The sequence below is a fragment of the Psychrobacter sp. Ps2 genome, assembly GCF_022129405.1.
Classification (GTDB): domain Bacteria; phylum Pseudomonadota; class Gammaproteobacteria; order Pseudomonadales; family Moraxellaceae; genus Psychrobacter.
This window is the reverse complement of record NZ_JADQAM010000059.1, coordinates 57672-115342: the sequence shown is the minus strand read 5'-3', so window position 1 is coordinate 115342 and position 57671 is coordinate 57672. Positions and strand designations below refer to the sequence as shown.

The 57671-nt window shown below is 42.4% G+C and carries 50 protein-coding genes, 1 tRNA gene and 1 pseudogene (1 of these 52 only partly in view); 25 read left to right on the top strand and 27 right to left on the bottom strand.

Going from position 1 to position 57671, the window contains the following annotated elements; all coding sequences use genetic code 11:
• Window positions 1-391: 391 nt before the first annotated feature.
• The 3 genes from nadR (at window position 392) to I3254_RS10660 (ending at window position 2966) form a co-directional block, all read left to right on the top strand.
• Window positions 392-1450, top strand: a complete 1059-nt coding sequence (gene nadR, locus I3254_RS10670; protein WP_238052838.1) for a multifunctional transcriptional regulator/nicotinamide-nucleotide adenylyltransferase/ribosylnicotinamide kinase NadR — start codon at window positions 392-394, stop codon at window positions 1448-1450.
• Between the two features lie 127 nt (window positions 1451-1577).
• The gene (gene pnuC, locus I3254_RS10665) at window positions 1578-2309 is read left to right on the top strand and encodes a nicotinamide riboside transporter PnuC (RefSeq protein ID WP_238052837.1); all 732 of its coding nucleotides are present in this window, start codon (window positions 1578-1580) and stop codon (window positions 2307-2309) included.
• Window positions 2310-2531: 222 nt separating this feature from the next.
• Entirely contained in the window at window positions 2532-2966 is a 435-nt protein-coding gene (locus I3254_RS10660; protein WP_238052836.1) for an Mpo1-like protein, read from the top strand.
• Between the two features lie 195 nt (window positions 2967-3161).
• On the opposite strand, the gene I3254_RS10655 is transcribed toward I3254_RS10660, so the two are convergent.
• From I3254_RS10655 to I3254_RS10645, 3 genes are all read right to left on the bottom strand, one after another.
• Window positions 3162-3773 (bottom strand): nitroreductase family protein, encoded by a 612-nt coding sequence (locus I3254_RS10655; RefSeq protein ID WP_057761493.1) that lies wholly within the window; start codon window positions 3771-3773, stop codon window positions 3162-3164.
• A 105-nt stretch (window positions 3774-3878) separates the two neighbouring features.
• Entirely contained in the window at window positions 3879-4592 is a 714-nt protein-coding gene (locus I3254_RS10650; RefSeq protein WP_238052835.1) for a pirin family protein, read from the bottom strand.
• A gap of 346 nt (window positions 4593-4938) precedes the next feature.
• Window positions 4939-5319, bottom strand: coding sequence for a DoxX family protein (locus tag I3254_RS10645; RefSeq protein WP_238052834.1), 381 nt, complete (start codon window positions 5317-5319; stop codon window positions 4939-4941).
• Between the two features lie 137 nt (window positions 5320-5456).
• On the opposite strand from I3254_RS10645, the gene I3254_RS10640 reads away from it, so the two are divergent.
• A complete protein-coding gene (locus I3254_RS10640) occupies window positions 5457-6362 on the top strand; it encodes a LysR family transcriptional regulator (protein ID WP_101205745.1) in 906 nt (301 codons plus the stop codon).
• A gap of 34 nt (window positions 6363-6396) precedes the next feature.
• Here the strand turns inward: I3254_RS10640 and I3254_RS10635 are convergent, their stop codons facing one another.
• Both I3254_RS10635 and I3254_RS10630 read right to left on the bottom strand, forming a co-directional pair.
• Entirely contained in the window at window positions 6397-7803 is a 1407-nt protein-coding gene (locus I3254_RS10635; protein ID WP_238052833.1) for a Na+/H+ antiporter NhaC family protein, read from the bottom strand.
• A 209-nt stretch (window positions 7804-8012) separates the two neighbouring features.
• Window positions 8013-8087: transfer RNA gene (locus I3254_RS10630), tRNA-Gly, on the bottom strand.
• Window positions 8088-8617: 530 nt separating this feature from the next.
• Here I3254_RS10630 and I3254_RS10625 point away from each other — a divergent pair.
• The 4 genes from I3254_RS10625 to I3254_RS10610 all read left to right on the top strand — a co-directional run bounded on the left by I3254_RS10625 (window position 8618) and on the right by I3254_RS10610 (window position 11030).
• Window positions 8618-9430, top strand: a complete 813-nt coding sequence (locus I3254_RS10625) for a M48 family metallopeptidase (protein WP_057761502.1) — start codon at window positions 8618-8620, stop codon at window positions 9428-9430.
• A gap of 284 nt (window positions 9431-9714) precedes the next feature.
• On the top strand, window positions 9715-10035 hold the full coding sequence (locus I3254_RS10620) for a BolA family protein (RefSeq protein ID WP_238052832.1): 321 nt from the start codon (window positions 9715-9717) through the stop codon (window positions 10033-10035).
• 74 nt (window positions 10036-10109) lie between these two features.
• Window positions 10110-10469: a SirB2 family protein gene (locus tag I3254_RS10615; RefSeq protein WP_102094089.1), complete on the top strand. Its 360-nt coding sequence runs from the start codon at window positions 10110-10112 to the stop codon at window positions 10467-10469.
• Between the two features lie 165 nt (window positions 10470-10634).
• On the top strand, window positions 10635-11030 hold the full coding sequence (locus I3254_RS10610; RefSeq protein ID WP_238052831.1) for a hypothetical protein: 396 nt from the start codon (window positions 10635-10637) through the stop codon (window positions 11028-11030).
• A 186-nt stretch (window positions 11031-11216) separates the two neighbouring features.
• Here I3254_RS10610 and trxC read toward each other — a convergent pair whose 3' ends face one another.
• The 3 genes from trxC to I3254_RS10595 form a co-directional block, all read right to left on the bottom strand.
• Window positions 11217-11654 (bottom strand): thioredoxin TrxC, encoded by a 438-nt coding sequence (trxC, locus tag I3254_RS10605; protein WP_238052830.1) that lies wholly within the window; start codon window positions 11652-11654, stop codon window positions 11217-11219.
• Window positions 11655-11777: 123 nt separating this feature from the next.
• On the bottom strand, window positions 11778-12365 hold the full coding sequence (locus tag I3254_RS10600; protein WP_269117542.1) for a class I SAM-dependent methyltransferase: 588 nt from the start codon (window positions 12363-12365) through the stop codon (window positions 11778-11780).
• 192 nt (window positions 12366-12557) lie between these two features.
• Window positions 12558-13430 carry an MBL fold metallo-hydrolase gene (locus I3254_RS10595; RefSeq protein ID WP_238052828.1) on the bottom strand — a complete coding sequence of 291 codons (873 nt, stop codon included), beginning with the start codon at window positions 13428-13430 and terminating at the stop codon, window positions 12558-12560.
• Window positions 13431-13808: 378 nt separating this feature from the next.
• Here I3254_RS10595 and I3254_RS10590 point away from each other — a divergent pair, with 378 nt between their 5' ends.
• The 6 genes from I3254_RS10590 to I3254_RS10565 all read left to right on the top strand — a co-directional run bounded on the left by I3254_RS10590 (window position 13809) and on the right by I3254_RS10565 (window position 19015).
• Window positions 13809-14096: a metalloregulator ArsR/SmtB family transcription factor gene (locus I3254_RS10590; RefSeq protein WP_057761516.1), complete on the top strand. Its 288-nt coding sequence runs from the start codon at window positions 13809-13811 to the stop codon at window positions 14094-14096.
• Between the two features lie 46 nt (window positions 14097-14142).
• The gene (locus tag I3254_RS10585; RefSeq protein WP_238052826.1) at window positions 14143-15846 is read left to right on the top strand and encodes a SulP family inorganic anion transporter; all 1704 of its coding nucleotides are present in this window, start codon (window positions 14143-14145) and stop codon (window positions 15844-15846) included.
• Between the two features lie 236 nt (window positions 15847-16082).
• Window positions 16083-16409, top strand: a complete 327-nt coding sequence (locus I3254_RS10580) for a sulfur transferase domain-containing protein (protein WP_057761519.1) — start codon at window positions 16083-16085, stop codon at window positions 16407-16409.
• 64 nt (window positions 16410-16473) lie between these two features.
• Window positions 16474-16806 (top strand): TIGR01244 family sulfur transferase, encoded by a 333-nt coding sequence (locus I3254_RS10575; protein WP_057761521.1) that lies wholly within the window; start codon window positions 16474-16476, stop codon window positions 16804-16806.
• 394 nt (window positions 16807-17200) lie between these two features.
• Window positions 17201-18058 carry a bile acid:sodium symporter family protein gene (locus tag I3254_RS10570; RefSeq protein WP_238052825.1) on the top strand — a complete coding sequence of 286 codons (858 nt, stop codon included), beginning with the start codon at window positions 17201-17203 and terminating at the stop codon, window positions 18056-18058.
• A gap of 198 nt (window positions 18059-18256) precedes the next feature.
• Window positions 18257-19015: a glutathione S-transferase family protein gene (locus I3254_RS10565; RefSeq protein ID WP_238052824.1), complete on the top strand. Its 759-nt coding sequence runs from the start codon at window positions 18257-18259 to the stop codon at window positions 19013-19015.
• 84 nt (window positions 19016-19099) lie between these two features.
• On the opposite strand, the gene I3254_RS10560 is transcribed toward I3254_RS10565, so the two are convergent.
• Window positions 19100-20548: an alanine/glycine:cation symporter family protein gene (locus I3254_RS10560; protein WP_238052823.1), complete on the bottom strand. Its 1449-nt coding sequence runs from the start codon at window positions 20546-20548 to the stop codon at window positions 19100-19102.
• A gap of 258 nt (window positions 20549-20806) precedes the next feature.
• Window positions 20807-22384: an alkyl hydroperoxide reductase subunit F gene (gene ahpF, locus I3254_RS10555; protein ID WP_179797528.1), complete on the bottom strand. Its 1578-nt coding sequence runs from the start codon at window positions 22382-22384 to the stop codon at window positions 20807-20809.
• A 439-nt stretch (window positions 22385-22823) separates the two neighbouring features.
• Between ahpF and I3254_RS10550 the strand changes: the two genes are divergently transcribed.
• On the top strand, window positions 22824-23072 hold the full coding sequence (locus I3254_RS10550; RefSeq protein ID WP_057761532.1) for a DUF465 domain-containing protein: 249 nt from the start codon (window positions 22824-22826) through the stop codon (window positions 23070-23072).
• Between the two features lie 170 nt (window positions 23073-23242).
• Here I3254_RS10550 and ahpC read toward each other — a convergent pair whose 3' ends face one another.
• Window positions 23243-23809, bottom strand: coding sequence for an alkyl hydroperoxide reductase subunit C (ahpC, locus tag I3254_RS10545; protein ID WP_057761534.1), 567 nt, complete (start codon window positions 23807-23809; stop codon window positions 23243-23245).
• A 268-nt stretch (window positions 23810-24077) separates the two neighbouring features.
• Here ahpC and I3254_RS10540 point away from each other — a divergent pair, with 268 nt between their 5' ends.
• Window positions 24078-24989: a hydrogen peroxide-inducible genes activator gene (locus I3254_RS10540; RefSeq protein WP_238052822.1), complete on the top strand. Its 912-nt coding sequence runs from the start codon at window positions 24078-24080 to the stop codon at window positions 24987-24989.
• Window positions 24990-25029: 40 nt separating this feature from the next.
• Entirely contained in the window at window positions 25030-25701 is a 672-nt protein-coding gene (locus tag I3254_RS10535; RefSeq protein WP_238052821.1) for a hypothetical protein, read from the top strand.
• Here I3254_RS10535 and I3254_RS10530 read toward each other — a convergent pair.
• From I3254_RS10530 to I3254_RS10500, 7 genes are all read right to left on the bottom strand, one after another.
• Complete coding sequence (locus tag I3254_RS10530; protein ID WP_238052820.1) at window positions 25679-26281, bottom strand: methyltransferase domain-containing protein; 603 nt, start codon at window positions 26279-26281, stop codon at window positions 25679-25681. The two genes, I3254_RS10535 and I3254_RS10530, sit on opposite strands and share 23 nt — an antisense overlap.
• A 204-nt stretch (window positions 26282-26485) precedes the next feature.
• Complete coding sequence (locus I3254_RS10525; RefSeq protein WP_238052866.1) at window positions 26486-27019, bottom strand: YgjP-like metallopeptidase domain-containing protein; 534 nt, start codon at window positions 27017-27019, stop codon at window positions 26486-26488.
• Between the two features lie 216 nt (window positions 27020-27235).
• Entirely contained in the window at window positions 27236-28798 is a 1563-nt protein-coding gene (locus I3254_RS10520; protein ID WP_238052819.1) for a DUF1513 domain-containing protein, read from the bottom strand.
• A gap of 3 nt (window positions 28799-28801) precedes the next feature.
• On the bottom strand, window positions 28802-29953 hold the full coding sequence (locus I3254_RS10515; RefSeq protein WP_238052818.1) for an imelysin family protein: 1152 nt from the start codon (window positions 29951-29953) through the stop codon (window positions 28802-28804).
• Window positions 29954-30035: 82 nt separating this feature from the next.
• Window positions 30036-31592, bottom strand: a complete 1557-nt coding sequence (locus I3254_RS10510; protein WP_238052865.1) for a di-heme oxidoredictase family protein — start codon at window positions 31590-31592, stop codon at window positions 30036-30038.
• 381 nt (window positions 31593-31973) lie between these two features.
• The gene (locus I3254_RS10505) at window positions 31974-33434 is read right to left on the bottom strand and encodes an imelysin family protein (protein ID WP_238052817.1); all 1461 of its coding nucleotides are present in this window, start codon (window positions 33432-33434) and stop codon (window positions 31974-31976) included.
• 357 nt (window positions 33435-33791) lie between these two features.
• Complete coding sequence (locus I3254_RS10500; protein WP_057761553.1) at window positions 33792-34448, bottom strand: OmpA family protein; 657 nt, start codon at window positions 34446-34448, stop codon at window positions 33792-33794.
• A gap of 375 nt (window positions 34449-34823) precedes the next feature.
• On the opposite strand from I3254_RS10500, the gene I3254_RS10495 reads away from it, so the two are divergent.
• From I3254_RS10495 to minE, 5 genes are all read left to right on the top strand, one after another.
• A complete protein-coding gene (locus I3254_RS10495) occupies window positions 34824-35786 on the top strand; it encodes an acyltransferase (RefSeq protein ID WP_238052816.1) in 963 nt (320 codons plus the stop codon).
• Window positions 35787-36137: 351 nt separating this feature from the next.
• Window positions 36138-37235, top strand: a complete 1098-nt coding sequence (locus I3254_RS10490) for a hypothetical protein (protein ID WP_238052815.1) — start codon at window positions 36138-36140, stop codon at window positions 37233-37235.
• Between the two features lie 71 nt (window positions 37236-37306).
• The gene (gene minC / locus I3254_RS10485; protein ID WP_179797510.1) at window positions 37307-38131 is read left to right on the top strand and encodes a septum site-determining protein MinC; all 825 of its coding nucleotides are present in this window, start codon (window positions 37307-37309) and stop codon (window positions 38129-38131) included.
• A 289-nt stretch (window positions 38132-38420) separates the two neighbouring features.
• Complete coding sequence (minD, locus tag I3254_RS10480; protein WP_057761560.1) at window positions 38421-39233, top strand: septum site-determining protein MinD; 813 nt, start codon at window positions 38421-38423, stop codon at window positions 39231-39233.
• Between the two features lie 2 nt (window positions 39234-39235).
• Window positions 39236-39526, top strand: a complete 291-nt coding sequence (gene minE / locus I3254_RS10475; protein WP_057762631.1) for a cell division topological specificity factor MinE — start codon at window positions 39236-39238, stop codon at window positions 39524-39526.
• Between the two features lie 85 nt (window positions 39527-39611).
• On the opposite strand, the gene I3254_RS10470 is transcribed toward minE, so the two are convergent.
• The 9 genes and pseudogenes from I3254_RS10470 to pilG form a co-directional block, all read right to left on the bottom strand.
• The gene (locus I3254_RS10470) at window positions 39612-40139 is read right to left on the bottom strand and encodes a cytochrome b (protein WP_179797508.1); all 528 of its coding nucleotides are present in this window, start codon (window positions 40137-40139) and stop codon (window positions 39612-39614) included.
• Between the two features lie 138 nt (window positions 40140-40277).
• Entirely contained in the window at window positions 40278-40775 is a 498-nt protein-coding gene (locus I3254_RS10465; RefSeq protein ID WP_238052814.1) for a hypothetical protein, read from the bottom strand.
• A gap of 17 nt (window positions 40776-40792) precedes the next feature.
• Window positions 40793-41788 (bottom strand): chemotaxis protein CheB, encoded by a 996-nt coding sequence (locus I3254_RS10460; RefSeq protein ID WP_238052813.1) that lies wholly within the window; start codon window positions 41786-41788, stop codon window positions 40793-40795.
• Window positions 41778-48653, bottom strand: a complete 6876-nt coding sequence (locus tag I3254_RS10455; RefSeq protein WP_238052812.1) for an Hpt domain-containing protein — start codon at window positions 48651-48653, stop codon at window positions 41778-41780. The genes I3254_RS10460 and I3254_RS10455 overlap by 11 nt, the downstream gene beginning before the upstream one ends.
• A 30-nt stretch (window positions 48654-48683) precedes the next feature.
• Window positions 48684-49541, bottom strand: coding sequence for a CheR family methyltransferase (locus I3254_RS10450; protein ID WP_238052811.1), 858 nt, complete (start codon window positions 49539-49541; stop codon window positions 48684-48686).
• 185 nt (window positions 49542-49726) lie between these two features.
• Window positions 49727-50827, bottom strand: a pseudogene (locus tag I3254_RS10445) (methyl-accepting chemotaxis protein); the annotation flags it as partial.
• Between the two features lie 489 nt (window positions 50828-51316).
• Window positions 51317-51847 carry a chemotaxis protein CheW gene (locus I3254_RS10440; protein WP_238052810.1) on the bottom strand — a complete coding sequence of 177 codons (531 nt, stop codon included), beginning with the start codon at window positions 51845-51847 and terminating at the stop codon, window positions 51317-51319.
• Window positions 51848-51850: 3 nt separating this feature from the next.
• Window positions 51851-52213, bottom strand: a complete 363-nt coding sequence (locus tag I3254_RS10435; protein ID WP_238052809.1) for a response regulator — start codon at window positions 52211-52213, stop codon at window positions 51851-51853.
• Window positions 52214-52392: 179 nt separating this feature from the next.
• Window positions 52393-52770 (bottom strand): twitching motility response regulator PilG, encoded by a 378-nt coding sequence (gene pilG / locus I3254_RS10430; protein ID WP_057761576.1) that lies wholly within the window; start codon window positions 52768-52770, stop codon window positions 52393-52395.
• A 687-nt stretch (window positions 52771-53457) separates the two neighbouring features.
• Between pilG and I3254_RS10425 the strand changes: the two genes are divergently transcribed.
• The 3 genes from I3254_RS10425 to I3254_RS10415 all read left to right on the top strand — a co-directional run.
• Window positions 53458-54669: an efflux RND transporter periplasmic adaptor subunit gene (locus I3254_RS10425; RefSeq protein WP_238052808.1), complete on the top strand. Its 1212-nt coding sequence runs from the start codon at window positions 53458-53460 to the stop codon at window positions 54667-54669.
• A gap of 256 nt (window positions 54670-54925) precedes the next feature.
• Window positions 54926-55648: a response regulator transcription factor gene (locus tag I3254_RS10420; RefSeq protein ID WP_057761578.1), complete on the top strand. Its 723-nt coding sequence runs from the start codon at window positions 54926-54928 to the stop codon at window positions 55646-55648.
• 85 nt (window positions 55649-55733) lie between these two features.
• Window positions 55734-57671: the 5' portion of an ATP-binding protein gene (locus I3254_RS10415; protein ID WP_238052807.1), read on the top strand. It continues 192 nt past the right edge of the window; 1938 of the gene's 2130 nt are visible here — the first part of the coding sequence; its start codon is at window positions 55734-55736; its stop codon lies off the right edge, out of view.

Genomic DNA, 57671 nt, shown 5'->3' with positions numbered 1-57671 from the left:
AGTCTGAATAATCTTTTAACTGACCAAGTTTACTCGATTAAAAGAACCCTCAATTAAAAAACCTGCGATTCCGTGTACGTGCGATATACCTTATTTTTACAATAACCCACCTGCAAATCATCCAAAACCTTTATACCATGCTGATAAGCAACTTGGGTTTTCAAATACTCTATTATGAAAGCTAGGAGGCTGCCTAACTATTAGATAAAAATACCTTTACGAAGAATATTAGAAATATGAAACGTGGTTAGTGTTACGGGTCTTAATAGATTTCTGATTTGGATCTTGATAGATGTCTAGTTTGGACTATCTAACTTAGACCGCATTAAACGTATTTTTTGGAATAGACATGGGACACTGAGATTAAAATAAAAAAATTATAAGGATAATTATGTACGACACTGGATTGATGATTGGACATTTCGAGCCGCTGCATTTAGGGCAGATGCGTAGTATATTGGATGCAGCAGGACAAGCCAAAACCTTACATATCGTTATTATGGCACATCCATCGCCGCATCCTGATTTCACCATCACCTTACAAGACAAAGCGCGTTGGCTACAGATGGCCTGTGCCGACTTGCCATTTATCCATATTCATACTACTCATGAGATCGAGTTACCGCTGCACGAACACCTGTATAGTGCCAGTGACGATGTCAGTATCGATGTCGCTGCTAGTAATGCCAAATTACAACGTTTGATGGATGCCTTATCACTATCAACAGAGACTGTATTGTTTATGGCGGAAAACCATCCACTCACTCGCAATGACATACAAGAGCAGCTGCTTTTGCCAGTGGTCACTACGCCGCTACAGTCTGAATTTGACTCTTATGCGATTGCGCGTGATCCAGTCGCCCACTGGTCAGCACTTCATCCGCAAGCGCGCGTCGACTATACCAAGACTGTCGCTATCGTCGGCGGTGAAAGCTCAGGCAAGACAACGCTAGTCCATAAGCTTGCCAATTATTATGGTGCCAGCTTTGCTCTAGAGATGGGGCGTCTGTATGTCGGTACAGATTTGGGTGGTAGCGAGGTCGGATTACAGTACAGTGATTATGGTCCTATTTGTCTTGATCATGCTGAGGAAATCCGAGAAGCTAAAGCCAATGCAACGGCCCCTATCACCATCGTTGATACTGACTTTGTCACTACGCAAGCATTTTGTGAAGAATACGAGGGTCGCACGCATCCTTTTGTGGCTGCTTGTATTGATGAGTTTCGTTTAGACCACACCATCATGCTAGACAATAATACGCCATGGGTTGACGATGGTATGCGATCTTTGGGTACGCCTGAAGCGCGTGGACGCTTTGAGCAGCGTTTGATAGATATTTTTGCGCGTCACGATATTGCACCGCATATGATTGATCAGCCCGACTATGACGCTCGCTATCAGCAAGCATTGTTATTGATTGATCAATATATCTATGGCAAAAAATCATAAACTGTACTGAGCATATTTATAATAATTTATTCAATTAGCACATGTTATTTAACTAGCACACTTTATTTAACTAATACATGACAGTTAGCACTATATTGATATCAGTATTTACTTTAGGGGAAAAGCGATGCGTATTCAGCTATTGGACAACATCACCGGAAAATGGGCGATGCAATGGATTATCATTTGGTTTATTTGCGGTGTTATTGCTTTGTCCGCAGGTTTTTGGCTCACGACAGACCATACCACGCTTGATTGGTTTTATTTAGCGGTCTCATTTATTGGTTTGGTTTGCGTGGTCTCGCTATCATTCCGCAAAAACGTTATGGGCAATGGCTTTGGTATGGGGGCAACGGCTGGCGAAGTCATCGTACAGGCAACGTCTGGCGCAGTTGGTTTAATGCTTGCTCCACTATTTAACTTTTTTACCCATGTTTACGGTATTTTTTATTGGTCGAAGCACACCGATCCTGATGGCGACATGATACCCAAATCAGCAAGCAAAGCTGTTTGGTTAATCACCGCTGCCTTCATCATCGTTGGACTTGCACTGTTCCCTACGGTAAATGACTTATTAGCAAGCTATGGTTATGCGGTCGTACAGGATGATAGTAGTCTGTTTTTGGGATTTATCTCTTTCTTTTGGATTAACGTCATTGCCTTTGTGCTTTCTATTACCGCTCAGGCAGCTATGATTCTGCGTTATTCATTTAACTGGTGGTTGTGGATTATCGTCAACTTTGTCTGGCTCATCGTGAATCTGATGTCTGGCAACTATATCTTTGCTATTCAAACTATGGTGTATCAAGTAAACGCCTTTATCGGCCTCTATGAATGGCATCGTAGCGAGCAAGGATAATGCGGCTTTTATACAAAAGAACCCTTGGGAGTTTGAATAAAACCTTGCTGATATATCACTCATAGTACGAGTGAACTTGACTGTGCCGTCTATCAGATAACATGGTAGACAGGCGCAATTAGTGCTACAACTGATATTAACAATCATCTTCATACTGAGATTAGTAGCGAGTCCATTAGCTAGTATGAGTTACTCATCTTATTTACTAACAGGGAGGTTAGTATGTCTCGTCAACCAAAAGTGTCCAAACGTACGCTAGAGCAATGGCTTAGTGAGTACTCGGTCAGTCACCAAAACTTGGTCAATAAAAAAATCCATTGGCTATGTGTGCCAACCATTTTTGTTAGTCTGCTAGGTATGGGTATGTCACTATCCGTATGGTTTACCTTAGTACTAAGCGCACTGGTATTACTGTTTTATATGCGCTTATCTACGCCACTGTTTTTAGCGATGGGAATGTTCATTCTTATTTGTCTATCAGTGATGGCAGCGATGCCATGGGGCTTTAAAGCATGGGCAGCGGTATTTGTCGTTGCATGGATTGGCCAATTCATTGGTCATAAAATCGAAGGCAAAAAACCTTCTTTCTTTAAGGATCTACAGTTTTTATTAATCGGTCCAGCATGGGTGGCTAATAGTTTGATGCAGCGTAAATAGTTGTCAATTTATGCGTAATTTTTGCAGGAATTCATCTTAGCTGTAGGCTATTGATAACATCTACAACTGTTACCCTTAACAAAATAATATCACCAATAAAAAAGCGCCACCCAGAGATTACTGAGTGGCGCTTTGTTTACGTAAGCTTTTGGGGCTATTAAGATTTTAGGGCTATATAAAATAGACTACCCTATCTTACGCACCAAACACTTTCATACGCTCTTCGACTGGCTTAAATGCTTTTTCGCCTGCTGGCTGCTCAATTGTTCCAAATACCAATTGTGCATTTAGCGTCCAGTCTTTGTCGATATCCCAAGCGCTAGCTACTTTTTGATCGATTACTGGATTGTAGTGCTGTAAGTTTGCGCCAACATCGATACTGGCTAGTGCCGTCCAGATAACATACTGATGCATGGCGCTGGTTTGACTTGCCCAGATTGGGAAGTTGTCAGCATATAGTGGCGCTGCTTCTTGCATGCCTCTGACGACTGCTTGATCTTCAAAAAACAGCACCGTACCAGCACCGTTACGGAAACCATTGACACGCTCTTTGGTCGATTTGAACTTCTCTTCGTCACCAACGATTTCGCGTAATGTATCTTCGGTCATGTCCCACAATTTACGATGATCATCGCCGAACAATACAACGATACGTGTCGATTGCGAGTTAAACGACGATGGCGTGTGCAAAATAGCATGCTCAACTATTTTTACGATTTCGTCATTAGCTACTGGCAGTTGGTTGCTTAGCGCATAGATAGAACGACGTTTTTCTGCTAGCTGCTGTAATGTTGTTAAATCTGACATAGTGTTTCTCCACGTTGTTAGTAAAATAGTTGTTGATAAAAATAATTTTTAATATGAGTGATTGTTGGTATGAACATTCTAATTGATAAAGTGCTTTGCTCTTGACTACATAAATAGTGGTACTTCCATCACTAATACACGGCTAGCTACTGTTGCGTCCATCGTAAAACTCTGAGTATCCCAAATGCAAAGGCCGTCACGAATAGACAGGACTTGGCCATCTATCACGACTTTACCGCTGATGACAAATACGTAGACACCGTTGTTAGGGTTATTTAACTGGTAAGTTTGCGATACACCTTCGTCAAAACCACCCATGCTAAACCAGGCATCTTGATGAATCCAAACCCCTGCATCATCGGCATTAGGTGATAACACTTGGCTAAATTCGTTAGGACGCATGATATCGCCCATATACACCTGCTGATAACGCGGTGCGACATCCATTTTGTTTGGTATCACCCAAATTTGCAAAAACCTCACAGCCTCTGCATCGTCACCGTTCATTTCACTATGCGTAATGCCTGTACCCGCTGACATCACTTGAATTTCACCAGTCTCTATGACGCCCTCGTTACCGATACTATCGCCATGAGCGAGCTTGCCGGATAGAGGAATACTGATAATTTCCATGTTACGGTGCGAGTGATTGCCAAACCCCTGACCGCCAATGACAAAATCATCATTAATAACGCGTAAGGCACCAAATCCCATACGCTCAGGATTATGATAATTGGCAAAGCTAAAGGTATGTCTGCTTTTAAGCCAGCCATGATTGGCATCGCCACGTGAGTCTGCTGCATGATAGATTGTTTTCATAATTCGTCCTTAGCTATCAACAGATTAATCCTCTATATACTTATTATCGATTAATCTATTTAAACAATGGGCTTATTATAATTATTAATTCTACATAGATAAACAACGCTAAATGCAATTAACTATTCTGTTTTGTAGAACAATCGGAGCAGTTCTAACGTAACATAGATTTTTTACATATATTAGCATAGCTAACTGTATATAAATTACTTTAAGTTATGCTTATATGAAAAACTGTCTGCTGTTGAAATTTCCTGTGAAAATGTACATGACGCTCTTTATTTGAAACTACCCCTTTATGATTGTTCTTCGTAAACGTATAAGAGGTAACTCAGCCACTTATTGTTTATCGCTTACTGTCTATTGAGTAAGCACCCGCACCATGAGCAAAAATCATCAAAAACCCACCTGCGATTGAAATATTTTTCATAAATGAGATCATCTGTGATTCATCAACCCAGAACTGATGAAAAATAATAGCTGACACGATGCTAAACCCAGCAAACAAAAAAGCGATTGGGCGAGCTTTATAACCTAGCAAGACAGCAATACCACCTAGTACCTCAAACGCGATTACCAATGGTAATAACATACCAGGCACACCTACTGATTCCATATAGCCTTGAGTAGTCGCATAATCTGTGATTTTACCAATGCCTGCAAAGATGAAAATGACTGATAATAATAGACGACCGAGCGGTGCGCTCAATTGCTGTAATTTGTCCATAATAATGCTCCAAAAGTGTGTTTAATCATGTCTCTAAGTAGAGAATAGCGCGATTATAGGCGTTGACTAGCATGGGATAAACAGCAATAATCACAAGTATAAGTTCTTGGTGTAAGAACAATCATGAGGCATCGATAATGGGTCAATTAGAAGACATGGCGATGTTTGTACGCATTGTTGAGGCAGGTAGTATTACCAAAGCTGCTGAGCAGTTAAATATTGCAAAATCAGCCGTCAGTCGCCGACTTAAAGAATTGGAAGAGCGTTTAGGCAGTCAGTTAATCAGCCGTACTACCCGCCAATCTAAATTGACGCAAGCTGGTGAGCAATATTATCAGCAAGTGAACAATATCTTGCGTGCGGTTGACGCTGTCAATGAGCATGCTACTGACGCTCCTATGCGTATTGAAGGTACGCTAAAAATGACAGCGCCGTTGTCCTTTGGACTCATGCATCTGAACGATGTGATTGATAAATACGCCAATAAACATCCCAATCTGAGATTTGATCTGGATTTTTCTGACCGACGTATCGATTTGATTGAAGAAGGCTATGAGTTGGCCATTCGAATCGGAGAGCTACAAGATTCTAGCTATCAAGCAAAAAAATTGGCATTGATTCGTTGTGTGATTTGCGCCAGTCCTGATTATTTGGCAAGAATGGGCATGCCTGAGACGCTAGACGATTTAGACAACCATGCGCTGTTGCAATACAGTCTCGGTCAAACCAATAGTATAAACTTGGTGGATACTGAAGGCAGAAGTCATCATCGTACGATAGATGCCAAAATCAAAGCCACCAATGGTGAGTTCTTAGTGGATTTGGCAGTCAAAGGGCATGGGATTACCTTTGTGCCGACTTTTATTGCTTATAAACAACTGGCGCTTGGCGAGCTGGTACCTGTCTTCCAACACTATCAATTGCCAACCCTAACCGCTTATGCTGTTTATCCAAAGAATCGTTTTTTGTCGCAGCGTTGTCGTTACTTGATTGATTTTATTGCCGAGCAATTCGGTGATAATCCGTACTGGGATCAGTATTAATCAACACTCTTATTATCCTTAACGATATCAATTGCTATTGATTTTGGGGCGCCGTCCCTTCTTTCACTTTACTAATCGTCAGCCCCGTGAACCCGAATAGCAGTGTCAGCAGTAATGACAAATAACAGAAAAACGCATAAGGCAAATACTCTAATACTGGCACCCCTAGCGCCTGACTGATAAACACCCCGCACACACTCCAAGGCACCAGCGGATTGATCACCGTTCCTGCATCCTCAATCGTCCGCGACAGATTCTTAGGATGTAGGTGTAAGCGCTCAAACGTCGACCGAAATGCCGTACCTGATAATAGAATACTCAAATACTGCTCACCGATTAGCACATTGATACTGAGCGCCGACATCGCTGCCGCAAATATCGCTCGTCCTGATGTCGTCAGTGTGTCCTTAATACCAGATAGCAGTGCAGGCAGAATCCCCAGTGCCGTCAATAGACCACCTAAGCTTAATGCCAGTATCACAATCGCCTGCGTAAAGAACATACTCTGTACACCGCCGCGCGACAGCATACCACCTACCTCACCTAGCTCTAATGACTCAGCAGGGGCATAGCCTGCAAACAGATAACCACCCAATTGTCCAAAGCTTGGTGAACTGTGTACATAAGTAATGATCAATGCCACTGCTATAGTACAGATAATCGTATAAATCGCATTAACCCGAAACAGTGCCAATCCGACTAATACCACAAACGGCAGTACCGAATACCCATGTACCAGACCACTGTCTATGAGCTGACCTTGCAATATCGTCACTTGACTCAAATCAGCACTAGTCGTCTGTCCTGAGAACATCCAGAACAAGATCACCGTCAGTATCCACGCAGGTACGGTTGTATACATCATATTGCGAATATGCTCAAACAGATCAATACCCACGACAGAGGACGCAATCGTACAAGTATCAGATAAGGGCGACATCTTATCACCGAAGAACGCCCCTGACACCACTGCCCCAGCTGCTATCGCCACATTGGCATCAAAGGCATTACTCATACCAATAAAGGCCACGCCCAAAGTAGCTGCAGTCGTCAAACTACTACCCAATGCAATACCAATAATAGAGGTCAAGATAAAGGCAGAAATATAATAGTACTCAGGTGATATGAGCTGAAAGCCTACATACATGAGTGTAGGTATAGCACCTGACATCATCAGAGCCGCAACCATCAGTCCGATAAAGAAGAACAAATAGATAGCACCAATACCACGCATGACACCTGAGGCCATTTGCGCTTGCATGTCATCAAAGCTGAGTCCTTTATACATACCAATAGCCAGTAACACACAAATAGCTAGAATAAGAGACAGGTGCGGCACCCAGCCAAAGCCGATCATGGTGATGCCCATGATACCGATGACGATGGCGGATATGATAAAGGCGAGCTTGGCACTGATTAATGTGAGCGGTTTTGGTGGCATTGGATGCCCTTATGTTGCTATAGGTTTAGTTTGCTCAGGTATTCGGGGTGCGCATCTATTCTTCAATATCGATAATCTCTGTCTTGCTTATAGTTAGCTTTAGTTTTTGCTTTCTATGTTTTCGCGATTAGCTGACTTAGGACAGATTTTACACATAAAAAAAAGCCTCACTGTGAAGTGAGGCTTTTTGCGCTTTTTCAAGCCATATTTGGAGCGGGAAAAGAGATTCGAACTCTCGACCCCAACCTTGGCAAGGTTATGCTCTACCACTGAGCTATTCCCGCTTAGTATCAATTCGTAGCGTTGTTAACAACTACTCCGTCTCGATAGGCTGGCTATTTTAGCAAATATTCTGTGGGTGTCAACACCTTTTTTAGAATTTATTTCTAATATTTTTAGCCAAATGCCTTTTTTATCGGATAAACCAACATAAGCAATTGATTTAAAAACAGGAATTAATTTTGATAATATACAAAATATTTCACATTAATTGTAGAATTTTAACTCTGGAATTCACTTCCCTTAGCTTTATAACGGTCATAAGACAATCGATAAAGGAAAAACTCACTATTTTCACTCTAATAAAAACATATCGTACTTACAATCATACGCTTTATTGTTACTTTTCCTATCTTGGTTTTAGGTGGTTAACATTATTATACTTATGTCCAATCGCAGTTAAGGTAAACTTTTACTGTTTAAGCGGATGAATGAGCACTACTAAAAGATCAATAAACACGGCTCCCACATCTGCTGCACTATTCTTTAACTTGTTTGACTTTATGTTTTTCCATCTTATAGAGAGGATATTTTTATGAAGAAGTTATTAACCACGACAGTGATGGCCGCTTCGTTGTCAGCACTGACTTTAACTGGTTGTACCAGCACTACCAATTCTGGCGCAGTTGGTGTTGATCGTCAGCAGTTGCTATTAGTGTCTAGTGAGCAAGTATTGGCATTATCTGCCCAAAGCTATGCCAAAACAATACAAGACGCAAAATCAAAAGGTGTGCTAGATACCAATACCGCTCAGCTAAACCGCTTAAAAAATATTGCGAATCGCTTGGTTGGTCAAGTTGGCGTCTACCGCGCAGATGCAGCCAAATGGCAATGGGAAGTACACACCATCAAGTCTAACGATCTAAATGCATTTGTGGTGCCGGGTGGTAAGATCATGTTTTATTCAGGCATCATCGATCGCTTGAATCTCACTGATGATGAGATTGCTGCCATCATGGGTCATGAAATCTCTCATGCATTACGTGAGCATTCACGCGAGCGTCTGTCACGCGAGTATGCGACTCAAACTGGTATCGGTCTGGCTGCCAGTATATTTGGCTTATCACAAGGACAGGCTGAGCTAGCTGGTACTGCTGGTAATTTAGGCTTGAGCCTACCCCACAGCCGCACTCAAGAAAGTGAAGCTGATCAGATCGGTCTTGAGCTGATGGCACGTGCAGGTTATAACCCTCAGGCGGCTGTTACCCTGTGGCAAAAAATGCAAAAAGCAAGCCAAGGTGAGCCACCACAATTCCTCAGCACTCACCCAACGAGTAGTAGCCGTATCGCAGAGTTACAGTCATTGATGCCAAAAGTTACGCCTCTATATCAACAGTCGCGCCGATAATAAGTAGCTAATTAGCTACCTTTATGCTTTAGCAATGCCTGTTTAGATATCATAGAAGCAAAGTACAGCCACAGTGTTGTGCTTTGCTTTTTTAATTATAGCCATACATGGCAGGTTTTATAATTGACAAGCATTGTAATTGATAAGCATTTTAATCGGCAGGGTTTGCAATTGTTCGATTTGGCAATCGCACTCTATCCCGCCTACCGTGTCTGTTATAATGCCGATAAATATTATTTACAGATTGCCCAATCAAGTTGCGCAAAATACATTGAAGGATTGTTATGAGTACCACACCTACTGCCGACGCACTTCATACCGAATTACAAGCGCTAGAACCGCAGCATATCGAACTGATCAATGAGTCGATGTCGCATGCCGGTTACTTTGAAGGTAAAGAAAGCCACTTTAAGCTCACTATCGTTAGCGATGCATTTGAAGGCAAACGACTGGTCGGGCGTCATCAGCTTATATACGGCTTAGTCACGCCTTTACTCACCTCGCAAGGCGGCCAAGTACATGCCCTCGCTATTCATGCATATACTCCGACAGAATGGCAAGGTCAAAGCCCTGCGAGTCCATTATGTGCTGGTCAAAACAAATAGCCGACTGGATTTGAATCGCAACTACATATTTTAAATTAGCCTATATACTGCAGTTTTAGAGGAAGCAATATTCAATGAAACATCTACATATGCTGATGGCAGCGCTGACTGTTGCGCTATTTTTATATCAAAGCTACTTGGTACTCAGCGCAGACCGCCGCGCACCACGTGTGGTCAAAATAGCCACTCATATTATCTATGCCCTGCTTATCCTGTCAGGTGCGATGATGCTAATGCAATTGATGGGTGCCAACGCTCCTGTACAGTGGGTGTTTGCCAAAATTATCTTACTGATCGCTGCTATTAGTTCAAGTATCAAAGCGTTTAAGGTTGATGCGACACCTGTGCAAAGAAAAACAGGTATTCTTATCGCTGCCGTTGCCTATATTGGTATCGTCATACTTGCTTTTGCCAAACCAGCAAACTTATTTTAATAAGCGACTTTCTGTTTTAATAAGCAACCGTTTTAGAAAGCTGTCGATGTGTCGATGACATAATGCGAAAATTTTTCATCATCGATGGATTTTCAATATCTTAATTGGGCTATTTTTGCTATCTTAAATAGATATAAATACAATCACTTAGCCATTGGAGCCATTATGAAAACGTTTACGACAGCGACACTACTAGCTGGCATTTTTGCGCTCTCAGGCTGTGCCTCTACTGGTAATATCACACCGCAATATGTACCGCCGAGTACTTATCAGAATTATAATTGCCAAGCACTTAGCCAAGAGTACACTCGCGTCAACCGCTATGTCGAAGCGGCTCGCAACGAGCAATCTACCCTATCGACATCAGGCGTCGGTGTAGGCGTCTCTGCTGGACGCTGGGGTATCTCGCCGAATATCAGCTTTGGTCTAGGCAAAAGTAACAATACCAAAGCACGCGATGCAAAATTATCGCGTCTCTACGGTGAGCGTGATGCAATTGTCCAGTCAGCGCGCATTCAGCGTTGTAGCTTTGCCAATGGCATCAAGATTTATGGTGAATAAGCTTAAGCAAGTGCAAAGCTATCTAAACGACTAAGATAGTGCATGACACCGTAAAATAGTACATGACATAGCAAAAAAGCCAATATGCAGATCGCATATTGGCTTTTTTATAATAGCTACGGTTTTTTGTAAGAAAACATGAGCGCTTAGATAGCTTGGAGAAAAAGTAATCTAGCCTGACTAATACTACGACTGTAAGCTTTGCACCCATTGGATGATTTGATGACTTGGTAACGCGCCTGATTGTCGCGCGACTTCTTTACCATTTCTAAAAGCAACCATCGTTGGCAAGCTGCGAATATTGTAAGGAGCGGCTGCCTGCTCGTATTTATCCGTTTGTACCTTGGCAAAGACCACCTGTGGCAATTGGCTAGCCGCGCTCTTGAACTCTGGCGCCATCATGATGCAAGGCTGACACCAGCTCGCCCAAAAATCCACGATAGTCAGCACATCGTTCTTTTGGATGACATTATTGGCTGTTTGCGCATTTAGCTCATGCGGACTGGCAGTCAATAATGGCTGACCACATTTACCGCATTTTGGCGCAGCGCTTAGTCGTGCAGCAGGTACACGGTTGGTTGCTTGGCAATGTGGGCATACTAGATGAAAACTTTGCTCACTCATTATTTAATTCCTATTCTAATTATTTTGTTATTTCAAATACTATTCATGAACTCTTTTATATAAAAGCTATTTACGTTGATTGATTACATGAATAATTTTAGCATAGTTAATTGGGCTTATCCTTTATGCGATTTGCTGTGCCACACCGCTATACACATAGCTCATTGGTCGTGGACCAGGCAAATACGCTTCGCTCAACTCATCAATGACAAACCCACCTTCTCTGATAAGCGCCGGAATATCGCGATTTAAATGACACCCACCTGCTATAGGTTTCCAAAAAGGCGTCAATCGATGCTGCCAACGCTCAACTGAAGAATCTGGCGCTACGCCATGCTCACAAAATAATAGGCGTCCGTTAGGTTTTAACACCCGCGCCATTTCTTGAAGCGCCGCTATTGGGTCATCAATGCTACACAAGGTAAAAGTCATCACAATCGTATCAAATTGATCCGTATCGGCATGGATACCTTGTACATCGACGGCTATCACTTCAACCGGAATGCCAATGTCAGCCGCACGCTCACGAGCCAGCGACTGCATCTGAGCCGCTGGATCCACACCGATGATAGAGGAGACTTTATTAGCATCATAAAACTGTAAATTCAGACCGCTGCCAATGCCAATCTCCAACACCTTACCAAGCGCTTGCGGAACAATTTTGGAACGTGCTTTCATTACATTACCTGTACTACAGGCAATATCTATCATCTTTGGCAACACATAGCGCTCGTAAGGGTTAATTGCTCTCTCCAGTTATTGCCGCACTTAGCGCTTGCAGGTGATCATACATAGCATTTAAAAATGGACAGTCTACAGGTTAGCATTCTTATAGATATCAATCATACGATACTTACGTAGAGCTGCATCGGGTAATGATTTTCATTTATTAAACTGTTTAACTTATCCACCGAGGACATTGATCGGAACTTTTAGATAGCGTGTACCATTGTCTTCTGGCTCGGGGAAATGTCCTGCATCGATATTGATTTGTACAGCAGGAATGATAAGGCGAGGCATATCTAGGGTCGCATCACGGCGCTCACGCATCTGCACAAACTCCGCTTCGTTTATACTGTCTTTGACATGGATATTTTCTAGTTTTTGCGCGGCTACTGTCGTCGTTGGGCAATGCTGACGACCTTTGCTTGGATAATCATGACACAGATACATGACGGTATCTTCAGGAAGTGCTAGCAGCTTCTGAATAGACTGATAGAGTGTTTTGGCATCGCCACCAGGGAAATCGCAGCGTGCTGTACCGACATCAGGCGCAAACAACGTATCCCCAACGAATACCACTGTTTTCTCATCATCAGCGGCTAGATAGGCCATATCGGCACGCGTATGACCGGGTACATACATCGCAGTGATAGTAATGTTACCAAGCTCTAAGGTCTCACCTTCGTCTGTCAAAATATCAAACTGGCTGGCATCAGTGCGGAAACTGGTGTCAAAGTTAAAAATTTGCTTAAAGATTTTTTGGACTTCGGTGATATGCTGACCGATGACTAACTGTCCGCCAAGGCTTTCTTTTACATGGATGGCCGCTGATAAATGATCTGCATGCGCATGGGTCTCGATAATATACTTGAGTGCCCAATCCTGCTTACGTACAAACTCAATCACTTCATCGACACTACTGGTATTGGTTCTGCCTGACTTAGCATCGAAGTTCAATACAGGATCGACAACGGTGCATAACTTTTGTTCAGTATCAGCAAGTACGTGGGTATAGGTTTCTGTATCGCTATCTAAAAAAGAATGAACTTGCATGGCGGCCTCTTTAATTATTTATACATAAGTTATTTATACATATTTTGGTCATAGGGATTTTTATGTTTAATTAACCCTTAAGTATGATATTCAGTCGTATATAATGCGTTCCTACGACTTATCTGATGCCACCAATATAACAACCACCATACAATTTATCAATTTATATAATGTAATTAATGATAACTTGCTATGTGGCGTGATATCATTGATAATCAACTATATATTGTTCAAAACATCATGGCATTTGTTACCCTCTAATGTAAGGAATTTGTTCTGACTACTTCTATTTCAGCCGAAGGTACACTTACTCGCAGTACCACTGACGATGTGTCATCTGATACTGCAGATTTAGTACCTGCCGATCTTGCCAAGCAAATGCAGCAAGCATCGCTACAAGCCAGCCAACTACTAAAGTCGCTATCGCACCCCGATCGCCTACTTCTTCTCTGTCAATTGACCCAAGGTGAATATTGCGTCGGTGAGCTGGAAGACTTGGTCGGGGTTGGACAGCCGAGCTTATCGCAGCAATTGGGTATATTGCGTAAAGACGAGCTGGTCGCCACACGCCGCGAAGGTAAGCAAATTTACTATAGTATCGCAAGCGAAGATGCGCTAGCTGTACTCGATCTGCTGTATCAACGTTTTTGTGCCAAAGCAGAATAACGCCGCCCTCGCCTAATTATTTGTACTATCTACTGTGGTGATTGATATGTCCTCTATCGTCGCTCGTCTGATTCCAGCTTGGCTGCGTCAATACCAGCTCTCAGCGTTGCCGACTGATCTCGTCGCAGGTATAGTGGTGGGCGTGTTGGTCATACCGCAGAGCCTAAGTTACGCGGTGCTTGCAGGACTGCCGCCTGTCTATGGCCTATATGCAGCGATCGTACCTGTCCTCGTTTATGCTTGGCTCGGATCTAGCAATGTACAAGCTGTAGGGCCGGTTGCTATTACCGCCATCATGACCGCCAGTGGCCTACTGCCTTATGCTGAGCAAAGTACTGAACAATATGCACTGATGGCCAGCTTATTAGCACTGATGGTAGGTGCACTGCTGTGGATAGCAGGCAGATTAAAACTTGGCTGGATCATGCAGTTTATTAGTCGCGGCGTGTCCGCAGGCTTTGTAAGCGGTGCAGCGGTCCTTATATTTGTCAGTCAGCTCAAATATCTGACAGACATTCCGGTCACTGGCAATAGTTTGATTGGGTATCTATCTACCATGCAGCGCTATGCCAGCCAGCTGCACCCATTGACCTTAGCTATCGGTGTGACCGCATTCGCGCTATTGGTTGCCAATCGCTATGCAAGTGAATGGATATGGCAGACGTGGCTATCATCGTCGTATGCCAAATGGGCAGAGCGCTTATTTCCGCTTATTTTACTTGGCATTGCTATCGTACTCAGTATGGCACTGCATTGGAGCACACATGGAGTTGCGACCATCGGTCTTATTCCACAAGGGCTACCGAGCTTTACGTTACCGCATATCTCTGATCTACAAGAGGCGCTGAAGCTATTGCCAACCGCAGGATTAATGGCACTGATCATATTTGTGTCGAGCAGTTCAGTTGCCAGCACCTATGCTCGTTTGCGCGGTGAGAGCTTTGATGCCAATCGCGAGCTGACTGGACTTGGGCTGGCCAATCTGTCTGGTGGACTGTTCCAAAGTTTTGCGGTTGCGGGTGGCTTTTCGCGTACAGCTATCAATGCCGATTCAGGCGCGAAAACTCCACTTGCCAGTCTCGTTACCGTACTGGTAATGGTGGCCGCGCTCATAGCCTTTAGCAATGCACTTGCCCCACTACCCTATGCACTACTGGGCGCAACTATCATGGCCTCCATCATTGGCCTAATAGATATTGCGACGTTGAAATCTGCATGGCAGCGCGATCGCTTAGATGGTGCTAGCTTTTTGGCAGCGTTCGTCGGTGTCCTGATATTTGGTCTAAACACGGGACTGGTCATTGGTCTAATGGTGTCATTCGCCAGTCTCATCTGGCAGTCGAGTAAGCCACATGTGGCTGTCGTTGGACAGTTGGGCGGTACAGGACATTTTCGTAATATCAACCGCCATGACGTCGTAACTTTTAGCAATTTATTGATGTTGCGTATCGATGAGAGTTTGTTCTTTGGTAATAGTGAATCTGTACATCGACGTATCCTTAATGCCATGCAGCAATATCCCGATGCCAATGAAATTATATTGATTATGGCTGCCGTCAATCATATAGATCTGACCGCCCAAGAAATGCTTTGCACCCTAAACCACGAATTGGCATTACAGAACAAGCGCTTACATTTCAGCTTTATTAAAGGTCCTGTGATGGACATCATCGGTCACACCCCATTGATTAGTGAGCTATCAGGGCAGGTCTATCTGAGTACCTTAGATGCTGTCGATGCATTAAAATAATCTATAGTTTGACCGTAATGAAGTCGATGATACATTAATTTCACTCAATCTCAATCACTATTGTCGCCTACAACACAATATCGCTATGATAGCGCCTGTGTTATGCTAGACGCACTAAATAGGAAATCAATTAACCTAGAAATAGGCCTAAAGAATGCTGGTTTATAGTCCTTTGATATTCTTAGCCCAACCCTCAATAATAAATATACTTTAACAAATATAACTGAACCTATTTTATGACCGATGATTTAACGATTTATAAGCAAATATACCCAAGCCAATGCGTTAAGATTGCTGAGCTTGGTTATCGCTCAGTGCTTAATATTCGACCAGATGCCGAGATTGAAACACAGCCTAATAGCTGTGATTTGGCGACTGCTACGGAACAGGCGAACCTAGCGTATCAGCATCTGCCGTTTGATGATGAGCGTCTAAGTATGCTGACGGTCGAGCAGTTTGCCGATTTCTATCACTCAATGCCCAAGCCTATATTAATGTTTTGCGGTACTGGGGCACGCGCCAAGCTACTGTACCAAAGCGCATTGATGCAGGGTCTGCTATAACAACCATAGCTCGAACTAACACGTTTTATAAACCCAACAACACCAATAAAAAAAAGGAGCTCTTATGAGCCATGAAGTTAGCTTTACCGGACAAATCACGCCTGACCAAGTGCCTATGATTGCCGAAAATGGTTTCAAAACCATTATCAATAACCGTCCTGATGGTGAAGAACCAAATCAGCCAACCAGTGCCGAAATTGAAGCAGCAGCCAAAGAAGCTGGACTTGCTTATAAAGAGATTTCTTTTGCAGGTAATGAGCTAAATCAAACTCATGTTGAAACGTTTGCAGATTTCTTTAATCAAGCTGAGCAGCCAATGCTAATTTTTTGCCGCACAGGTAACCGCTCAAACGGTATCTATGAAGCAGCTAAGCAAATGGATTTACTAGACGACTAGTACAGCATGAACAGACTAGACAGTTAGCGTATTTAGCCCACAGAATCTTGTGGGCTTTTTATTGCGCTTATCATTATGCTCAATACGCTCAAAGTGTCATTAACCACAAACAGCCCAATCACTACCTAGTCACTGCTTAATCACTTCCCGATAGCTTCCAACAACCTCGACCAACCTCAATAGTCACGACAAGTGGGTTACTATACGAGCGTAATACCGCTATTATCATTTGATATGCATGAGCTAGCAGTGGTTGAGACACCTAAATAGCTAGACGATTAAATACCTAAACACATGGAATGTGAGCAGCTGTATGGTGACAAAGTTGCCCCGCTGCTATTTACTTTCAAAACGCCATCTTGATATGGCATTTTAGTTTTACAAGGAATGTTTGATGAATAATACCGCGCTAGCATTACTGCCACTAGCCCTTGCCTACATTATGTTCACTCTAGGAGCAGGGCTAAAACTTAGTGATTTTAAGGTCATTGCCAAATATCCAAAAGCGTTCTGTGTCGGCTTAATCAATCAAGTTGTGTTGGTACCGTTGGTTGCGCTAGCAGTCGTGTTAGTAACGGCTCCGCCACCAGCCATTGCTTTTGGGATTATGCTGATTAGTTTTTGTCCCGGCGGCGTCACTAGCAATATGCTGACCTACTATGCCAAAGGGAATGTCGCACTCTCTATCGCATTGACCGGTGTGGTCAGCATATTGTCGGTCATTACATTGCCTATCTTAATTACGTTGGCTTTTGATCATTTTATGAAAGATCAGGCGAACTCTATTAGCGCGATAAAGATTGGCCTAGTCATGTTCTTATTGACCACATTGCCCGTATCTCTTGGTATGCTTGCTCGCCACAAGTTTACGGACTTTATGGTACGTCGTAGTAGTCTTCTAAACGGCTTGGCCAGCGTGTTTTTTGTACTAATTGTCTTTGCTGCTATTGCCTCTAACTGGCAACTACTACAATCACAGTTCACTCAAATTGGTTTAGAGCTAATCTTTATCATTGCTATTTTATTCGCTATTAGTATCTTGATCTCTAGAGTCCTAAAGCTCAGCTGGTTTGATACCAAAACCATCTCAATAGAAACCAGTATCCAAAATAGCACGACGGCTATTACCTTAGCTCCTATCATCATGGGTGTGAGCACACTGCCCGTTATTGCGCTGCCTGCTGCTTTGTATGGTGTGCTGATGTATGTCGTTGCGCTGCCCGTTATTTTCCTAATTAAAAACCAGAACTGATGATAGCGAATGTAAGAAATAAAAAGCTTCCTTCTAAATAAGTGCCCGTCTAAATAAGCGCCTTTCCAAACATTGGGTGGGCGTTTTTTTTGAAATATGATTTGAATGATAGAAATATAACTCGGGTTATAGACTGGTCAATGCTCAAGATTGAGTACATAATAAAATGCTACTGTTATCCCTTAATAGGACTCTATGATGCAAAAACCGTTATTAATTATTGGTAATAAAAACTACTCCTCTTGGTCGCTACGAGCGTGGCTATTGCTCAAAGCATTCAATGTTGATTTTGATGAGCAATTTATTGAGTTGTTTGATCCATCAGCACGTCCAACGCTTGAAGCGCATTCACCAACGGGTAAAGTGCCTATTTTAGTCTACGGTGAAAAAGATAATAAAGTAACCATTTGGGACACCTTAGCGATTGCTGTGCATGTCAATGAGTACTTTACGGATATTGATATTTGGACAGGCATTGATAAATCTAACGCTGAAAAACGAAATAATAATCAAAGTAGAATAAATAGCGCCTATTGCCAAAGCATCGTGGCTGAGATGCATTCGGGATTGACAGGTATTCGTAACGAGATGCCGATGAATATACGAGCAACGGCTAAGATACAACCAAGTAGCGCTTGCTTAGCAGATATCGCTCGTATCGAAGCCATCTTTGCCGATTGTTTAAAAAGTCGCTCAGCAGACAGTTTCTTATTCGGAGATTTCACAGTAGCTGATGTGTTTTTTGCTCCAGTGGTGCTGCGATTGCAGACTTACGCTGATGCGTCCAATATTACTTTGCAGCCACTGACCAAGCAGTATTGCCAAACCATGTTAAATCATCCGCACATACAAGCGTGGCAACAATCAGCACTGACAGAAACTCGAATTATTGAAGAAGACGAAGCAGGCGAGATCATGTCGATAGCTGGCGTATTGGCGAATAACCATTCATTTTAGGCATAAATAATATCTTGCATAAAAAAACCACTTCAGCTTAGCTAAAGTGGTTTTTTCTTTCATGACAAGTAAAGCGTACGGGTACTACTGTTTTTGGTCTAACGCTTCTTTTACTGCTTTTTTGCCCCATGCGCTCAAATCGAGATCCAACTTTTCATACTCTTGTGCATCAAATAACGGCTCTTTAACCCCTGATCTTAACTGACTTGCAAAGTCGTCAAGTAGACGCTTAGCTCGTGGAAATAACATTATCAAGGCCAATAAGTTTGCTAGCGCTAGCACGCCCATCAACGGATCAGCGAAGAAGAACACTGCGGTTGCTGCAGGAGCCACTGCGCCCAAGAATAATACCGCAATCACAACAACTCGCAAAACCAGAGTCGCCATTTTGATATTCTTTTTGATCAAGAAATTAATGGCATTTTCACCCATGTAGTAGTTGTACATAATAGAGCTTAGGGCAAATAGCAATATCGATATGGTCAAGATATACTGCGCCCAATCCCCAAGCTGGGTTGTTAGCGCCTGCTGTGCCAGTACAATACCATCGATTTCAGCACCTGGTTGATACACGCCGCTCAATAAAATCATAAATGCGGTGGCACTACATACGATTATCGTATCAATAAACACAGACAGTGACTGTGAGATACCCTGACTAACAGGATGAGTAGCGTAAGCGGTGGCGGCAATATTAGGTGCAGAACCTAGACCTGCTTCATTAGAGAATAAACCACGCTTCATACCTTGCTCAATCGCCACACCAATACCACCGCCCACGACAGACTCAATGCCAAAAGCATTTTTAACAATCATTACCATCAACGTAGGCAGCTCTGTGACATTGAGCAATATAACAACAAGTGCCATACCAATATAGATTAATGCCATAACAGGAATGACAACGTCAGCTACTTTTGCAATGCGCTGAATACCGCCAAAGACAATAAACCCACCAGCAATGACCAACACCACACCCGATATCCAGCGATCAATCCCAAAGCTTTCAAGCGCAGAACCTGCCACCGTATTACCTTGGAACGCGATAAACCCAATAGAGAAAGACAGTAGTAAAGCAATAGCATAAATGACGGCAAGCCAGCGATAGTCTTTACCTAACCCATGTAAAATATAGGTCGCAGGGCCACCGCGAAAGTTACCATCAGTGTCTCTACGCTTGTAAAGCTGGGCTAAGCTACACTCGACAATACTGGTCATCATGCCAATTAAGGCCACAACCCACATCCAGAATACCGCTCCCGGTCCTCCTAAAGAGATGGCAACAGCAACGCCAGCAATGTTACCGCCGCCCACACGTCCACCGATAGAAACGAGCAACGCCTGACGAGCAGAAATTCCGTCGTCTCCTACTTCATCCGTTTTGAACACACGGAACATACGTTTAAAATATTTAAACTGAGCGAACCTACCTACGATGGTAAATAATAAACCAAAAATAATTAGCATAGGCACGAGCGCCCAGCCCCACGTTAGATCCCCGACTAGGGCAAAAAAAGCTTCAATGTATTCCATGCCTATTTTCCTTATAGTTCATGACGCTATGATAGGTTTTATTGCATACATTATTGCATCAACAACACGAGTTTGTAATGCAAATGTCGAATTTGTAACGTAAATACTGATATTTTCTGAATGAAATCGCGTTATTTGTTTACTTAAAAGTCCATTTTCTAATTATCAGGATTTTTTTATATAGACGTATTTATGCGATAGCACAAAAAAACCACCTCAACCGAGGTGGCCTTTTATACTGAAACTAAACTGAACAGCTTACTGCATGACCAAGTATTCAAAGGCTGACAATGCCGCTTTACTACCTTCACCCATCGCAATGTTAATTTGCTTAAATGGTACGGTGGTTACGTCACCACAAGCAAAGATACCTTTACGATCTGTACGGCAGCGCTCATCGATTTCGATCTCACCAAAGCGGTTTAGATCAACGAAGCCTTTGATGAACCCAGTGTTTGGTACTAAACCAATCTGTACAAACACCCCTGATAAATCACGCTCATGAGTCTCACCTGTGCTGCGATCTTGGTAGACGATAGACGATACTTTGCCATCAGTCGCTTTGATCTCTTGCGTCGCTGCACCGGTAATGAACTCAATGTTGGTTTTCTCTTTAGCTTTATTGATCAGTACTTGGTCAGCTTTTAATTCATCAGCGAACTCGAGTACAGTAACGTGATTGACGATACCTGCCAAATCTAGTGCTGCTTCCACGCCTGAGTTACCACCGCCGATCACTGAGATGTCTTTACCTTTAAAGAATGGACCATCACAATGCGCACAGAAAGCCACACCTTTACCGATATTTTCTTCTTCACCCGGTACGCCAAGCTTTCTCCACTGAGCACCTGTCGCCAAGATAATACTACGAGTCTCGAACGTCTCACCAGTATTTAGATGGATACTGTAGTTCTCTTCTTCAGTCTCGCCGATTTCTTTAACGCTCACATGCTCTTTTAGCGTGATATTATATTCGGCCAAGTGCTTAACAAAGTTGGTCGATAAATCTGTACCATTGGTTAGCGGCACTGAAATCAAGTTCTCAATGTCTTGCGTGTCTTTTACCTGTCCACCGATACGATCAGCGACCATCGTGACTTTTAAGCCTTTACGCGCTGTATAAATGGCTGCAGCCACACCTGCAGGGCCAGCACCGATGATAGTGACGTCTTGCTGCTCTAATTGCTCAGCATCGTCTTCTACTTCTGACAGTAAATCAGGGAACTGCTCTTGCAATTTTCCGATCAATTTAGCGGTGTCGATTAGGCCATTAGCAAATGGTTTACCGTTCAAAAATACAGCTGGTACGCCTTGGATTTTGTTCGCTTCTACTTGCTCTTGGAACAATGCACCATCAATCATCTCATTGCTGATACCATCGTTTAGTAGCGCAAACTGGTTCAATGCTTGAACAACTTCTGGGCAGCTATGGCATGACAATGACACGTAGGTCTGGAACTGTAATGGCTTATTAAAGCGCTTAACTAACTTTTGGATACCTTCATCCAACTTTAGCGTATGACCACCGGCTTGCAGAATCGCCAAAATCAACGACGTAAACTCATGACCACCTGGGATACCGCTGAATACGATACCAGTGTCGTTTGATGCGCCATCAATGTGACTGACTACTTTAAAACTAATCGCACTTGGCAAACTATCGTCAGTTGCTTCTGCATCGAAGTTGATTTTGTCTGTTGTTCCAGCAATCTTGGTCAAAAAATCTACCAATTCTGCACGTTTTGCATGCGTACCATTACCTAATACAAAAGTAATTGGGCGTGTCATGTTTTCGCTATAGCTCTTAACGGCATCTAATAAATTCTGATCTATCATGTTTGTTCCTCATTATGACTGAATATGTAACGGCAGCTATCATGCCACGCGTCTAAATATGAAATAGTTGGTGTTAATAATTTTGTATAAAAGGTTATATATAGTGGGCTCATGCCCTTTGATGTGTCTATTATCAAGCGTTTAGCGAGTTTCGGCAAGCTGAGAAACTCAAACTTTATGTTTTATAAAACCAATCGTTTATTGTTTTAAATAATTAAATATAAATACATAAGCAAATGATAGTGATGGTACATGGTCTATTTTTTCGCTACAATCGAATGGTATTGATAGCAATATGCATTATCAATATCGTGAAGTAATTACCTTTATTACCATTAAACGTTCACCCCTTCCAAACAAAGTCTCACCATCATAAGCGTCTTAACCATAACGTGCTTACGCTTATTCTAAGCTTGCACTAAATAACAAGGATGACAACATGACAATGACAGACACATGGCAAGATCACAGTGATATTATCGATGAGCTCAAGCAAAAGGACACGCATTTTGCGAGTATCTTCGATGAGCATACGACTCTAGATAGGCAAATTAATAAGCTTGAAAACGATGTGGTCAAGCATGCCAGTCGCGACGAAGAAATCGAACAGATGAAACGACGAAAGCTACAACTCAAAGACGAGATTTATAAAACTATTGATAAAAATAAAGCACAATCTCGCGCTTAATATTGCGTCTATACTTAGAGATATGCTGAGAAAATAATACTAACAATATCTATGCTTAAGACGTAAAAAGACCCCATCAACTTATGTTAATGGGGTCTTTATTTGCAGCACTGACTTAAATCAGATGTTTAAGATACGGCGCTACTTTTATCTAAGTATGAAATATCTACTTAGATTTTACCAACTAGGTCAAGACTTGGCTTCAATGTGTCGCCGCCTTGTTCCCAAGCTGCTGGGCAAACTTCGCCGTCGTTTTCACGAACATACTGTGCTGCTTTCACTTTACGTAGCATGTCTTTTGCACTACGGCCGATACCGCCAGCATGGATTTCAGCGACTTGGATCAAGCCATCAGGATCTACTAAGAACGTACCGCGCTCAGCCAAGCCTGCTTCTTCAATCATGACGTTAAAGCCACGAGTGATTTTACCAGTAGGATCGCCAATCATTGGGTATTGTACTTTACCAATAGCTTCTGAAGAATCATGCCATGCTTTGTGCGTGAAATGCGTATCAGTAGATACTGAATACACTTCAACACCAAGGCCTTTTAGCTCGTCATAATGAGCAGCCATATCTTCTAGCTCAGTTGGGCAAACAAACGTGAAATCAGCTGGGTAAAATAGGAAAATCGCCCAGTTGCCTTTTACGTCTTCTGAAGTGATGGTTTTGAATTCACCGTTTACGTATGCATCTGCTGAAAATTCTGGGATTTCTTGATTGATAATAGACGCCATGGTTGGCTCCTTTATAGTTAAGTAAATTGGAAATTATTTATATGGTTTTTTCAATTAGCCCTCTAGCTCTCTGGGCTACCTGACAAACTATACGCGAATTCTATGGTTAATCCAGTTAAAAGTTTTTAATGTGATGTTTTGTTTTATTAAACTTGTTAAACTATTATCTCTACATTTTATCATTGGTGCTTAATTGGTAATTTGCTACCTTATAAAGGTTGAACAAACATAATAAATTGCATTAAAAACCCATTAAAAGAGAGGTTTTATGATTACTTTACGACAACTTGAGTTTGCCCTAGCCGTGGCCAAACATCGTCATTTTAAACGTGCTGCTGAAGATTGCAATATTTCGCAATCTGCCCTGAGTTTGGGTATCGCAGAATTAGAAAAACAGCTAGATACTCAGATTTTTGAGCGTAATAATAAACAGGTATTGATTACCCCTATCGGTCAAGATATCCTCACGCGGGCACAGCGAGTGTTTTCTGAAGTGAGCGATTTGACCACACGTGCTCATAGCCATCAGACGCCGCTTGCCTATCCCATGACTGTCGGTATCATTCCGACGATTGCGCCTTATTTGCTGCCAAAAGTACTGCCTGCGCTGCGTGCACAATATCCAGAGTTCCGTATGACCATCGTCGAACAACAGACAGAGCGTTTGCTTGAACAGGTACGCTATGGTCATATCGATACCGCTATTATTGCGCTACCTTATGCGGTAGATGGGCTACATAGTTTTGAGTTTTGGAGTGAAGACTTCTTTGCCGTGTTCCCAAAGGACGACATCCATGCCAAGCTTGATACCATCAATGCTGATGAACTGGCGACTGCCAACCTGATGTTACTTGGTGAAGGTCATTGCCTAACCGACCAGACGCTGTCTGTCTGTCATTTTGACCGTGCACAAATGAAATCAAGCTTCTCAGATGCCAGTCTAAATACTTTGATTCAAATGGCACTTGCCAATATGGGCACAACGCTAGTGCCTGAAATGGCGCTCGATCAGCTACACCTGCAAAACCAGAATGCCGTCGCCATACCACTAGCTGAAGAAGGGCCGCATCGCCATATTGCCTTTGTCACCCGTCTGAACTATGCGCGTGTCGATGATGTTAGCTTGCTTGGTGAGGTGTTTAATAAAGCATTTAAAGACGCAGTGGCTAACAAAGAATAATCAAACCATTTTTACCACGGTCATAGTGAAAAAATGACATATGAAAACTGTCTCAAATAAGCATGATGAGCTTGGCAAGTGCTTTGCACAGCATTTGTCAGCTATGACCAGCGATATCCTGCCAAAGCAAATAGATAGGCTTTGGCAAGATATCGTGACGCGCTACGGCGAACCACAACGTGCTTATCATACACTCAATCATATTGAGCAGTTATTGGTACAGTTTGAGAATATTAAGCACCATCTTGCTGAGCCGCATATCACTGCATTGGCACTGTACTATCATGATGTGATTTACGACCCAACACGCTCTGACAACGAGCTAAAAAGTACAGAATTTGCGACAGATGCTTTGAGCCCTTATCTAAGCACAGAGCAATGCCAACACATTCACGCTCTCATTATGATGACCGCTAATCATCAGCTAGATACGTTGGTAGACAATGACAAATATAACGATGCGGCATATCTGTTAGATATGGATTTGAGTATCTTGGGTGCGCCTTGGCCTACCTACAAGCAGTATGCAAAGGCGATACGTCAAGAATATAAGCATGTCGCCGATGACAGCTACCGTGATGGGCGCACTGCAGTGTTACAAGGATTACTAGCACATCCCAAACTCTATCTGACTGACCATTACTATGATCAGTTAGAAACGCAAGCTCGAGATAATATCAAGCGCGAGCTTACTTTACTTGCAGCTTTATAAATAGCTCACTACCTTGCCGCGCTGGATGTGAATTATAGCTGGGCTGCATAATATCGATATCAAAATAACTTTGAAAACGCTGCTGGTACTCTTCCTTGCTGCCGCCGAATGGTGGCTCTTCCCGTCCAAAATCTGTGTCGAATAACAACCCAACTAATTTGCCTTGCGGCTTTAACAGCCTTGCCATCTGTTGCACATATTCATCACGGCGAGATGGATTAATCGCACAAAAAAACGTCTGCTCAAGTATCCAATCAAATTGATATTGCTCAGCTGACAAGCTAAAAAAATCCGCACAGATCAGGTGTTCAGAAGGAAAACCAGGATAGCGCTCTGCAAACGTCTCAATCGGTGCAGGGGCAAAGTCAACCAGCGTGACATTGGTAAAACCTTGCTCATATAAGTAGCCCACTTCATAAGCATTACCTGCACCTGGCACTAGTATCGCCTGATTTTTTGCACTCTCAGGTAACTGGTCAATATAAGCTTTGAGCGGTGGTGATACCTGCCCCATATCCCAACCGATGCTGTTCTTCTCATAACGCTGTTGCCAAAACTCCGCCTGGTTGACGTTTTCCATATGACATCCCTGTATATAAACCTGCTGATTAAACGAAACAATTTGTACCGTTATTCCTTATCATATCAGGCTTATCCAGACGTGTCCTTATTTTAAAAATGATGATAAAAATAGGACTTAATGCTCTGCATAATGAAAGTTACACAGATGATATCGAGGTGCTTACTAGAACTATTTAGCTGATTAGATAGTTAGATGATAGGTTTAGTCCAGCTGTCCTGTCTTGCCCGCTAGGATATTATGCCATTGCTGATAATCTGGCATCGCTGTGGCAACGGTTTGCCAAAACGCTCGGCTATGATTGGCATGATGCAAGTGGCACAGCTCATGAACGATTACGTATTCGGTGCATTCGATAGGATAGGCAGGAAGATAAACCGATAGCCAAATTCGTTTTGCGCGCGTGTTGCAGCTGCCCCAACGCGTGTGCATTTTTTTTAACCGTATTTCATTGGCATAAGCGCCAACGATTGGCTGCCACTTTTTAAATAGTGCAGGTGCGACTTCGGAGAGTTGTTGCCGATAATAGGTGATTTTTTGATCGGGGCTGAGCCTAAATGATTGCTCTGTACCCCATAACAACACTGAATTATTAGCAGTTGAAAAGTCTGATGACGTATTCTGTCTACGTTTGTATTGCTCTAATACTTGTTGGTGATTTGCAATAGCCCACGGCACCCGCTTAGCCACAGCATGCAACATTTGTGATGCGCTGACATGCATCGGTGCAGAGACCATCAACGTATAAGGCTTTAAGCGAAAATTGATATTTTTAACACGCTTTTTACTGATGTTTAGCTCGATGCCTGCCTGTGCAAGCTGCTGTCTGACAGTATCTAAATTGGTGTCTAAGCTAATGCTCTACCTCCTTGGCTGACTATTACTGCCATTCTAGCAATAGTCATTATTAATCGCCATGCCTATTCGTCTGTAGCTCTTTCTTAGCGTCACTTATTATAACGCTTGTAAGTGGTTGTCAAACGACATCATATGCAGTTGACTGTCTTTGATAATCCGCTTATGAGGTTCGATGTCGTTTACGTCCAATTTTACTTCTGGTAAAGCATTTACCCTTAGCGCGGTTAACTGCCCTTGACCATCACTGACAATAAATCCTGTCGGCTCGGTATGTTTATCAATTGTACTCATTGAAGCACTAGAACTAGCTAACACCGAAGCCCCTGCACAATCTGGCAGATTTACATCATCAATCAGCTCTCGGGTATGTAAATCATAAATTGCTGCACAGCCGCCAATCGGTGTAGTCACACACAGTAAGTTACGCTCACTATCTACCGCCACGCTAGCGATATATTGGTGAAAACGTTGCCATTGATTATTTGGCATAGTGAGTGGTGTAAAGCTGGCATCACCACGTTTATGAGTCAGCACTAACGGTACATTGATATGCTTTTCACCTTGGAACTGAATACCGATCATCACTGTGCCGTTATTGTGCATGGCTAAGTGGCGCACACTCATCTGATTATGCTCGGGAGTTATTTGCTCAAGCAGTGTGCCATCGTGACGATTCAGATAAACCAGTGAGGGTCGCATGGTATCTAGATTGAGCTCTTCGCGTGAGGCCTGCTCAGTTTTGATGCCTCCATTTGCAATGACCAGCGTTTCGCTATCAGGATGCATAATCAGTTCATGCGGTCCGATACCATATGAATCAAATTCTGCTACTTTTTGATAAGCATTATTAGCATCATAGATACCAATTTTACCTGCCAGACTCACCGTGTCATTCTCGGTTACATAGAGCAAGCTGCCATCTAAGCTATAGCAAGCATGACCATAAAAGTGACGGTTTATATCAGCTATAATCGCATGCTGTACTTGCCCATTTGACGTATTAAGCACCCAAAATCTTTCACTTGGACGACGACCCATGACGACGACATCACGTCTCTGCTCGACATTATTATGCTGAGTTTGAGCTTCAGATACATTGACAGGCAGAGGCTGAACAACGATGTCGTGGACACGCTCAGGCATAGTCGTTTGCCAAACGATTTGTCTGTCAGCATCAATACCTACCACACCAAAGTCATGCTCATTTTGGCTTGATGAGTTCTGATCTTTTGGCAGTGATGCGACGCCACTGACCCAGCTGACTGGTCGTGCTAGCATCGTTGTTGTATGCACAGCAGCATAATTAGGTACATCAATTTTATCATCACCTGCAGCATGATAAGCCTGCTTCCAGGTTGCCGCTGCTTGCTCACAAGCATAGCGCAAGCGTGAAAGCTTCGGCGTTGAATCAGGACCAGCTCGTAATACCTGCAGTTGCGTACGAATACCCTCCACATAATCTTGTAGACTGGCATCTGGATGCTGCTGCTTACGATAACGATGGTGAATACCGACCAGCGCCGCCGTACCAACTGCTGTCAGCACTGAAGTCGTCAAAAGCTCATGAGTTGACGAAGTTCTCCCAGACCGATTAGACCTATTCATCTGGTCATGAGTCTGGGCTGCTGACGTTGCTGTACTCGCTTCGATAGTAGACATTGTCTAATCGCCATCAGTGCTATTAAACCCCACACGGATACCAAGTGCTGGGATTAACTGGCGTTTAATCAGACGAGTGACATCAGTCAGATGATCATACAACGCTTGTTGGTCGTCCTTACTAGCCTCTGATAAATCTTCTGGCATTTGTGCTAATAATGCAGTCGTATCAGCAAGTGCAGTTGATAGATTATCCGAAACCTTGTTTTCATCATTGCTACCAAGAATAGCCGTCAGTACTGGGTCAGTCATGGCTTTGTTAATCGTATCTAACTTAGCATTGATAATAGCGCGGCTTTGACCAGCAGTAGCAGCAGGCAAATGGCCTTTTGCTTTACCTGTTAGACCGAGTGGCTGATCAATGGCATTAGATTTCATGGTCTCAATCAATGACAGTAGAGAGTTAATCCATTGATTTAGACCTCTATCGCTCTCTGCTGTTTTGTCTATCGCCAATAAATCAGTCGCGTTTTGCTGCCAGTTTTTCTCGATGTCTTTTAGACGCGTGCTCAACGCACTACTAGCGCTAATCACGTAAGCACACTGACTAGCGTCTAAACTTTCATTGGCAAACAAGGCCTCTTCTAATCCTGGCACGCCTTGTACGATCGCGCTCTCACCAGCAAGTTGCTCTGGCGTTAGTTTTGGATTGGCAGCGATTAAATCAGCCACGCCACTGTGTACGAGTCCGCGCTCGTCAGGATAGTAGTTTATATATAGATTGCTCATACTAGCAGTCGCAGGACCAAAGTTGACCATCTCAGCACTTGACCACGCTTGTGCCAATACTAGCCACTGCGCACGTAATGCTTGTAGCTCATCGCCACTTACTGGCGCTTGGGTACAATGTTTCTGCGCCAATTCGTTCAACAGATCGCTTTGCTTGGCTGCATCAGCATACGCAGGAATCACGATATCGTCTGCCACATGCGTCAAATACGTTTTTGCAGTCTCAGGGCTGATATCTACTGCAACGATTTGCTCAGTACTTTCTTTGCTGTTTTCTACTGAGCTGTCAGTAGCTGCACTGTCTTGCACAACTTTTTGGCTGTCTACATCTGCAGCTTTGTTGTCATCGGCAGGTTTGACACAACTGATCAGCAGTCCAGCACTCAATGCAGATAGCGCCATTGCCAAAGCGTGGTTTATTTTCATAGGTTTCTCGGTAATGTTGTAGGTAGTAATTTATAGCGTTTTATACTGGTCTTATAATAGCGACTTTATTACAATGATTTTATTATAGCGACTTTAGGAACGCATTAAGCTCTGCGCGACCTTGTTTATCTAATTTCAATACTTGTTGCTTTTGCTTTTCGGCTTCTCCGCCATGCCACAAAACAGCTTCCATCAATGTACGGGCACGGCCATCATGCAAAAACGTCGCTTGAGGATCAACTGTCTGCGCAAGCCCTACGCCCCAAAGTGCTGGTGTGCGCCATTCATAAGAGTTGGCTAAAAACTCAACTTGGGCATCTTTTGGTGGTAGTTTGCCAGCAATCGTACGATCAGCGAGATCATCGCCCATATCATGCAATAGCAAATCTGTGTAAGGATAAATCACTTGTCCATGCTGCTCAAGATGATCATCGTCGGTTTTTGGCAACTGATATCTTGGCGTATGACAGCTTTGACAACCCATGTCATAAAAACGCTTTTTGCCAGCCAGCACAATATTATCATCTGCATTACGGCGATGCGGCACTGCTAGATTGCGAGTATAAAATTCTACAAATTTCGCGACCTCATCGTTTACTTCAACGGGTGATTTACCATTGCCCTGCTCATCAGCACCTGTCGCTGCCTTTAGGCAAGCGGTCTGCGTTGGCATACAGGACTCGTTAGGACGGATGTTGGACGTCAGACCCATGTCTTCGTTAAAGGCACTTTGGTTCTGAGTAATAAGTTTGGTTTGACCCGCTTTCCAGCCAAATCGTCCAAGCGCACGCTTGCCCGTTTGTGGATCCATGACCCAGTTAAACTTACCACTGATATCGCTATCATTACTGTCGTTGGCTTGTTTTTTAATGTCATCTTCAGATATTTGCTCTAGTAGCCCAAGCCCAATCATTGGTAGCGCAACACGCGGCGATACCATCATGTCATCGTCAAAAGCACCGTAACCAGGTTTGGTCAAATTAAACGTTGGCGCACGTAGTGTCTCGACATACCCGTCAGCAAAGGTAACTGGTTTGTCTGTCCACTGCACTGCGATTCTTGCTTCAGCAGGTACGCCCTGAATACCGCGATCTTGTAGCTGGCCACCATACATAGGATGAGCTACCTTTTCAATTAGCGAATCCTGTAGCTGCTGACGTTGCTCATTGGTCGTCGCTGGCATAGACAGACGAATCAATAAACTATCAGCATCGTCATCGACAGTCATCGGCGCGTGACCTCGCCCGTCTTTGACATGACAAGACTGACAAGCGGCCACATTGAATAATGCGCCCAGTCCATCACGACTATCAGTACTAGCAGGTGCAACGACCCATGGCTGCTTGAAAAACGCATTACCAATAAAGAACGACCCTTTACGAGAAGCTGCTAGATTCGATGAAGGCTTTGAGTAGCTCTCAGCACTGCTAATACTAATACCAGAGTCACCGCCCTGCTTAATCTCTTGAGGGTCAAAGCTCACCAATTGCTGCATTGGCACGCCTGCTAGTACTTCTATATTTTTGGCGTGTTCGGACGACAGCGATTGACTGTTTTCACTGCCACTTTCATTATTTGAGGCCTGCTCTGAAGGGTCGTCAGAAACGCTATCAGATGGTTGACACGCACTGATAGCCATTGCACTGGCAATAATTAGCGCAAGCTTAGAAGGTATATGTCGTAGGATTTGAGTAGCAAGAGGAGAATCAGAAGGGTTAACATAATTGGCGTTCATAGAAATTCAGTGCCTTAGCGCTAGAGTAGAACCATTAAAATTTTGTCATACCATCTCATTATATGTCGTCACAATCATTGCTTATCGACATATAATGAAATGGTACACCAGCCAATTGGCTCATTTAATGCTCGTAAAAATGCGTTGCCAACGGTGGCTGACAACGCACGTATTATATCTAATCTAAGTATCCAATAAACAGCGGTTACTGACCTATAACGACTAATAAAACGTCGCAAAGCCAATGAAAAGATTTTAAATAAGGGCCGCTAGCTTAAATTTTTCTTAAAACTGTGACCCTGCATCTGCGTCTAGATTATCGATACCAACTGCTTTTGCAGCGTTTTCGATACTGGCCGTCAGCTCTTGTAAGCTAGTGATACCCGCTTCAACCCATCCACGGCGAACGTTTTGTTCTTCAGCAGAGACACCTTCTTGGCTGGCTTGACCGACAGTTGCAATCATCTGGTCAATCTTGATGCCGTCTTTTTCGCCTTTTTCAACGATAACGTTAAACGCGCCTTCTACTTTGTTGAACTCAGCAGCCAATTTATCAGCAGCTTCTGTATGGCCGTTATCCGTTAGATAATCTTTGATACCGTAGCCGCCCACTGTCTTACCAGCGACTGTTGTATAGCTACCATTAAAGACGTTTTGGATACCGCGCGCATTATTGGCATAGCTCAAATGAGTCAAATCACTAAAGCATTCGTGCTCATCTTCAGTAGAGCCAGTAACAAAAGCGACCTGCATACGCTCAGAAGCCAACTCACCTAATGCTAAACTGCCCATTTGATACATAATTTGGCGCAGACCATTGTCATATTTGCGCGCTATCAAATCACTACGTAAGGTATTTTCAGTATCAGGCTGCCACTGAGCTTCCATCGCGGTCAAATCATCGACCAATAGTTGAGTTGCAGCAGTTAAGAATTCACCACGGCGCTCACAGATACTGGCATCCTCATTGACGGTCTCACCACTAGTACACTGTCCGGCTTCAGTCGCATAGTCAGTGACTGGGCGATTACCTGCACCTTCTTTCACACCGTTGTTGTCTTGACCCCACAGCATAAACTCAATCGCATGATAGCCAGTCGTTACGTTGGCTTCACTACCACCGATTTCATTCATTTCTGCGAGTAGCTCAGGTGTGATTGTACTGGTATCTTGCTTGATACTACCCACAGTAATGCTGTCGCTATTGATGATATTCTCTTGGCTGTTATATTCGCCTTCATAGTCGTCACCAACATAATCAATCAGCGCTTCATCAAGTGGCCAAGCATTGATCTGCCCTTCCCAGCTATCGATGCTGTTGATAGCACGTTTATCATTGGCAGTCACAAAGCCTTCATCGAAACGGAAAATCTCAGTTTGTGAATATGGTTGGCGTGCTGCTTTATAGGCAGCCTTTGCAGCATCAAGGTTTTCTTGTGTTGGAGTGGCCACGTATGTTTCTACCGCAGTTTGTAGCGCTTTGGCCGTGTCCAACGAATCTTTATAAGCGGCGTGTGCCATATTTGCATAACTGATAATCAATCTATCAATATGTGCTTTTTCGGCAGCAGTCATCTCTGTATTATCAGCTGTCTCTGTGTTTGCTACTTCTGTTTGCGTCTCTGTCGCAGCATTGGTGTCTTCATCGGCTTGCTTTGTACAGCCCGACACCATTAACAATCCTGCAAGTGCAACAGCTAAAGTAGTTGGTAAAAGCTTACGGCTCGTTACTGTGGTAATCGTCATACATATCCTCAAGAAATATAGCAAAAAATTCGTTTTGGTTAAGTAGCCTCAATTATTTTGATAATCAAGCCATGTTACAGCAGGCTATCTTAGCCATGCACATTGACTCTCAGTGCGCACGATAAGACGTTTAATATTGCATTAATAGCAAACACTGACAAATTATAGTGTTATTGATAATCATTATCAATATTTAATTTAATATTAACTATATCTATCAATAATCATTGTTTTATTCAAACTGAAAACACAAAAAAAGAGCCAGCATATTGCTGACTCTTTTTGAAATATATGTGCTCAAATATCTAGCACATACTCAATAGTTATATAACTATTTATTAGTTATATAACTATTGATTAGTTTACGCTCTGTGGTGCGTTAACTGTTAGCTCAACACGGCGGTTTTGACCACGGCCATATTCAGTGTTGTTATCTGCGATTGGACGTGACTCACCGTAAGCAACAACGTTTACACGGTTTGAAGCAACACCGCGAGCTGTTAAGTAGTTAGCAACTGAGTAAGCACGATCACGTGACAGACCCATGTTATAAGATGCTGAACCTTTGCTATCAGTGTGGCCAGCGATAGTGATTGTGTTTTGGTTGTACTGGTTCATCGTTGAAGCAAGCTTATCAAGCGTTGGCTTGAATGATGAGCTAAGGGTTGCATCATCAAATGAGAACGTGATGCTACCTGGCATAACCAAATCAATGTTACCAGTGGTTGGGTTCTGCTCAACAGTTACGCCTGTGCCAGCCATTTGCTGCTCAAGCTGACGAGCTTGACGCTCCATGTAGTAACCAACACCTGCACCTAGTGCTGCGCCGATAGCTGCATCACGACCAGTCTTGTCGCCGCCTGTTGCTTTTGAAATAGTTGCACCACCTGCTGCACCAACTAGACCACCTAAAGCAGCTTTATTTAGACGCTGTTGTCCAGTGTTTGGATCTGTTGTACAGCCGCTAAGTGCTAGACCTGATGCTACTGCTGCAATCATTAAAGTATTACGCATAATATTTCCTCTTAAGTTTAAAAAATCGTGCTTTTTATAAAGATTGTCCGTTAATCTTTTTTAAGTACTTATCTACATTCCCCATTATTATGGCAACTAGAACCTATCTCTGTGTAATATTTTGTCATACCTATGTATGAGAAGTGCAGGTTATATTTCAATGATTTTATAGGTCAAATTTTCGCGCCTTGCTACCACTAGTCACGTTTACAACCGTACACTACAACATGTTTCTGCTAAAATTATATCGCTGAATTTGTCGGCTTTGAATAGTCATGATTTAAAGCTTTACGTTCATGATATTCCTGACTTGACTAGGACAGATTCAGCGACATACTGCTTATTATTAATCAGATAGACTGAAAAGGATTGAGCATGCGATTGACATCTACCATTCGAAAAATGCATAAACGTTCACCTAAACTGGGTAAAGCTGTGTCGCTTGCAACAGCTACTGGTGTGATCGCCGCCAACAGCTTCGGTGGTAGTATTCCTTTATGGCTAATGGGCGTCGGTAAAGTCATTACTGGCGCCTCTATTGCAGACAAAGCCATCATCAAAATTGCTACTCACTGGATAAGCAGCAACAGTGCCTTGATCGATAACATGTTGCCTCGCAAAGATTGGCGTATCAATCTACCGGACGATATTCATACTGATGGTAAATACCTACTGGTGAGCAACCACCAATCATGGGTCGATACCAGCATCGTGCAGTATATTGGCGAAAAACGTTTGCCACTTACGCGATTTTTTACCAAGTTTGAGCTGATTTACATCCCTATCGTTGGTCAAGCTTTTTACTTTTTAGATTTTCCAATGATGCGCCGACACTCAAAAGAAGCCATCGCCAAAAACCCTGCGCTAAAAGGCAAAGACATCGAAGAAGCCAAACGTGCCTGCGCCCTACTAAAAGACAAACCTTTTACCTTATTAAATTATTTGGAAGGTACTCGTTTTACCAAAGCCAAACAAGCTCAGCAAAAATCGCCTTATACTCACTTATTAAAACCTCGTGCAGGCGGATTATCATTGGCTATCAGCGCACTAGGTGAAGATATCGATGGCATACTAGATATGACTATCGTATATCCTGATGGTGTGCCAAGCTACGGGGACCTCTGGAAAGGCAATATTAAACGCTTGGGTGTTGACTTGCGCTACATCGACATACCAGATGCCTTGTTCGAAAGTATCAAGCAAGGTGGCTACGAAAATGATGAAGACACAAAAGCTCAAATGTTCGACTGGGTTGAACAAGTGTGGCGTCAAAAAGATGAACGCATTAGCACTATGTTGGCAGACTTTGAAACCAATCCTAAAACGCAAGATGCCTAACAATCATGAGCAGCCATATTAAATTGGCTGTCCGTTAAATCTTATCAAATACCAAGTACAGTCTATGCAAGCGTACTAAGTAGTAAATATCGATAATGAGATAAAAAGTTATAGGGCAATAAAGTTACGGGTACAAATGTCACCATAGTCATATCTTACTTATGATGCCTACTGTTAAAACAGCCATGCATCATAAGTAAATTTTAATCAAAGATGGGTTGTTTTTTAGCCTTATTCATTGATAATGTGACTAATCATGAACGCATAGATTTTCGATGTCTACTTTAATAGTAAATAGTAGTAAATATCGAATTCTGACCCATTTTTTGTGCCATTTATTACTTATAAGGTATGACTGTGCCCACCTCTACTACTAGCTCGCCGTTAGCTACCGAATCTGTTTTGAGTCAGCCTCCTTATCCAATAAGTGATGAGCCACCAAACCCGAATCATCCAAAGCCGAGTCGCTTTAAGCTCACTTACGATATTGTCATGATTATTGCCATCAGTATTGATCTGCTATTGATCAGTATCGACGCTATTTTGATGAGCAATTTTAGTAGTAATGCTGCAGAATGGCTAACCATTAGTGAAGCGCTCAATTGGTATCAGAGCACTCTACATGATCCTCTACGCACTGCTGGAGGTTTTTTTACTATCTTTTTGGTCGTTGAGTTGCTATTGCGCTGGGCGATTGCCATTAAACAAAAAGTCTATTATCACTGGTTCTTTTTCCCATTCGTTCATTGGTACGAAGTATTAGGCTGTTTTCCGCAGCTACGTGCTTTACGACTGCTGCGAGCGGTCGTTATTGGACGACGTCTATATCAGCTTGGCTATCAAGTACTGCCCCAGACGTGGATCAACCGAATCAAGTTCTACATTGACCTACTGTTAGAAGAGCTCTCCGATCGCGTTATTTTGACAGCGATACAAAACTTTCGACAAGAGCTAACCAGTTCAGACACGCATAAATCATTCATCGAGTCGACGATTGCAAAAAATCGAAATGAGATTGAAGCGGCCGTATTATCTGTATTGCGTACAGAGCTTGCACCAAAGCTGCAGGAACTGACTGCCTCATCAGGTGGCGGCAGTATATTGGCGAGCGAAATGGGCAATGCTATTGAAGAAGGGTTGGCCAATACACCTGAGTTGCGCCGCTATCTACGCATGATACCTATCGCGGGCAGTCTGATTGAATCACAGCTACATCACGTCGGCCACAATATCGGTGAGAACGTCGTAAACGCATTAAACAAGCGACTTTTAGACCCTAAGCGCTTGGATATATTGATGATGGAAATTGCTAGCGGTATTGCGCAAATAGATACCAATAATACAGCGCTAGATACTTTAATTTCTAGTATCATTGATGACAGTTTGACCGCGTTTGAAGCGCAAGTAAAAGTGCAGCAATGGAAGCACCAAGATATGCTAAATCTATAGTTTAGCTATCTAATAGCATGACGTAATAAGAGACATAATACCGTGACAGAATTATTTTTAAGGGTTTGTATATGACAGTTTCAGCTAACGATAACCAGACTGCACCAGCGCTAGCTTTCTATGGCAAGATGCTGACGTTTTCACGCGTACAGTTTAGTACAAGCGATCTAGCAGCTATAGAAGCTCAGCTAACTGAAACGCTCAGCAATAAATCGAGCAATATTCCTATCCTTATTGATAGTGACGTTGAGCAGGATTTATCAGCATTGGTAGAGCTGTTATGGGCATGGGGGTTACAGCCTATTGGCGTGGTGACAGGTATGCTTGATGCGCAAGCACGTGAGCAGCGCTTAGCGATATTTCCAGCAGATGGTAAGCGTATTGAGCGTATATTACCAAGTAAAAAAGCGCCTATCCCTACCCAACCATCACCAGAGAATAACAATGCCGAAGCAGTTAATGCTAATAGCGTCGTTGATACTTCTACCACGAGCGAACCTGCTACTGAAACCACACTATCTAATATGCCCACCGAGACGTTGGTAAGCACTCAGCATATTACCAGCTTAATCTATGATCAAATGCTGCGTTCAGGACAAAGCCTCAATCACGTTGGTGGCGACTTGATCTTGACCAGTAGTATCAATAGCGGCGCTGAAGCGATTACTGACAATAGCTTGCATGTATATGGCCGTGCACAAGGGCGTTTGGTGGCAGGCGCAACAGGTGACAAAGATGCCCGTATATTCTGCCAAGTCTTTAATCCTTCACTGGTATCAGTAGCAGGAACTTACTGCTTACGAGACAACTTACCTGAGCATGTCATCGACAAGTCGGTGCAAGTAAAATTTGTAGAAGGCGAAGGCTTAGTATTTACCGTAATGGATGAAGCTTAGAACGCTATTAAAAATAATACACCGTGAAGTGACTTTATAGAAAACTAAGGTAGTTAAGCTGCTCTATTCGACAAGCCAAAAACCATAGTTATGACTCTACTAATACCACGCAGAGAGGCTAATTGAGCGATACATAGGTTGTTTTTCTGCTTTAGTATCGAGCTGCTATAAATTTTTGTTTATTTATGCTAGGCTAGCTTCGAAGATAGTGTATATATGTTAGGTAAATAACATGTAATTTTGCTATTTATATAAAAGATATCCCATTGATTCATAGGAGTGTGCCATTGTGGCGAAGATAGTTGTAATCACTTCAGGTAAAGGCGGTGTGGGTAAAACCACGACAAGTGCTTCTTTTGCCGCTGGTTTGGCGTTACGTGGCTATAAAACGGTTGTTATCGACTTTGATGTAGGTCTACGTAATCTAGACTTAATCATGGGTTGCGAAAACAGAATTGTTTATGACTTCGTAGATGTCATCACTGGAAACGCGCGCTTGTCGCAAGCACTTGTCAAAGACAAACAGCTTGAAAACCTGTATATCCTGCCCGCCAGTCAGACGCGTGATAAAGACGCATTGACAGACGAAGGGGTATCAGAGGTAATGGCTGAGCTCTCTAAACAGTTTGACTATATCATCTGTGACTCACCTGCTGGTATTGAGCGCGGTGCACAGCTAGCGATGTACCATGCGGACGAAGCTATTATTGTCACTAACCCTGAGATCTCTTCAGTGCGTGACTCAGATAGAATCATCGGTATTCTGCAAAGTCAGACGAAAAAAGTAGAAGAGAACCAAGGGACTGTTCGCGAGCATTTGATTATCACTCGTTATAATCCTGAACGTGCGGCTGCCAATGAGATGATGGATATTGATACTATCTCGAACGATATCCTAAAAGTTCCACTACTTGGTGTTGTTCCCGAGAGCCATTCAGTGCTCGAAGCGTCCAACCATGGCGAACCAGTTATCCATTATACTGACTCTGTTGCTGGTCAATGTTATGAAGACATTGTCGCCCGTTTCTTGGGTGAAGAGCGTCCACTACGTCATATTGACGTGAAGAAAAAGAGTCTATTACAGCGCTGGTTTGGGGGATAATGATGACTAAGAAAAAAGGATTTTGGAGTAGCCTATTTGGTACTGACGACAACAGTAACGCAGGTAGTGCAAATTTAGCAACTGAGCGTTTAAAAGTTATCGTTGCTAGCGAAAACAGATTGAACAATCGCTTAACGGTTGATCGTATCGAAAAAATGAAACGTGAAATCTTAGAAGTTGTGAACAAATACGTTAACGGTGTGCAGATTGATGATGTCAATATTAACCATCGTTCTGAAGACAGCTTAGATGTGTTAGAGATGAATATCAATTTACCTGAGCATAAGAAATAGCATTCTAACAGTACGTATTTCTACAATGAATAAAAAAAGCCCCAAGTTTGATACTTGGGGCTTTTTGATGTTTATCGATTATAGATTATTTCATACGGGCAATGAGATTGTCTTTTTTGACAAACTGATGGTATAGCGCGGCGGCTATATGCAAGACCGTAAAACCAATAATCATTGGCCAGATAATCTCAGTATGCAAGTTATTGTAAAAACGAGCCAAACTTCTATCTGGGGTCACGAATACAGGTATCTGAAAAATACCAAAAATATCGACTGGTCGACCGCCATATACTGCCATCAATAAGCCAACCAGTGGCATAGCAATCAGTATGGCATAGAGAGCAAAATGTGACAGCTGAGATACGAGCATTTGCCATTTTGGCATAGCTAACGGTGGTGGCGCCTTAGTAAAAACGCGGTTGATGACTCGAGCAATCATCCAGAATAATAAGCTCACGCCGAACGCTTTATGGTATCCAATAAACATATTGCTATCTAAATTCTCATATAGCAGTATCATTATCCATGTGGCTAACAGTAAGGCTGCACTAATCCAATGAAAAATACGGCTACTAACCGACCACTTTGATACATTCGAGTTGGCATTATTCATGAGTGACTCTACTACCTTTATCAGGAATTATCTCTAATCAGTTTTATAAGCCAGCTAATGCTCTTCAACAGATGAAGTCATTAACATTACTGGCTTACTATTTATAGAATGGAGAATACCTTAAATAGCGATAAGAATCTAGCTATCCGAATCAATCAGGTGATAGGCAATTTTATCCAAATCTGGCACTAAGTAGATTTCGTCATCAATCATCACTGTTTGATACAGGTAGGATGAGACGTCATTTTTATCAAAATACTCTTCCCTACCTTCAATATTAACACCACTAAATTGTTCAGGTGTCTCTACATCTTTCACTTCAGAAATTCGTGCTTGTAGCTGACGCAAATCACCTGCCGTCTGTAAGGCAAAACGGTGATCAGTCGTATTACCTTCCAAAACAACCATTTTGTCTGGGGTTTGATCTTGCAGTAGCAAATGAAATACAGCCAAATCTTGCTGTTGCCATTCGTATCTAGAAACCTGCTGCTGGGACTCATCCACACTCAAAATTAGGCTACTTGGAATGATCCAGTCCGGCTGGTTAATGGCTGGAACAATAGTGACGTCAAGCATACCGTTGTTGGTAGTTAACAGACTCACAGCCTCAAACGAATGTTTCAAAATTTGTGTCATACGTCACTCGCAATAAGTTAATGTGAACGGCTAGCTGCCCTTTCACCAATGTAATCGGTTAGTTTTTTTGCTAAATCGGTAGGGCTACCAACAAAATTGCAATAGCCTGAGTCAATGATAGCCTGGGGTTGACTTGGACATGCACTCAAGCTCGGATCTTGTGCCCATAATTGACTGTTATTGTCTTGGATTAAGTCTAGATACTGAGAGCCATCATTACCCATACCTGAAAATATAATATTAATAAGCTCGCTACCATGAACATCACTAGTATTTTTGAGCAGCTGCCCAATTGCAGGCTTATATTCACCGTGCCAATCTTGATCCAATAGTATCACGCGACCTGTTGAATCACAGACAACCTGCTTATCAATAGGAACTATCAGACACTCTCCTGCACGTAGCCGCTGTGAAGAAGCGATAATCTTACAGCGCCAGTCATTGTGACGGTTAAGTATGCGGGGCAACGTACCAATCATGGCCTGATTGAAATGATGCGCCAATAAAATACAAATTGGCAGTGTAGCTGGCACATTATCTAAGAATTCTTTAACCGCACTAGGGCCACCCATAGAAGCACCCAAAAATACGACATAATGCCAGTCAGTATCAGCACTCTTGTAAGCTGGAGCATCTACCAATATTGGCAAGTCAAGCAGTTGAGCAAATTTACGCTTTAACTTACGCTGCCATTTTGCATATTCTTGTGATTCGTTTAGGTACGGAGCCTGACTGAAGCCAACCAGTACTGCTGCTGGTTTGGATGCCACCGTCGCTATTGCCACACTGTCATCATAATCACTGTCTATCAGCCAAATATCGATAGCTGCGTGAGACAGCGCGTGTGTGTCCTGCCACTGTGCTCGTGACACACAGCCGACCAGCGTAAAGCCGAAGCCACGTACCGTATCTGAAAAAGCCATGCGTTGACGGTGGTCTTCTGCCACCACCATCACTTTAATATCGTCTTTATTTTTTTTTCGCAGTGCTAAAACACGTGCATTATCCTTCATTAGTCAGGCTAACCCCTTCACCTAGTAATTTTTGCATTTTATCAAGCAGCTCTTTTTCTTGGAATGGTTTGCCCATGTAGTCATTTACGCCAATCTCTAGGGCCCGCTCACGATGCTTTTCGCCAGTACGTGACGTTATCATAATAATTGGAATTTGCTTTAGACGATTGCTATGCCTGACTTGAGTCGCCACTTCGAAACCATCCATACGAGGCATTTCGATATCAAGCAATATCATATCTGGAGTTACATCTTGCAGTATCTCGATCGCATCAATACCATCTTTAGCGACTGCCACATTGAATCCTTGACGCTCTAAGAAGCGTGAGGTTACTTTACGTACCGTCACGGAGTCATCGACGACTAGAATAGTAGGTTTGGACTCTATGCGCCCTCTTTTGGCATCAACGGCTTTCGTAATGTTTTTGACCAATTGCGCATTACGCATGAGAGCAATCAGATCTAAGATGAGCATGACCGAGCCATCACCCATGATAGTAGCAGCTGAAACTCCTGGAATATTTGATAATTGTTGGCCTAAAGGTTTGACAACAACTTCTATGCGCGAACCTGCAATCTGATCCACTTGCAAAGCAATGTTCTGTCCAGTACGGTTTTTAATAATGATAAGCGGTAAGCTGGTATTGGTATTTACAACCAATTCGTTTAACTTATTACCTGATAAAATTTCATTTAGATAGCGTACTCGATACTCTGTGTCTTCAAAATTCAATGTGGCATCATTTGATTGATAATAGTCATAAAGCTTCTCTGGGTTCACTCGAACCACGCGCTCAATCTGTACCAGTGGAATCGCGTAGTAGCGATCTGCAGCACGAACAACCAACGCGTCAGACACGGCTACCGTCAATGGTAGGCGCATCGTAAAACTTGAGCCTTTACCCAACTCTGAAACGACGGATACTGAGCCACCTAGTTGGCGAATCTCACTAATAACAACGTCCATGCCAACGCCGCGTCCAGAAATCTGAGTCACTTGCTGACTAGTACTCAATCCAGCGTTGAAAATATATTGCATAATATCAAGGTCTGACAGACTATTATCATCTGCATCAATTAGACCCTGAGAGATGGCTTTGCTACGTACCGCTTCAACATCAATGCCTCGCCCATCATCTGTTAATTGGATGACGATCTCACTACCTTCACGATGTACCTCAAGAGTAATACGGCCGCTGCGCTCTTTGCCTGACTTTAGACGGGTCGATGTAGTTTCAATACCATGGTCGACAGCATTACGTAACATGTGCTCAAGCGGTGACGTAATGCGCTCTAGGATGGTTCTATCCATCTCGTCATCAGCATTAATGATGGTCAGCTCAACAGACTTATTAAGCTCGTTAGCTGTTTGACGTACGATACGTTCAAGACGTGGTGTCAAGCGCGTGAATGGCACCATACGTGAATTCATCAAACCGTCTTGCAGTTCCGTCTGGGTACGAGATAACTGTAGCAGCAGGCTTTCGCTATCACGTGTCTTTTCTAATAATGTATGATTAATATCAACCAAATCTGAGGCCGACTCTGTTAAAGATTTAGACAGCTGATTCAAAGATGAGTATTGATCCATCTCTAGAGGGTCAAAGTCTTCATTATCGATGAGTTCCTCATCTATCTGAGACAAAATTTGTGCTTCTAGCTCGATCTCCATACGACGTAGCTGATCTGCCAAGCGTTGTACTGTCGTACCCATCTCTTCAATACTGTTTGTTAAACTACTGATACCCATATCGATACGAGCACGGTTTATCGCTGACTCACCAGATAAGTTAATCATGTGCTCAATTAAACCACCTGAGATACGAATCATCTCATTGCTACTAGCGCTCTGATCTTCCTCATGAGTATCTCTAAGCATAGACGGCATTTCACTGATATCTTTTGCAAGATACTGTGAATCTTGGTTTTCTTTGGCAATCAAGATTGCTTCACGCTGGGCTTGTAGAGACTCTTTAGGTATCGTTTTTAGGCTATCAGGGTTTCTACCAAACTGCTCCAACGCTTCAATCAACAACGTAGGCGTTGGTGGATTAACATGTTGTTGAAGAATAAATACTGCATCAGCTAGCCAGTCATGACTTGCAACCAGCAACTCTAATGCTTTTTTGGTGGCTGGACGTCGATTACTAACAAAATCTGTATAGACTGACTCCATTTCGTGAGCTAAGTCAGCGATACCAGAGGCAGTGACCATGCGTGCGCCACCCTTTATGGTATGCAAGTCACGTTGGAGCGCTTGTAACGCTGTAGTATTACTCGTATCTTTTAAGAACAAGTGTAGATACTTATTACGATTGGTAAGCTCTTCTGCTTCTTCTAAAAATACCGCTAATATATCAGGATCAGGCAATCCATTGGCCCATGATTGCTTAATCATGCTATCCAGACTTAGGGTACTCAATGCCTCATTATCACTATCAACAACATTGGCAGCAATGCTACGCTCTGTAGGTTCAAAATGATTTTTTGGCACTGGTATGACTAGATCGATTACCTCTGGTAACGTTTTTGCTTTTTCAAGCTGGCGCAACTGCTCAATGAGCTCTGGAGTAAAGAAAGATTTCTTATGACTCACAATATGCATCACTTGTAGTGACATCGTATCTTGCACCATTTGCATGATTTCAAGCCACTGCGCGGTTGGCGCTCTTCGGTTCTCTACAAACGACTCATAGACGCTTTCTGCTTCGTGGGTTAAATCACCAATACTACGGATACCGGCCATCCGTGCACCGCCTTTAATCGTGTGCAAATGACGCTGTAGAACTTTCAGCGCATTGATATTGGTGATATCGGCCCGCCATTTATTGAAGCTTTCATCTAGTGCAGTATCAAGCTCTTGTGCTTCTTCTAAAAATATTTCTAACAGCTCGATATCAGTGTCAATGGTTTCAAATTGTAGGTCAGCTGCTGGAACGGCTCTAACGATGAAGCCAACGTCTTCATTGTCATTACTTTCTTGATAGATACTCTGTAGATCATCAATGACTTGTTTATCTATTTTTAAGGAGGTACTTCCAGCTAAGGCATCAAACAAGCCTATCAGCTGAGCATGACCTGCATGCAATATCGCTTGAATGTCTTGATTTTTAGCTATATCGATATGATTACTTAAATAACGATACGCATTACCCAGCTCATCTAAAATTGTGACAAATTTTGGAAATGCTTGCGCTTTTTCCATAAGAGAAGCTATTTGTGAAACTTGCTGCTCTATATAACCTTGAATATGCTCTATCTCAGTATGATTCAACGCATCATCTAATTCCCACTCAGCATCGAGCAACGTATCAATATTACTGTCTAATAACTCTTCTATCGTCGGTTTCTTATTGGTCATGACAGTAGTGTCATTAGCCACGTATTGCTTACCAAGCATAGCTTGCAATGACGCTATATCATGCTGACTCTGCGACCCATCGTCCTCTGTTGATACATCATGCTGCTCTACATTTTGCTTATAGTTATTTAGATAACCATCTATTAATGTGGCTGACTGAGCTAATGCTGCTAGATGCTGAGCATTCATGCCTATATCTTGTTGTTGTAATAATTCCAAGCTATGCTCGATGGTCGCACTAACTTCGCTGATAGCGGCTAAAGCACTAGAACCCGAAGCGCCGCGCAAAGTATGAAATGCGCGTACGATCTCATCTGTGATTTCTATATGATGCTGTTCTCTATTGTCTTTGACAAACTGTTCGATGCAATCAAGCAGTTCTTCTGCTTCATCAATAAAGATCTTACAAAATGCTTTTTCTTCTTCAGTTTGAGGGGTAAGAACAACCGCTGCCTCTGCCATTTTTTCATTGACCGAATGAAAGGTCTGTAAGGTAGAGTCTATTGCTTCATTACTGTTGTCATCATAAGCATTGCCAGTCTCAGCCGTATCAGACCATGGCGTTGTTTCTTCCATCTCATCTATAGAACTACTTACTGACTGTGCAAACAAAGCAGCATAGCTAAATCCATTACCCTGCTGCTTGCTATATGCATCAGCACACGCAATCCACACTGGAACTACAGCTGGATAATCTTGAGTACCCTGTTCAAATGCTATGAGCATATCAGGATAAGCTGCCAGTACATCTGTAATCAACTGACGCATATCAGCTGAGATAGCGACACTATTATCTAAAACACGGTTGAGCATGTTTTCTATAGACCATGCCAGTTCCGCTGTATAGTTAGCGCCTACCATGCGGCCCGAACCTTTCAAGGTATGGAAACCACGACGAATATCTTTTAATCCATCTAGATCGGTCGAATTTTCCTGCCAGCTTTCATACAACGGCACAATTTCTGCCAATACTTCATTGGCCTCTTCTATGAATATCTCTTTGATATCAGGATCTGCATCGTCGGCATCAGCTGGTAGTTGATTAGTCTCTCTAATAAAAGGTGCAAGACTCTCTGGAATATCCAATGTAGATAGATATTCGTTGATATTCACTTCCTTGTTATTCGAGTCAGTGACTAACTCGGTACTATCGTTATTAGAATCAGTATCAACATCATCAATTTCTAGTAGCGATTTTTCTAATTCTGCATCATCTGACATAAACTCTTTAGGAGCAAGTTCAGTTAGCGTCAGACCAGTGTTTACAGGCTGCTGGCTCATAAGATTACTACTTTGTAAGATAGCAATCGCAGGATCAAAGCTTGGTGGTCGCTGGGCTGAAAAATCTGCTACCAATGCTGGTAGAATTTTTGTGGTATCAACCACTAGATTTACCACATCATCTGTTACTGGCAATGTTTTATCTAGTAAACGATTGAGTAGGTTTTCGATTGACCATGCTATCTCGCTGATACTAAAGGCACCAACCATACGACCTGAGCCTTTTAGAGTGTGAAAACCTCTACGCACTTCAGTCAATGGGGTTAGATCTTGTGAGTCTTGCGCCCAGATAGGAAGGAAATCTTCAAGATCAGTGATAATTTCGGTCACTTCTTCGATAAAGATATCGTGGACATCTTCATCTGTTTCAAAGTTATCAGGCTTTACGTGTTCACGAGCCTGCTTTAGTGCATCACTTTCAATACTGTTGGACAGACTCACATTATCTTGTTCAACTATATTTGCATCGTCTATATTGATAACAGGGCTGATCTCGCCACTATCATCGTAACGTACAACATTCGTCGCAGCTGACTCTTGAGTGAGTACAGTCTCGTTAAGCATTTCTGGTGAATTGATATCAGTATCAAGAAGCTGTGTTGCTCTAGCCGTATGTTCGTTTGCTAAAGTGAGCAGCTGCTGGTCGAAAACCTGCTGCGCAAGATAATCAAGTAATAGCTCAATAGACGTTAAACTTTCAGCCAACGCCTGCACCAAACTCCAGCTCGGGGTAGTAATATTACGAGTAGTTAACTGTGTAAATAAACTACCAATATCATCCATAGTATGACGAATTTCTGGCAATTCCATATCGTCAAAGGCTTGACCAATACTGGTAAAATCAGTAGACGCTGGTAATAACCCAATATCTTGGTGTTGTATATAGTCGTTGAAGTTTTGCTTTATCTCTTCTACTGCAATTCGAAGCTCACGTAGGCCATCATCGGTAGGAATAGAGTCATGTTTACCTTTTAATTCTGTCTCGTTACTATTTATCACTTCAGGCACAGTAGCGAAAGAGGTTGCCTCACCAATCTTAAGAGAAATGGTTTGCTCAGTACTATAAATAGCGTTGTATAACTCTTGCAGCTTGCGTTCAATTTGCCACTGCTCTTGCGCAAAACTTGTTTCTGATACGAGAGACTGTTTTAAATCTGCAAGGATTGATTCCACCTGAGACACATAGTAAGTCCAGCCTCGGTTTTTGAGCTGCTCTTTGATATGTTGTAAAGGAGCTACTAAGCTATCTGGATCATCCAGTTTGAAAATAAGCGCATCAAGCTGAGTTAATAATTGCGGTAAAAAACGAGACGCTGTCGTGCTACTTTGAGATACTTTATCCAAAATAGACTGAGTACGTTTGCTACTGTGCGCTAGATAACTCAATTCGACATAGATTGCGGTGGTCAATCTTACAACTATAGTTGAAGGTACTTCATTTGATTGGGCACAAGATTCTATAACTTGATCAAGCTGACCTAATAATGGAGCATAACGCTCAGGAAGTGGTGTCTCGTTTTGGGCCAGATCGCTTAGCAGTAATTCGGTTAAACACCATAGTCTTTGTAAACCACTATCTTGTGTAGTCTGCTTAAGATACTGGCTAGCTTTTTCTAAGGTACTGAGTGCTGACGACTGATTTGTATTAGTGATTAGTAATGCCTGTACTTGTTGACGCCATACGAGTAGCAACTGCTGACACTGTTCACTTGTCAAGCTAGCAGTAGCTTGTTCTGTTGGTACGGCCGCTTCAATACTATTGATAATATTTTCGTTATTCGCATGATCATTCGTGTATTCATGCTCAATATCACTAATTTTTACAGGAATGTCAGTTTCTATGTCTCGTTGAGACAAAGCTTGGGTCAGCTCATCAACTGCCCTGTTTATCAGCTCTATATGATAGATCCCTGTACGCGCATACTGATTGATCTCTCGTTGCAACAATCGATGAGAGAACTGACCTATACGACGCTCTTTAATAGAAAAATCATCATAATTTCTTAATCCTGCAAGTTGACTCAACTTACTAGCAACATCTGCTAATAAAGGTAGTTTAAGTATGATGAGCGCACCGCTAATCTGATGATAACTTGATATCAGCTGTTCATGGTCGATGCTAGATTCACCTAATTGCCAACCGTCAGATATCTGTGTTAACTGCTGATTGAATAATGGTAGCAACCACTGAAATGTCACGATGTCATTGGGCTGGTTTTTCATAGGTTTATCCTAACTCGTCTATGCACTAATTTAGGCACTAATTTTTTGCCACACATTAACCTGTGGGTGCGCAATGCGGCGCATATTTGAAGGACGCCAGAACAACGCCTCACCTGGAGCCAATATAATATATCCCTCTAACGCGCACTGCTCTGACAACCGTGCCAAAATATCACGCTGATCAAATTTACGAAAATATAGCAGCATGTTTTGGCAAATAATCACATTCTGAAGATGCGTAGTGGGTGGTTTTTGTTCAATAATATTATGTACAGAAAAACTGACATGTGGCTGCAATACAGGTGCTACCTGCCAATTCTCCTGCATACTATTAGCCGCTTCTGATGTGCTAGGCTTCAATCTGTTTAATGTATTCTTAGATGGCAGCGGCTGAACAAACGACTGACATGATTGCGGGATTAAAGATTGCTGCCTGCTATCATATTGCCCCAACCGTGCGCTTTTAATAGCCTCTTCGCTGATGTCTGTCCCTAATATTGCATAGTCTTGACATTTCTGTGCAGCTAAGCTCATGGCCAGTGACCAAGCTTCTTGTCCACTTGCGCAGCCAACACTCCAAATACGAAATAAACTCTCAATATTGTCTGCTTTATAATGCTGGAGTGCATACTTTGCGACAAAGTCGATAGAGGGTCTATGTCGAAAGAAGCGACTCTCATGAATGAGTACTTTATCCAGCAACTGCTGACGCAACTCATCACTTTTCGATAGTTGATACCATAATTGCTGAACGCTCAATCCATTCGACATCGCCGTACAATCAATTGCATTAGCCAGCCACTGTAGCTGTATGTCTGGTAGCACAAATCCTGTCTCTTGCTCTATATACTTCTGCCATCGCTGCACATCCAAACTGTCGACTTTCATCAAAGTATTACCTAATGTCAGATCAACTGTATTCAGCAGATGATTTAGCTAATTAACGTTATTTAAGCTAGATAAATCATCTACTATAATTACGGCTTCTTTTTATCACTCTTACAGTAGCAAATTTATTCAATACGCAGAACAATCAAATGCTGTCGATCTTGTCCTAAAAGAATAAATAATCACTAAACGCTTTCTTTCAATGCGCCTTCCGTATCTAACACTTCATAATCTACTAGCTCGTCGTCGTTCGATACCTTAAAGCCCGTTACCGATTCCTGTAGTGCTGCTGCCATTTCACTTAGCTCACCAATAGAACGGGCTGTTGCCATCGTTCCAGAAGAAGTTTGCGAGGTAATATCTTGAATGATATTCATGGTATGAGAAATATGTCCAGCAGACTCAGCCTGCTGTAATGCAGCGTTTGAGATGTTTTGAATCAAGTCAGCCAAAGTATTAGAAACGCTCTGTACTTCTTCTAGTGCTTCACCCGCATCTTTTGCTAAGCGTGCGCCGCGTACAACTTCAGAAGTTGTTGACTCCATTGACATAACCGCTTCGTTGGTATCAGCCTGAATGGTTTTTACCAATGTTTCAATCTGCTTAGTAGCATTAGCTGAACGCTCAGCCAGACGCTGTACTTCATCAGCAACAACTGCGAAGCCTCGGCCCGCTTCCCCTGCCATCGATGCCTGAATAGCGGCGTTCAATGCCAAAACGTTGGTCTGGTCAGCAATATCGTTAATTAGTCCAACGATATCACCAATCTCTTGCGAAGACTCACCAAGACGCTTAATACGTTTTGATGTTTCTTGAATCTGATCACGAATAACGTTCATACCCTCAATAGAGCGTTGTACAACTTCTGCTCCATTGTGAGAGATAGCAACTGAACGCTGGGCAACCGTTGCAGATTCTGCAGCGTTGTTTGAAACCTGATCAATTGAGACAGTCATCTCATTAATAGCGGCTGATACACCAGCAATCTCTTGTGCTTGGTGTTCAGAAGCTTCGGCCAGTTCAACAGCATTCATCTGCGTTTGCTCTGAAGATTGCGATACTCGGTCAGCAGTGCTGTTAATAACCAGTACCAACTGTCGTAATTGGTCAATCGCAAAGTTGACTGAATCAGCAATCGCCCCTGTAAAGTCTTCTGATACAGTCGCATTGACGGTCAAATCACCTTCTGCCAAATCACCCAACTCATCAAGTAGACGTAAAATAGCGATCTGGTTACGTTCGTTTTCTTCTTGGATTTGACGCGCTCGCTCAGACTCAGCTTCTGCTTCTTGGCGGCGACGCAAGGTTTCTTTTTCAATAAGCGATCGCTCTGATCCACCACGGTTTTTCAGTAGCTGGTACAAAGCAAACAGAATCCCTAATGCGCCGATTGCAAATACAGCCGCTGGCAAGATAACGGATTGATTGAAACTATCGAAATACTGACTTACCGATGATAGCGAGTTAACTAGCCAAATCAGACAAGCCAAACTTAATAGAACAAAAAATCCTAACAATAGCTTCCAAGTACTATCAGCGTTTTTGCCATCTGCTGATGTTTTGGCCATACCAGCTACAGGTTTTTTTATCACATCACTCATCTTGCGTCTTCCTTTCAAACAGTCATCAAAGTCTAATTGTGGCTGACTTTGACAATCGTATTGTTATCTAAACAATGATTAGCAAAGCCTGTATAAATGCTGACATCGAACCCTATTATGTCAGTCGCTATTTCTCTGTCGTTACTTAACAGACAGGTCTTCTATTATCGACAATTATATTGCAGCATCTGAATACTGAGTATCCTGCGCAAGCAAACTTGGCATAAATACATACCAGTCTTGGTCATTTTTGAAAAACTTGCCATGGTTATAAGGCGCAAACGGCGACTCTAGATCTATGGCTTCTGGACGATACTGTTCTTGTGTGAACTGTTCGATACCAAGTACTTGATCAACCAGCAGTCCTGAAAAGTTATTGTCATAATCAATGACGATAACTTTCCGTTGGCTCATTTGTGTCAAGCGACTAGGGACTTGCAAAAAATGCGACAAATCCGTTAAAGGTAAGAGTCGCCCACGAATGTTGGCAATACCTAGCATCCATGGCTTTACTAGAGGTAGGCTAGTATATTCTGGCATAGATAATACCTCTGATACCTGACCCATAGGGGCAACTAAGCGCTGCCCACCAATTTCAAATACCACACCTTGCCAATCAAACTCTTGGCCACCGCGGCGACCGCTTTTGCGCGCGCGTGCCAAATCTGCTAAACGCAGAAGCTCGATAAATCCTCTAGAAGCCACAAGTTACTCCATCACTTTGCGAATCATATTGACCAATCCACTTTCATCAACTGGTTTGTTCATATATTCTTTGGCGCCCTGACGCTTGCCCCAAACTCTATCTGTTTCTTGGTTTTTGGTACTGATCATGATGACAGGGATATGAGCAGTGGTTTTACCGCGAGTAATCTTGCGCGTGGCCTGAAAACCATTCATTTCAGGCATGACCACATCCATCAAAATCACATCTGGTAAATGTTCAGCTGCCATCTGGCAACCCTGCTCACCATTGGTCGCTTCCAACACTTGAAAGTTATTTTTGGCAAGCATATCGCGAAATTTCGCCATTTCTGATGGCGAGTCGTCAATGACTAAAATGGTAGTCATAGGAGGTTCCTTTATGTTCTAAAATATCTATGAAGATATATTGATATATGGTTCAGATAAAATGATTAAAAATAGCACCTATAAATCTACTGGTAGCCACTCTTTAATCATAATTATTCAGTATTGAATAATCTGGAGCGATAATATCAATCACTCCCTGTAAGTCTATATTTATTCGATTAACGGTACTGATTAATAGCATCAAAAAGTTCATCTTTACTAAATGGCTTTGTCAGATACTCATCAGAACCCACAATACGACCACGTGCTTTATCAAATAAACCATCTTTAGATGACAACATAATTACCGGTTTATTAGCATAATCAGGGTTATTTTTTATCAGTGCACAAGTCTGATATCCATCTAGACGTGGCATCATAATGTCGACAAAAATAATATCTGGATTGTTATCTACAATCTTTGCTAACGCATCAAAACCATCGATAGCGGTCACTACTTCACAGCCCGCTTTTTGTAATAAAGTTTCTGCAGTACGGCGAATGGTCTTTGAATCATCAATTACCATTACTTTTAAACCTTCAAAATTATTTTCCATTCTCATTGTCCTGTAAACGACTATTTGTTCGTAACGCTGTCTAGTAATACAAAATTTGCTTGGCTATTTTAAACTTTTATATCATCTATTGTCAGATCGATATAAGTACCTATATTTGCATTGTCTGCGTTGAAATTTGTTATAACAGCGAATCTTCTGCAATTGATGCCTACTGACTAATCGCGGTATCAATATAGCGTACTATACGCACTTTATTATTATTAATCTTACAAAATCTAGCGTTATTTGAGTGCCTTGAATAAGATAACTTACCCCGCGAATATCTAATAGAAAAGTCAAATATAACAACGATTCCAATTAACTATAAATCCATTTTCCAACATATAAATAGATTGAAATTTGAATTGAAGGTAGCGTTATTATATTTTTGTATTGTATATAACTGGCAATGATATTACTGGATAATTTTCATTTGTAATAAATATGTATCAATGCATTTTATAGTGTTTTTTTTAGCATAGTTATTATTGCTTTTCCAGTGATTAGCAAAATTATGTTCGAACTCGTTGGTATCATAAATAACTGTTCTTATTTATTAAAGGTATAACTTCAACTTTTCCTAGTATTTGAATCATCAACTTTCTTAAGCTTAGTAAATATTTTACAGTCGTTCCACCGCGTTACAATTCACTATATAATAATATGACGATTACAATGGTGACTGCTATGACAGCTTCTAAACATTTAAGAAAAATCTTTTATTTATTCAGCGTACTATTTATCGCTGCTTGTCAGCCGTCACCTGTAAATGAACCGACTGTTACTGACACTGAAGCAGAGACCGCTGACACGCCAATTATCATCACAAGCGACAGTGTCACCATGACACCTGAACATATCTTGAGTATCAAACCTTCAAGGTATCAGCCAAGTCTCGGGTTACAAGGTAATATCGAACCTATCAAGCAGACCACATTTGTTGCGGTACATCCCATTCGTATAGAAGAGACACTGGTTAGTGAAGGTCAATGGGTAGAAAAAGGCACGCCATTGCTCGTCTTTAGACGTACGGGCACGGCTAGCAAAGCTGAAGATTTGAAAAAGCCTGAACAAGGCAATGTAGAATCAAACGATATTAATAAAACTAATTCAGAAGATACGCTTAATTCCGTACAAGCTGCGCCAAACACAGATATCGCTGTTGTAAGAAAGACTAACAATGATAAAAATTTAGAAGCAAAATCTGCGATAGATACTGATAGCAACATCCCTACTAGTCAGAATGCAGACGTTAATACTGCTAAACAAGATATGCAGTATAATTCGATTACCATTCATGCCAGCTTTTCGGGTCGAGTAGAAAGCTTATCTGCTGATGCAGGACAACAGTTAGCGGCGCGCACGTCTCTACTACAGATCAGTGACGAGACCAAACTGCACTTTATGGCTACCCTGCCTATACAAGCAAAACCACAGCTTTCCGTTGGTCAGACAGTCAATTTTACCGCCGAAGGTGTCTCAGACAAGTTTACGGGACAGGTCAGCAAACTGGTATCGACCAGTCAGCCCAAAAAGCTCTTGGTCTATGTTAATGTCATCGACAACGAAGTAAGTCGTGATAAGTTACTGCCAAATATGAAAGTTACAGGGCGCGTCAATTATGGTCAAATAGATGTTGGTACTATCGTACCTAAGCGCGCGCTACATGATGTTGATCTGACAGAGTTGCAAACTCCTCCTTATATGCCGCTACAACCATTGACTGCAAATGTTTGGATAATCGGTCAAGATCAGCGTTTAACGCGCCAACCTATTGAAGTAGTTGAATACGATCCTACTACGCAGCAGTATTTGATAGCAGGTGTGAGCAATGATAGCTTGATTTGTTTGGCGGACTTACCTGTTGATTCTAAAGGTAAAAAAGTCATTGTGTCATAATAGCTTATGCTGACAGTTACATTGCGTAGAAACATTAACAAAGCTTCTCTTGTTTTGTAACAGCATAATTAGGCAATATGACCCTACTATATATAGCATTATCCGAGTATTGAAATACGACTCATATTTAATTATTCACTATTCTGTATATTTGAAAACATAGAGGCTGAGGTTTAACTGTTTATTATTACCAACAGTCATTATTACCAGAAACGTTATATTTTTATAAATCACAATAACAATTAGAGGACGCCCCATGAGTAAGCAGATTTTATTGATTGAAGACGATCCAGATTTGGCTGAGCTGATCAGCGATTATTTGACCATGAACTATTATGATGTGCATCATGCTGGTCTTGGTCAAGAAGGTCTCGACTTATTAGACACCAAAGAGCGCGATATTGACTTGGTTGTATTGGATCTTATGCTACCTGATATGGACGGTATGCAAGTATGTCAAAAGATTCGTGGCAACAAGAACAATATGACCAATAAAGTACCTATTATTATGCTGACCGCAAAAGGCGATACAACTGATCGCGTATTAGGGCTAGAGATGGGTGCTGACGATTATATCGCCAAGCCCTTTGAGCCACGTGAGCTTTTAGCTCGTATTCGTGCGGTTATTCGTCGTCATGAGCAACCAAATCAAGCCGATAGCCAATCAGACAGCTTAACCTTTGGTCGTTTAAGCGTGTTCCCTGATAGTCATGAAGTCACTATCGATGACCAACCAGTACGTCTAACCACGCATCAGTTTCAGTTGTTACACTACTTTGCCACTCATTCTGGCAAGGTGTTGAATCGTGAGCAACTCTGGCAAGCGATGCCAAATGATGACAGCTCAGACAATATTGACCGTGCAATTGATGTACACATTTCGCGTCTACGTGCTTTGATCGAAGACAATCCACGTCAGCCAAAACGTATTATTACCGTACGCGGCGTCGGCTATCAATTTGCTACTGATCAGGTGTAATCACAAAGGATGCCTAATTAGCTGACTCATGGTGTAAACTCTATACCATGAGTCGGTACAAGCGTTTAATAATAGAGATCGTTTAATGCAGCAATTGGGTTTTCGTTCCGTATTTGCCAAACTATTTGCCAGCGTTATGCTGGCACTTACTTTATTTGCTGTGGCAATGGTGCTGTTGACCCAACTTGTTCATGACAAAGACGCTGGTATTCGCTCAGAGATATTAGCCACGCAGATCTTGGGGCAAATCGATCCCTTCTTGCATGAATTGAATATTTCTATCAGCAAAGACAATCGTTTGCAGTCGCGTTTTATGCTGGCTGTCGTTAAGAAAAGCTTCGATATTTTTGATGAATCACTGCAAGCAAAAATGGGATTGTATGACAGTGAAGGTCGACTGCTCATGCAAACTGACAATAGTGACCTACCGCTAGAGCTTCCCCCTACTCCTTCTTTGTTCTCGCGCGTTTTTCCATCACTTGCAGATACATCACCTACCAAGCAAGCCCAAGTGTATAGCAGTACGGGTTATACCTTACTGTATGAATCACGTCTCACGCCTAAAAAACCTGTCCTTTCTGCAGCCTTGAACTTGTTCACTGGTACGCTACTACTGCTACTCATCATGGCAGGTGTACTATGGTTGATTGCACGGACGATGACATGGCGAATTGACCAGTTGAGCCAACAAATGACTCAATTGGGTGACGGTGATTTTACTGTGCGAGTGAATGCGCGTGGTAATGATGAAATCGCTGCATTAGCACGCGGATTCAACCAAGCAGCACAAAAAATTGAACACTTAATTGATGCCAATAACTTGCTACTGGCACATGCCTCTCATGAGCTACGCACACCGATTACACGTATTCGTCTACAGATTGAAATGATGGATATGTTGGCTGGTGCACTACCAACTGATACCAAAGCAAAGTTCGATAAACGGGCACAAGCGATCAATAGAGACTTATCAGGTCTTAATGACTTAGTAGAAAGCATATTACTGGTTAGCCGTCTGGATGCGGGACATGCCTTACAACAAGTTGAAAACTTAGATTTATACGATTTGGTAAATCAAGAACGTCAGCACTATCCTGAAGCCACGCTGATTGGTGAACACATCGTGATAGATGGTCAATCATCAATGTTGACTCATTTGATTCGCAACTTACTTACCAACGCTATGCTACATGGCAAGCCACCTGTTACGGTATTGCTATATGGTGTTCAGAGCATAGAAGAAGCTGGAACTGTGCCTGACTATCTATTGCAAACAGTGCTATGCAGCAGCTTTATTGATTACAACAGTTTAGACTTCGACGATTATGAAGAAAACGCTGATGCCAAGGTAATTGAGCACCAAACCGCTAAACACGAAGCTACTAGTTCAGTTGATAAAAATAAATCAGAAACGCCTGACTCAACAGCAGATCTACCAACGCCGACTATCTATAAAAACGGTGAAGACATAGCTACTCGCAATGAGAACAACGAGAGCAATGGTGAAGTCAGTATTGATAACGGCCTTTCAGATGAAAGCTCGATAGACAGTGCTAGCAAACCCCAACCTACTACTAGTGAATCATCACTACTTTCTGACTATTACAGCTTTACCAGTGAGTTAACTGACAGAATTAAGAAAGTTATTTGGAAAGCTGTTCCAGATTCTACTGAACCTACTAACTACTCCGATAATACCAACAATGCTAACGTGACTGAAGTAACATCAACAAGCTCTATAAGTAACGTAGAAAGCGAGAATACTGACACTCTCATCGAGAACAGTGCCCAAAAATCAGATAAATCTATTACTGATACCGCTACTAAAAATAACGGATCAAACAATACGAAAGATGATGCCAAATCTAATAGCTCAAATAATGAGAACTCAAGCGCAGTCGTGCGTAAAGAAGGCTTATTTGCTAAGCATATGAAGAAAGCCAAAACTGAACCCGAACGTCCACTGCCAAAATATGCCGTGCTGGCTGTAATCGACGAAGGCACTGGTATCCCTGAAGGCAAG

Coding starts and splice junctions, on each gene's coding strand:
- I3254_RS10540 (WP_238052822.1), top strand. CDS start 24,078: ATGATTACTTTACGACAACTTGAGTTTGCCCTAGCCGTGGCCAAACAT.
- minC (WP_179797510.1), top strand. CDS start 37,307: ATGACAGTTTCAGCTAACGATAACCAGACTGCACCAGCGCTAGCTTTC.
- I3254_RS10655 (WP_057761493.1), bottom strand. CDS start 3,773: ATGTCAGATTTAACAACATTACAGCAGCTAGCAGAAAAACGTCGTTCT.
- pnuC (WP_238052837.1), top strand. CDS start 1,578: ATGCGTATTCAGCTATTGGACAACATCACCGGAAAATGGGCGATGCAA.
- I3254_RS10640 (WP_101205745.1), top strand. CDS start 5,457: ATGGGTCAATTAGAAGACATGGCGATGTTTGTACGCATTGTTGAGGCA.
- I3254_RS10625 (WP_057761502.1), top strand. CDS start 8,618: ATGAAGAAGTTATTAACCACGACAGTGATGGCCGCTTCGTTGTCAGCA.
- I3254_RS10610 (WP_238052831.1), top strand. CDS start 10,635: ATGAAAACGTTTACGACAGCGACACTACTAGCTGGCATTTTTGCGCTC.
- I3254_RS10460 (WP_238052813.1), bottom strand. CDS start 41,788: ATGAAGGATAATGCACGTGTTTTAGCACTGCGAAAAAAAAATAAAGAC.
- I3254_RS10620 (WP_238052832.1), top strand. CDS start 9,715: ATGAGTACCACACCTACTGCCGACGCACTTCATACCGAATTACAAGCG.
- I3254_RS10425 (WP_238052808.1), top strand. CDS start 53,458: ATGACAGCTTCTAAACATTTAAGAAAAATCTTTTATTTATTCAGCGTA.
- I3254_RS10600 (WP_269117542.1), bottom strand. CDS start 12,365: ATGATAGATATTGCCTGTAGTACAGGTAATGTAATGAAAGCACGTTCC.
- ahpF (WP_179797528.1), bottom strand. CDS start 22,384: ATGATAGATCAGAATTTATTAGATGCCGTTAAGAGCTATAGCGAAAAC.
- I3254_RS10595 (WP_238052828.1), bottom strand. CDS start 13,430: ATGCAAGTTCATTCTTTTTTAGATAGCGATACAGAAACCTATACCCAC.
- I3254_RS10490 (WP_238052815.1), top strand. CDS start 36,138: ATGACTGTGCCCACCTCTACTACTAGCTCGCCGTTAGCTACCGAATCT.
- I3254_RS10550 (WP_057761532.1), top strand. CDS start 22,824: ATGACAATGACAGACACATGGCAAGATCACAGTGATATTATCGATGAG.
- I3254_RS10500 (WP_057761553.1), bottom strand. CDS start 34,448: ATGCGTAATACTTTAATGATTGCAGCAGTAGCATCAGGTCTAGCACTT.
- I3254_RS10560 (WP_238052823.1), bottom strand. CDS start 20,548: ATGGAATACATTGAAGCTTTTTTTGCCCTAGTCGGGGATCTAACGTGG.
- I3254_RS10650 (WP_238052835.1), bottom strand. CDS start 4,592: ATGAAAACAATCTATCATGCAGCAGACTCACGTGGCGATGCCAATCAT.
- I3254_RS10450 (WP_238052811.1), bottom strand. CDS start 49,541: ATGAAAGTCGACAGTTTGGATGTGCAGCGATGGCAGAAGTATATAGAG.
- I3254_RS10515 (WP_238052818.1), bottom strand. CDS start 29,953: ATGAAAATAAACCACGCTTTGGCAATGGCGCTATCTGCATTGAGTGCT.
- I3254_RS10660 (WP_238052836.1), top strand. CDS start 2,532: ATGTCTCGTCAACCAAAAGTGTCCAAACGTACGCTAGAGCAATGGCTT.
- I3254_RS10525 (WP_238052866.1), bottom strand. CDS start 27,019: ATGGTCTCTGCACCGATGCATGTCAGCGCATCACAAATGTTGCATGCT.
- I3254_RS10435 (WP_238052809.1), bottom strand. CDS start 52,213: ATGACTACCATTTTAGTCATTGACGACTCGCCATCAGAAATGGCGAAA.
- I3254_RS10535 (WP_238052821.1), top strand. CDS start 25,030: ATGAAAACTGTCTCAAATAAGCATGATGAGCTTGGCAAGTGCTTTGCA.
- nadR (WP_238052838.1), top strand. CDS start 392: ATGTACGACACTGGATTGATGATTGGACATTTCGAGCCGCTGCATTTA.
- I3254_RS10635 (WP_238052833.1), bottom strand. CDS start 7,803: ATGCCACCAAAACCGCTCACATTAATCAGTGCCAAGCTCGCCTTTATC.
- pilG (WP_057761576.1), bottom strand. CDS start 52,770: ATGGAAAATAATTTTGAAGGTTTAAAAGTAATGGTAATTGATGATTCA.
- I3254_RS10455 (WP_238052812.1), bottom strand. CDS start 48,653: ATGAAAAACCAGCCCAATGACATCGTGACATTTCAGTGGTTGCTACCA.
- I3254_RS10590 (WP_057761516.1), top strand. CDS start 13,809: ATGCAGCAAGCATCGCTACAAGCCAGCCAACTACTAAAGTCGCTATCG.
- I3254_RS10420 (WP_057761578.1), top strand. CDS start 54,926: ATGAGTAAGCAGATTTTATTGATTGAAGACGATCCAGATTTGGCTGAG.
- I3254_RS10520 (WP_238052819.1), bottom strand. CDS start 28,798: ATGTCTACTATCGAAGCGAGTACAGCAACGTCAGCAGCCCAGACTCAT.
- I3254_RS10585 (WP_238052826.1), top strand. CDS start 14,143: ATGTCCTCTATCGTCGCTCGTCTGATTCCAGCTTGGCTGCGTCAATAC.
- I3254_RS10505 (WP_238052817.1), bottom strand. CDS start 33,434: ATGACGATTACCACAGTAACGAGCCGTAAGCTTTTACCAACTACTTTA.
- I3254_RS10580 (WP_057761519.1), top strand. CDS start 16,083: ATGACCGATGATTTAACGATTTATAAGCAAATATACCCAAGCCAATGC.
- I3254_RS10530 (WP_238052820.1), bottom strand. CDS start 26,281: ATGGAAAACGTCAACCAGGCGGAGTTTTGGCAACAGCGTTATGAGAAG.
- I3254_RS10565 (WP_238052824.1), top strand. CDS start 18,257: ATGCAAAAACCGTTATTAATTATTGGTAATAAAAACTACTCCTCTTGG.
- I3254_RS10495 (WP_238052816.1), top strand. CDS start 34,824: ATGCGATTGACATCTACCATTCGAAAAATGCATAAACGTTCACCTAAA.
- I3254_RS10615 (WP_102094089.1), top strand. CDS start 10,110: ATGAAACATCTACATATGCTGATGGCAGCGCTGACTGTTGCGCTATTT.
- ahpC (WP_057761534.1), bottom strand. CDS start 23,809: ATGGCGTCTATTATCAATCAAGAAATCCCAGAATTTTCAGCAGATGCA.
- I3254_RS10645 (WP_238052834.1), bottom strand. CDS start 5,319: ATGGACAAATTACAGCAATTGAGCGCACCGCTCGGTCGTCTATTATTA.
- I3254_RS10575 (WP_057761521.1), top strand. CDS start 16,474: ATGAGCCATGAAGTTAGCTTTACCGGACAAATCACGCCTGACCAAGTG.
- I3254_RS10570 (WP_238052825.1), top strand. CDS start 17,201: ATGAATAATACCGCGCTAGCATTACTGCCACTAGCCCTTGCCTACATT.
- I3254_RS10470 (WP_179797508.1), bottom strand. CDS start 40,139: ATGAATAATGCCAACTCGAATGTATCAAAGTGGTCGGTTAGTAGCCGT.
- I3254_RS10510 (WP_238052865.1), bottom strand. CDS start 31,592: ATGGCTATCAGTGCGTGTCAACCATCTGATAGCGTTTCTGACGACCCT.
- trxC (WP_238052830.1), bottom strand. CDS start 11,654: ATGAGTGAGCAAAGTTTTCATCTAGTATGCCCACATTGCCAAGCAACC.
- minE (WP_057762631.1), top strand. CDS start 39,236: ATGACTAAGAAAAAAGGATTTTGGAGTAGCCTATTTGGTACTGACGAC.
- I3254_RS10465 (WP_238052814.1), bottom strand. CDS start 40,775: ATGACACAAATTTTGAAACATTCGTTTGAGGCTGTGAGTCTGTTAACT.